Source organism: Stappia sp. G46H5W, from assembly GCF_058448995.1.
The window spans coordinates 1-55,686 of the sequence record NZ_JBZFLL010000005.1 but is presented as its reverse complement, the minus strand read 5'-3'; the positions used below and the strand labels follow the sequence as shown (position 1 = coordinate 55,686).

At 67.6% G+C, this 55,686-nt stretch carries 53 protein-coding genes (1 of these 53 only partly in view); 30 read left to right on the top strand and 23 right to left on the bottom strand.

Annotated elements, in window-relative coordinates; translation table 11 throughout:
* The 3 genes in view from hemW to rph are tightly spaced (at most 7 nt apart) and all read right to left on the bottom strand, a layout consistent with a single transcriptional unit that may run on beyond the window.
* Positions 1-853 carry the 5' portion of a radical SAM family heme chaperone HemW gene (gene hemW / locus ACVJ6E_RS15860; RefSeq protein ID WP_208996794.1) on the bottom strand. It extends 305 nt beyond the left edge of the window, so 853 of the gene's 1,158 nt are visible here — the first part of the coding sequence; the start codon lies at positions 851-853; its stop codon lies beyond the left edge, outside the window.
* A complete protein-coding gene (rdgB, locus tag ACVJ6E_RS15855) occupies positions 850-1,497 on the bottom strand; it encodes an RdgB/HAM1 family non-canonical purine NTP pyrophosphatase (protein ID WP_120269807.1) in 648 nt (215 codons plus the stop codon). The genes hemW and rdgB overlap by 4 nt, the downstream gene beginning before the upstream one ends.
* A 7-nt stretch (positions 1,498-1,504) precedes the next feature.
* Positions 1,505-2,218 (bottom strand): ribonuclease PH, encoded by a 714-nt coding sequence (rph, locus tag ACVJ6E_RS15850; RefSeq protein ID WP_120270189.1) that lies wholly within the window; start codon positions 2,216-2,218, stop codon positions 1,505-1,507.
* 276 nt (positions 2,219-2,494) lie between these two features.
* Between rph and hrcA the strand changes: the two genes are divergently transcribed.
* From hrcA to ACVJ6E_RS15830, 4 genes are all read left to right on the top strand, one after another.
* Positions 2,495-3,562 (top strand): heat-inducible transcriptional repressor HrcA, encoded by a 1,068-nt coding sequence (hrcA, locus tag ACVJ6E_RS15845; RefSeq protein WP_208996792.1) that lies wholly within the window; start codon positions 2,495-2,497, stop codon positions 3,560-3,562.
* A 37-nt stretch (positions 3,563-3,599) separates the two neighbouring features.
* Positions 3,600-4,406, top strand: coding sequence for a molybdopterin-synthase adenylyltransferase MoeB (moeB, locus tag ACVJ6E_RS15840; RefSeq protein ID WP_120269806.1), 807 nt, complete (start codon positions 3,600-3,602; stop codon positions 4,404-4,406).
* Positions 4,407-4,411: 5 nt separating this feature from the next.
* Positions 4,412-5,167: a YgjP family zinc-dependent metalloprotease gene (locus tag ACVJ6E_RS15835; RefSeq protein WP_120270187.1), complete on the top strand. Its 756-nt coding sequence runs from the start codon at positions 4,412-4,414 to the stop codon at positions 5,165-5,167.
* 87 nt (positions 5,168-5,254) lie between these two features.
* The gene (locus tag ACVJ6E_RS15830; protein ID WP_120269805.1) at positions 5,255-6,442 is read left to right on the top strand and encodes a multidrug effflux MFS transporter; all 1,188 of its coding nucleotides are present in this window, start codon (positions 5,255-5,257) and stop codon (positions 6,440-6,442) included.
* Positions 6,443-6,470: 28 nt separating this feature from the next.
* Here the strand turns inward: ACVJ6E_RS15830 and ACVJ6E_RS15825 are convergent, their stop codons facing one another.
* The gene (locus tag ACVJ6E_RS15825) at positions 6,471-8,747 is read right to left on the bottom strand and encodes a penicillin-binding protein 1A (RefSeq protein ID WP_199681357.1); all 2,277 of its coding nucleotides are present in this window, start codon (positions 8,745-8,747) and stop codon (positions 6,471-6,473) included.
* 279 nt (positions 8,748-9,026) lie between these two features.
* Here ACVJ6E_RS15825 and ACVJ6E_RS15820 point away from each other — a divergent pair, with 279 nt between their 5' ends.
* Positions 9,027-9,329: a DUF1330 domain-containing protein gene (locus ACVJ6E_RS15820; protein ID WP_120269804.1), complete on the top strand. Its 303-nt coding sequence runs from the start codon at positions 9,027-9,029 to the stop codon at positions 9,327-9,329.
* Complete coding sequence (locus ACVJ6E_RS15815) at positions 9,326-9,805, top strand: GNAT family N-acetyltransferase (protein WP_120269803.1); 480 nt, start codon at positions 9,326-9,328, stop codon at positions 9,803-9,805. Before ACVJ6E_RS15820 ends, ACVJ6E_RS15815 begins: the two co-directional genes overlap by 4 nt.
* 31 nt (positions 9,806-9,836) lie before the next feature.
* Here ACVJ6E_RS15815 and olsB read toward each other — a convergent pair whose 3' ends face one another.
* From olsB to ACVJ6E_RS15795, 4 genes are all read right to left on the bottom strand, one after another.
* Positions 9,837-10,706, bottom strand: a complete 870-nt coding sequence (olsB, locus tag ACVJ6E_RS15810; protein WP_245165633.1) for a l-ornithine N(alpha)-acyltransferase — start codon at positions 10,704-10,706, stop codon at positions 9,837-9,839.
* A gap of 304 nt (positions 10,707-11,010) precedes the next feature.
* Positions 11,011-13,353: an ATP-binding protein gene (locus ACVJ6E_RS15805; RefSeq protein ID WP_120269801.1), complete on the bottom strand. Its 2,343-nt coding sequence runs from the start codon at positions 13,351-13,353 to the stop codon at positions 11,011-11,013.
* Positions 13,354-13,464: 111 nt separating this feature from the next.
* A complete protein-coding gene (locus ACVJ6E_RS15800) occupies positions 13,465-14,463 on the bottom strand; it encodes an LLM class flavin-dependent oxidoreductase (RefSeq protein WP_120269800.1) in 999 nt (332 codons plus the stop codon).
* Positions 14,464-14,540: 77 nt separating this feature from the next.
* Positions 14,541-16,067, bottom strand: coding sequence for a YifB family Mg chelatase-like AAA ATPase (locus ACVJ6E_RS15795; protein WP_120269799.1), 1,527 nt, complete (start codon positions 16,065-16,067; stop codon positions 14,541-14,543).
* A gap of 197 nt (positions 16,068-16,264) precedes the next feature.
* On the opposite strand from ACVJ6E_RS15795, the gene ACVJ6E_RS15790 reads away from it, so the two are divergent.
* Entirely contained in the window at positions 16,265-17,122 is an 858-nt protein-coding gene (locus ACVJ6E_RS15790; RefSeq protein ID WP_120270185.1) for a DUF3800 domain-containing protein, read from the top strand.
* Between the two features lie 357 nt (positions 17,123-17,479).
* On the opposite strand, the gene cysK is transcribed toward ACVJ6E_RS15790, so the two are convergent.
* The 4 genes from cysK to ACVJ6E_RS15770 form a co-directional block, all read right to left on the bottom strand.
* Positions 17,480-18,442: a cysteine synthase A gene (gene cysK, locus ACVJ6E_RS15785; protein ID WP_120269798.1), complete on the bottom strand. Its 963-nt coding sequence runs from the start codon at positions 18,440-18,442 to the stop codon at positions 17,480-17,482.
* Between the two features lie 172 nt (positions 18,443-18,614).
* Entirely contained in the window at positions 18,615-19,064 is a 450-nt protein-coding gene (gene dut / locus ACVJ6E_RS15780; protein WP_067224698.1) for a dUTP diphosphatase, read from the bottom strand.
* An 86-nt stretch (positions 19,065-19,150) separates the two neighbouring features.
* Positions 19,151-20,377, bottom strand: coding sequence for a bifunctional phosphopantothenoylcysteine decarboxylase/phosphopantothenate--cysteine ligase CoaBC (gene coaBC / locus ACVJ6E_RS15775; RefSeq protein WP_120269797.1), 1,227 nt, complete (start codon positions 20,375-20,377; stop codon positions 19,151-19,153).
* Between the two features lie 47 nt (positions 20,378-20,424).
* Positions 20,425-21,633 (bottom strand): penicillin-binding protein activator, encoded by a 1,209-nt coding sequence (locus tag ACVJ6E_RS15770; protein ID WP_371811468.1) that lies wholly within the window; start codon positions 21,631-21,633, stop codon positions 20,425-20,427.
* A 215-nt stretch (positions 21,634-21,848) separates the two neighbouring features.
* Between ACVJ6E_RS15770 and rsmI the strand changes: the two genes are divergently transcribed.
* The 4 genes from rsmI to gshB all read left to right on the top strand — a co-directional run bounded on the left by rsmI (position 21,849) and on the right by gshB (position 24,537).
* Positions 21,849-22,769, top strand: a complete 921-nt coding sequence (rsmI, locus tag ACVJ6E_RS15765; protein ID WP_120269796.1) for a 16S rRNA (cytidine(1402)-2'-O)-methyltransferase — start codon at positions 21,849-21,851, stop codon at positions 22,767-22,769.
* Positions 22,770-22,854: 85 nt separating this feature from the next.
* Entirely contained in the window at positions 22,855-23,028 is a 174-nt protein-coding gene (locus tag ACVJ6E_RS15760; RefSeq protein WP_185926829.1) for a hypothetical protein, read from the top strand.
* A complete protein-coding gene (locus ACVJ6E_RS15755) occupies positions 23,025-23,423 on the top strand; it encodes a YraN family protein (RefSeq protein WP_120269795.1) in 399 nt (132 codons plus the stop codon). The genes ACVJ6E_RS15760 and ACVJ6E_RS15755 overlap by 4 nt, the downstream gene beginning before the upstream one ends.
* A 127-nt stretch (positions 23,424-23,550) precedes the next feature.
* Positions 23,551-24,537, top strand: coding sequence for a glutathione synthase (gene gshB, locus ACVJ6E_RS15750; protein WP_120269794.1), 987 nt, complete (start codon positions 23,551-23,553; stop codon positions 24,535-24,537).
* 22 nt (positions 24,538-24,559) lie between these two features.
* Here gshB and ACVJ6E_RS15745 read toward each other — a convergent pair whose 3' ends face one another.
* Both ACVJ6E_RS15745 and maiA read right to left on the bottom strand, forming a co-directional pair.
* Complete coding sequence (locus ACVJ6E_RS15745) at positions 24,560-26,161, bottom strand: fused MFS/spermidine synthase (RefSeq protein WP_199681355.1); 1,602 nt, start codon at positions 26,159-26,161, stop codon at positions 24,560-24,562.
* Positions 26,162-26,258: 97 nt separating this feature from the next.
* A complete protein-coding gene (gene maiA, locus ACVJ6E_RS15740) occupies positions 26,259-26,906 on the bottom strand; it encodes a maleylacetoacetate isomerase (RefSeq protein ID WP_199681353.1) in 648 nt (215 codons plus the stop codon).
* 337 nt (positions 26,907-27,243) lie between these two features.
* Between maiA and ACVJ6E_RS15735 the strand changes: the two genes are divergently transcribed.
* The 3 genes from ACVJ6E_RS15735 to ACVJ6E_RS15725 all read left to right on the top strand — a co-directional run bounded on the left by ACVJ6E_RS15735 (position 27,244) and on the right by ACVJ6E_RS15725 (position 30,927).
* Positions 27,244-28,599 (top strand): NAD(P)-dependent oxidoreductase, encoded by a 1,356-nt coding sequence (locus tag ACVJ6E_RS15735; RefSeq protein WP_120269792.1) that lies wholly within the window; start codon positions 27,244-27,246, stop codon positions 28,597-28,599.
* A 62-nt stretch (positions 28,600-28,661) separates the two neighbouring features.
* On the top strand, positions 28,662-29,972 hold the full coding sequence (preA, locus tag ACVJ6E_RS15730; RefSeq protein WP_120269791.1) for an NAD-dependent dihydropyrimidine dehydrogenase subunit PreA: 1,311 nt from the start codon (positions 28,662-28,664) through the stop codon (positions 29,970-29,972).
* Positions 29,973-29,997: 25 nt separating this feature from the next.
* A complete protein-coding gene (locus tag ACVJ6E_RS15725; protein ID WP_158592727.1) occupies positions 29,998-30,927 on the top strand; it encodes a DMT family transporter in 930 nt (309 codons plus the stop codon).
* A 22-nt stretch (positions 30,928-30,949) separates the two neighbouring features.
* Here the strand turns inward: ACVJ6E_RS15725 and ACVJ6E_RS15720 are convergent, their stop codons facing one another.
* From ACVJ6E_RS15720 to ACVJ6E_RS15710, 3 genes are all read right to left on the bottom strand, one after another.
* On the bottom strand, positions 30,950-31,765 hold the full coding sequence (locus ACVJ6E_RS15720) for a lytic murein transglycosylase (RefSeq protein WP_120269789.1): 816 nt from the start codon (positions 31,763-31,765) through the stop codon (positions 30,950-30,952).
* Between the two features lie 80 nt (positions 31,766-31,845).
* Complete coding sequence (gene rutR, locus ACVJ6E_RS15715) at positions 31,846-32,526, bottom strand: HTH-type transcriptional regulator RutR (RefSeq protein WP_120269788.1); 681 nt, start codon at positions 32,524-32,526, stop codon at positions 31,846-31,848.
* A gap of 31 nt (positions 32,527-32,557) precedes the next feature.
* Positions 32,558-33,274, bottom strand: a complete 717-nt coding sequence (locus tag ACVJ6E_RS15710; protein WP_120269787.1) for a TetR family transcriptional regulator C-terminal domain-containing protein — start codon at positions 33,272-33,274, stop codon at positions 32,558-32,560.
* Positions 33,275-33,676: 402 nt separating this feature from the next.
* Here ACVJ6E_RS15710 and ACVJ6E_RS15705 point away from each other — a divergent pair, with 402 nt between their 5' ends.
* From ACVJ6E_RS15705 to ACVJ6E_RS15650, 12 genes are all read left to right on the top strand, one after another.
* Positions 33,677-35,188 carry a CoA-acylating methylmalonate-semialdehyde dehydrogenase gene (locus ACVJ6E_RS15705; RefSeq protein ID WP_067224712.1) on the top strand — a complete coding sequence of 504 codons (1,512 nt, stop codon included), beginning with the start codon at positions 33,677-33,679 and terminating at the stop codon, positions 35,186-35,188.
* Positions 35,189-35,231: 43 nt separating this feature from the next.
* Complete coding sequence (locus tag ACVJ6E_RS15700) at positions 35,232-36,482, top strand: Zn-dependent hydrolase (protein WP_097174444.1); 1,251 nt, start codon at positions 35,232-35,234, stop codon at positions 36,480-36,482.
* A gap of 30 nt (positions 36,483-36,512) precedes the next feature.
* Positions 36,513-36,974 carry a hypothetical protein gene (locus tag ACVJ6E_RS15695; protein WP_147421891.1) on the top strand — a complete coding sequence of 154 codons (462 nt, stop codon included), beginning with the start codon at positions 36,513-36,515 and terminating at the stop codon, positions 36,972-36,974.
* A 44-nt stretch (positions 36,975-37,018) separates the two neighbouring features.
* Positions 37,019-38,476, top strand: coding sequence for a dihydropyrimidinase (gene hydA, locus ACVJ6E_RS15690; protein WP_120269786.1), 1,458 nt, complete (start codon positions 37,019-37,021; stop codon positions 38,474-38,476).
* 53 nt (positions 38,477-38,529) lie between these two features.
* Positions 38,530-39,105 carry a hypothetical protein gene (locus ACVJ6E_RS15685; protein ID WP_147421890.1) on the top strand — a complete coding sequence of 192 codons (576 nt, stop codon included), beginning with the start codon at positions 38,530-38,532 and terminating at the stop codon, positions 39,103-39,105.
* Complete coding sequence (locus tag ACVJ6E_RS15680; protein WP_120269784.1) at positions 39,102-39,890, top strand: ABC transporter ATP-binding protein; 789 nt, start codon at positions 39,102-39,104, stop codon at positions 39,888-39,890. The genes ACVJ6E_RS15685 and ACVJ6E_RS15680 overlap by 4 nt, the downstream gene beginning before the upstream one ends.
* Before the next feature lie 41 nt (positions 39,891-39,931).
* The gene (locus ACVJ6E_RS15675) at positions 39,932-40,498 is read left to right on the top strand and encodes a hypothetical protein (protein ID WP_147421889.1); all 567 of its coding nucleotides are present in this window, start codon (positions 39,932-39,934) and stop codon (positions 40,496-40,498) included.
* Positions 40,495-41,088: a hypothetical protein gene (locus ACVJ6E_RS15670; protein WP_120269782.1), complete on the top strand. Its 594-nt coding sequence runs from the start codon at positions 40,495-40,497 to the stop codon at positions 41,086-41,088. The genes ACVJ6E_RS15675 and ACVJ6E_RS15670 overlap by 4 nt, the downstream gene beginning before the upstream one ends.
* Positions 41,089-41,465: 377 nt before the next feature.
* Positions 41,466-42,245 carry a hypothetical protein gene (locus tag ACVJ6E_RS15665; RefSeq protein WP_120269781.1) on the top strand — a complete coding sequence of 260 codons (780 nt, stop codon included), beginning with the start codon at positions 41,466-41,468 and terminating at the stop codon, positions 42,243-42,245.
* A 47-nt stretch (positions 42,246-42,292) separates the two neighbouring features.
* A complete protein-coding gene (locus tag ACVJ6E_RS15660; protein ID WP_491676503.1) occupies positions 42,293-43,162 on the top strand; it encodes an ABC transporter permease in 870 nt (289 codons plus the stop codon).
* Complete coding sequence (locus ACVJ6E_RS15655; RefSeq protein WP_208996790.1) at positions 43,159-44,337, top strand: ABC transporter permease; 1,179 nt, start codon at positions 43,159-43,161, stop codon at positions 44,335-44,337. The genes ACVJ6E_RS15660 and ACVJ6E_RS15655 overlap by 4 nt, the downstream gene beginning before the upstream one ends.
* Before the next feature lie 34 nt (positions 44,338-44,371).
* Entirely contained in the window at positions 44,372-45,349 is a 978-nt protein-coding gene (locus tag ACVJ6E_RS15650) for an ABC transporter substrate-binding protein (RefSeq protein WP_120269779.1), read from the top strand.
* Between the two features lie 103 nt (positions 45,350-45,452).
* Here ACVJ6E_RS15650 and glpD read toward each other — a convergent pair whose 3' ends face one another.
* Together glpD and ACVJ6E_RS15640 are read right to left on the bottom strand one after the other, a co-directional pair.
* A complete protein-coding gene (gene glpD, locus ACVJ6E_RS15645; RefSeq protein WP_120269778.1) occupies positions 45,453-47,006 on the bottom strand; it encodes a glycerol-3-phosphate dehydrogenase in 1,554 nt (517 codons plus the stop codon).
* Positions 47,003-47,827 (bottom strand): DeoR/GlpR family DNA-binding transcription regulator, encoded by an 825-nt coding sequence (locus ACVJ6E_RS15640; protein WP_120269777.1) that lies wholly within the window; start codon positions 47,825-47,827, stop codon positions 47,003-47,005. The genes glpD and ACVJ6E_RS15640 overlap by 4 nt, the downstream gene beginning before the upstream one ends.
* A 283-nt stretch (positions 47,828-48,110) precedes the next feature.
* Between ACVJ6E_RS15640 and ACVJ6E_RS15635 the strand changes: the two genes are divergently transcribed.
* Entirely contained in the window at positions 48,111-48,512 is a 402-nt protein-coding gene (locus tag ACVJ6E_RS15635; RefSeq protein ID WP_147421888.1) for a Rap1a/Tai family immunity protein, read from the top strand.
* Between the two features lie 72 nt (positions 48,513-48,584).
* Here the strand turns inward: ACVJ6E_RS15635 and hemA are convergent, their stop codons facing one another.
* Positions 48,585-49,805, bottom strand: coding sequence for a 5-aminolevulinate synthase (gene hemA, locus ACVJ6E_RS15630; protein WP_120269775.1), 1,221 nt, complete (start codon positions 49,803-49,805; stop codon positions 48,585-48,587).
* A 393-nt stretch (positions 49,806-50,198) separates the two neighbouring features.
* On the opposite strand from hemA, the gene trpS reads away from it, so the two are divergent.
* Together trpS and ACVJ6E_RS15620 are read left to right on the top strand one after the other, a co-directional pair.
* Positions 50,199-51,275: a tryptophan--tRNA ligase gene (trpS, locus tag ACVJ6E_RS15625; protein ID WP_120269774.1), complete on the top strand. Its 1,077-nt coding sequence runs from the start codon at positions 50,199-50,201 to the stop codon at positions 51,273-51,275.
* A gap of 188 nt (positions 51,276-51,463) precedes the next feature.
* A complete protein-coding gene (locus ACVJ6E_RS15620) occupies positions 51,464-51,961 on the top strand; it encodes an MmcB family DNA repair protein (RefSeq protein WP_120269773.1) in 498 nt (165 codons plus the stop codon).
* 16 nt (positions 51,962-51,977) lie between these two features.
* Here ACVJ6E_RS15620 and ACVJ6E_RS15615 read toward each other — a convergent pair whose 3' ends face one another.
* Positions 51,978-52,532, bottom strand: coding sequence for an ActR/PrrA/RegA family redox response regulator transcription factor (locus tag ACVJ6E_RS15615; protein ID WP_120269772.1), 555 nt, complete (start codon positions 52,530-52,532; stop codon positions 51,978-51,980).
* A 58-nt stretch (positions 52,533-52,590) separates the two neighbouring features.
* Complete coding sequence (locus tag ACVJ6E_RS15610; RefSeq protein ID WP_120269771.1) at positions 52,591-53,991, bottom strand: ActS/PrrB/RegB family redox-sensitive histidine kinase; 1,401 nt, start codon at positions 53,989-53,991, stop codon at positions 52,591-52,593.
* Positions 53,992-54,251: 260 nt separating this feature from the next.
* On the opposite strand from ACVJ6E_RS15610, the gene secB reads away from it, so the two are divergent.
* Positions 54,252-54,743 (top strand): protein-export chaperone SecB, encoded by a 492-nt coding sequence (secB, locus tag ACVJ6E_RS15605; RefSeq protein ID WP_120269770.1) that lies wholly within the window; start codon positions 54,252-54,254, stop codon positions 54,741-54,743.
* A 90-nt stretch (positions 54,744-54,833) separates the two neighbouring features.
* On the opposite strand, the gene ACVJ6E_RS15600 is transcribed toward secB, so the two are convergent.
* Positions 54,834-55,292 (bottom strand): DUF2852 domain-containing protein, encoded by a 459-nt coding sequence (locus ACVJ6E_RS15600; RefSeq protein WP_120269769.1) that lies wholly within the window; start codon positions 55,290-55,292, stop codon positions 54,834-54,836.
* Between the last annotated feature and the right edge of the window lie 394 nt (positions 55,293-55,686).

Here is a 55,686-nt window from a genome sequence, read left to right as displayed (position 1 = left end):
TGGCGAACTTGCCGTTGCCGCCGGTCAGCCGGCCATGGGCGCCGGGGCCGACGCCGACATAGTCGCCGTAGCGCCAGTAGACGAGATTGTGCCGGCATTCCGCGCCGGGCGCGGCATGGTTGGAGACCTCGTAGGCCGGCATGCCGTGGGCGGCGCAGATCTCCTGCGTCAGGTCGTAGAGATCGGCCGCGGTGTCGGGATCGGGCACCACCAGCTTGCCGGTGCGGTGCAGCTCGAAATAGGGCGTGCCCTGCTCGATGGTCAGCTGGTAGAGCGACAGGTGATCGGCGGCAAGGCCGATCGCCTCCTCCAGCTCGGTGCGCCAGGCGGCAGCATCCTGGTCGGGCCGGGCGTAAATCAGGTCGAAGGAGATGCGCTCGAAGGTCGAGCGGGCGATGCCGATCGCCTCACGCGCCTGGGCCGCGTCATGCAGCCGGCCGAGACGCTTCAGGTCCGCATCCCTCAGGGACTGCACGCCGAGCGAGAGGCGGTTGACGCCGGCCGCGCGATAGCCGCGGAACCGCTCCGCCTCCACCGATGAGGGGTTGGCCTCCATCGACACCTCGACGGTGGGCGAGATTTCCCAGTGGCCGGCGATGGCGTCGAGCACGCGGCCGACCGTCGCGGGAAGCATCAATGACGGGGTGCCGCCGCCGAGGAAGATCGAGTCGACCCGCCGTCCGCGCGTGCGGGCGGCGAAATAGGCAAGCTCCCGTTCGAAGGCCGCGGCAAAGCGCGCCTGATCGACGCCGGCATGGCGGACATGGCTGTTGAAGTCGCAATACGGGCATTTGGCCTCGCAGAAAGGCCAATGCACATAGATGCCGAAACCGCCGTCCGCCTGAGCCATCATGCCTCCAGGCAGCGTGCCGAGAAGTCTGCGAAGGCGCGGGCACGGTGCGACAGCGCGGTGCCGTCCCGCCCGTGCTTTTCCTCCGCCGACATTTCGCCGAAGGTGCGGCCTTCGCCGTCCGGCTGGAACATCGGGTCGTAGCCGAAGCCGCCGCTGCCGCGCGGCGGCCACACGGCGGTGCCCTCGACCTCGCCGCGGAACAGGGCGACCTCGCCGTCCGGCCAGGCAAGGCAGAGAACGGCGACGAAGGACGAGCGGCGGTCAGCCGGATCGGTCGCGCCGGCGGCATGCAGCTTTTCCTCGATGGTCCGCATGGCCATCGCGAAATCCTTCTCCGGTCCCGCCCAGCGGGCCGAGTAGACCCCGGGATCGCCGTTCAGCGCGAAGACGCAGAAGCCGCTGTCGTCGGCAAGCGCCGGCAGGCCCGAGGCCTCGGCGGCCGCGCGGGCCTTCAGCTCGGCATTGGCCTCGAAGGTGGTGCCGGTCTCTTCCGGCTCCGGCAGGCCGAGCGAGCCGGCCGAGACGACCTCGTAGCCGTAAGGCGCCATCAGGTCGCCGAACTCGCGCAGCTTGCCCGGATTGTGGCTCGCCAGCACGATCCGGCCGGGCTCGAGCCGGCGCATGGGGGAGGTGGTGTCGGTCATGCGAGCCTCACGAGATCGCCATCTTCTGCAGGTCGACCAGCCGGCCGATGCCGGACTTGGCCAGCGCCAGCAGCTGCGCGAACTGCTCCTCGGAGAAGGGCTCGCCCTCCGCCGTGCCCTGGATCTCGACGATGCCGCCGGAACCGGTCATGACGAAATTGGCGTCGGTATCTGCGTCCGAGTCCTCGAGATAGTCGAGGTCGAGCACCGCCTGGCCGCCATGGATGCCGCAGGAAATCGCGGCGATATGGTCCTTCAGCACCTTGCCGGCGACCATGTCGCGGGCGCGCATCCACTCGATGCAGTCGTGCAGGGCGACCCAGGCGCCGGTGATCGCGGCGGTACGGGTGCCGCCATCGGCCTGGATGACGTCGCAATCGACGGAGATCTGGCGCTCGCCGAGCAGCGGCAGGTCGACGATGGCGCGCAGCGAGCGGCCGATCAGCCGCTGGATCTCCTGGGTACGGCCGGACTGCTTGCCCGAGGCGGCCTCGCGGCGCATGCGTTCGCCGGTGGCGCGCGGCAGCATGCCGTATTCTGCCGTGACCCAGCCACGGCCCTGGCCGCGCAGCCAGGGCGGAATGCGCTCTTCCAGGCTCGCGGTGCACAGCACATGCGTGTCGCCGAACTTGACCAGGCACGACCCTTCTGCGTGCTTGGAAACGCTCCGTTCCAGCGTCACGGCGCGCAACTCGTCCGCTGCACGTTTGGATGGCCGCATGTCGATCCCCTTCAAGCCTGCCGCGCGGGGCATCGATGCCCCTTGCTCCTGTTTCGCGTCCCTCTTAATCCAATATGGGACCGGAATGAAATGCCTGTCTGCCGCTTGTCCCGTGCCGGCCCCCATGCGGGACCTTCGTTCTTGCGCCTTTGGCATGGGCAATCGCGGGCAGGGCGCACTATATTCGGGGGCGCGCCATGTGGCCGAACAGGCAGGGCCGCCGGGCAGGGGACATAAGGTGCCGAACGTGGATTTGCAGAACCGGGGAGCAGGAACGTGACGCTGGGTGTGCCGTCCGTGAGCCTTGGCGATCTCGACAAGCGGTCGCGGGAGATCTTCCGTGCCATCGTGGAATCCTATCTCGACACCGGCGAGCCGGTGGGTTCGCGCAATCTGTCGCGCCTGCCGGGCATCCAGCTGTCGCCGGCCTCGATCCGCAATATCATGTCGGACCTTGAGCATGCCGGGCTGCTCTATGCCCCGCACACCTCGGCCGGGCGCATGCCGACGGAAGGGGGCCTGCGCTTTTTCGTCGACGCGCTGCTGGAGGTGGGCGACCTGACGCGCGAGGAGCGCGATCAGATCGACATTCAGGTCAAGGCGGCGCGCAGCGAGCGCACCAGCGAGCAGCTTCTGACCGAGGCCAGCCAGATGCTGTCCGGCCTGTCGCGTGGGGCGGGCGTCGTCTTCACCCACAAGGCGGATGTGCGCCTGCGCCATGTCGAATTCGTCCGCATCGAGCCGCTGAAGGCGCTTGTGGTGCTGGTCGGCGACGACGGCTCGGTTGAGAACCGCATCGTCGACCTGCCGCCGGGCCTGCCGCAGACGGCGCTGATGGAGGCGTCGAACTATCTCACCAGCCTGATCCGCGGGCGGACGCTCGCCGAGGCGCGGCGTGAGCTGGAGACCCAGCGCGACCGCCACCAGAAGGAGCTGGACGAGCTGACCGCCAAGCTGGTGGAAGCCGGCATCGCCACCCGTTCCGGCGTGGTCGACGCGGCCGGCTCGCTGATCGTGCGCGGCCGCTCCAACCTCTTGTCGCACCTGGAGGCCGAGCAGGACCTGGAGCGCATTCGCCTGCTGTTCGACGACCTGGAGAACAAGCGCGACCTGATCCAGCTGCTGGCCGCGGCCGAGGGCGGCGACGGCGTGCGCATCTTCATCGGCTCTGAGAACAAGCTGTTCTCGCTGTCCGGCTCCTCCATCGTCGTCTCGCCCTTCCGCGACCAGGACGACCGGATCATCGGCGTGCTCGGCGTGATCGGCCCGACCCGGCTGAACTATGCCCGCATCATCCCGATGGTCGACTATACCGCCCGGCTGGTCGGCCGCCTGCTGCGCTGACCGCCTGCCTCCCCCTTCCGACGCTCCGGACCTTTCGATGACCACGCTTTCGCCCGCAGAACTCGAACGCTATGCCCGCCACATCGTCTTGCAGGATGTCGGCGGCCCCGGCCAGCAGAAGCTGAAGGCCGCGAAGGTGCTGGTGATCGGTGCCGGCGGGCTCGGCGCGCCGGTCTTGCAATATCTGGCGGCGGCCGGCGTCGGCACGCTCGGCGTCGTCGACGACGACACCGTGTCGCTGTCCAACCTGCAGCGCCAGGTGATCCACGACACCGACCACCTGGGCGAGCCGAAGGTGGCGAGCGCGGCCGAGGCGATCGCCCGGCTGAACCCGCATGTGAAGGTCGAGCCGCATGTGGCGCGGCTTGGCGCGATGAACGCGCTGGCGCTGATCTCGCGCTACGACCTCGTGGTCGACGGCTCCGACAATTTCGCCACACGCTATCTGGTTTCCGATGCCTGCTTCTTCGCCGGCAAGCCGCTGGTCACCGGCGCGGTCGGCCGGCTCGACGGCTCGCTGACGCTGCTGAAGCCGCATGAGACCGGCGAGGACGGCACGCCGAACCCGACCTATCGCTGTCTCTTCCCCGAGCGCCCGGCCGACGGTCTGCTGCCGACCTGTGCGCAGGCCGGCGTGCTCGGTGCGCTGACCGGCATCATCGGCACGATGCAGGCGATGGAGGCGATCAAGGAGATCGTCGGCTTCGGCGAAGGCCTGCTCGGCCGGCTGTTGCTGGTCGACACCCGCTCCATGCGCTTCGAGACGATCCGCTATCGCTGGAGCGCCAAGAACCCGCTGAACGGCAACGTCCGCAAGCGCTTCGACGAGCTGGCCGGCGCGTGAACGGCTTGTTCCGCCTGCGCCGGCAGCCGGTCCTGCCCGAGGAGATCACCCTGGAGATCGACGGGCGGGAGCAGCGCATCGTGCTGCGCGGCAACCCGCAGGCGCGCCGCTACATCCTGCGCGTGCCCTCCGACGGCGGCGCCCCGGTGCTGACCGTGCCGAAGGGCGGAAGCCTGGCCACCGCGCGCGAGTTCGCGCAGCGCCAGCGCGGCTGGCTGGCCGGGCGGCTGGGCGAGCGGCCCGAGGCGGTGCCTTTCGCGGAAGGCGGGGTGATCCCGCTGCGCGGGGCGGCGCACCGGATCATTGCCGCCGGCGGATTGCGCGGGCTGGTGCGCGCCGAGCCGGCCCCGGAGCTGCAAGAGGACAGCGAAGCCGTCGGCCGTCTGCTGGTGCCCGGCGCTGCCGAGCACATCGCCCGCAAGCTCACCGACTGGCTGAAGCGCGAGGCGCGGCGCGATCTGGAGCGCGCGGTGGCGCACCATGCGGCGGCGCTCGGCCGCACGCCAACGGCCCTCACCCTGCGCGATACGCGGAGCCGCTGGGGCTCCTGCACGGCGGACGGGCGGCTCTCCTTCTCCTGGCGGCTTGTGCTTGCGCCGCCGTCGATCCTCGATTACGTCGCTGCCCATGAGGTTGCCCATCTCGCCGAGATGAACCACGGCCCGCGCTTCTGGGCCCATTGCCGCCGCCTTGCCCCGCACACGGAGGAGGCGCGCGACTGGCTGAAGCGCGAGGGCGGCCGCCTGCATCTTTACGGCTGACCCGGCAGTCCTGCCCCGCCAGCCGCCCTCTCCCCCCGGCGCCCGCCCAAGCTCGCGGCCGCGCGCCGCCGCCAGAAGGCCGCTCGCATGCTCAAGCCGGACACCTGGGCGCTTACCATCCTGCTCGCCAGCCTGACGGCGCTCGGCCCGATCTCCACCGACATGTACCTGCCGGCGCTGCCCTCGATCCTGCGCGAGCTGGAAACCAACCACGCGGCGGTGCAGCTGACCCTGTCGGTGTTCCTCGTCGGCTTCGCCGCCGGACAGGTGTTCTACGGCCCGCTCGCCGACCGCATCGGCCGCAAGCCGGTGCTGATCGCCGGCCTTGCCATCTACGCGGTGGCGAGCCTTGCCTGCACGCTGGCCCCGACCGTCGAGGTGCTGATCGTGGCGCGCTTCTGCCAGGCCTTCGGCGCGGCGGGACCGGTGGTGCTGGCGCGCGCCGTGGTGCGCGATCTCTACGAGGGGCCGCGCGCGGGCCAGGAACTCGCCCGCATGGGCTCGATCATGGGCCTTGCCCCGGCGATCGCGCCGTTCTTCGGTGGGTTGATCGCGGCGGCCGGCGGCTGGCGCTTCGTCTTCCTGGTCTCGGTTGCCTTCGCCGCGGTGGTGATCGTCGGCATCTGGCGCGGCCTGCCCGAAACGATCCGGGCGCGCGAGACGGCGCCCTTCTCGATCCGCGCGATCCTGTCGGGCTTTGCCGGCCTGTTGCGCCACCGCGCCTATGCCGCCTATCTGGCGGTGGTGACGCTGACCTATTGCGGGCTGTTCGCCTTCATCTCCGGCTCGTCCTTCGTGCTGCAGGACATCTTCGCCCTCAGCCCTTCGGTCTATGGCATCGCCTTCGGCGTCTGCGCCGGCGCCTATGTGGTGGGAACGCTGATCGGCCAGCGGCTGGCGCCGAAAAAGGGCGCGGAAGTCACGATCCTGACGGGCTGCGTGCTGCTGGCGCTGGGCGGGGCGGCAATGATTGCCGCGGTTCTGGCCGCGCCCTCGGCGGTTTCCGTCATCGCGCCGATGATGCTCTACATGGTGGGGGTGGGCCTTGCCCTGCCGCAGGCGCAGGCCGCGGCCCTGATGCCCTTCCCGGACCGCGCCGGCAGCGCGTCCTCACTGATGGGTATCTGCCAGATGGGCACGGCCGCGGCGGTGGGCATCGCCGTCGGCGCCACCCATGGCGGCACCGCCCTGCCGCTGGCGTTGATCATCGCCGCCAACGGCTTCGGCGCGGTTCTGGCGCTGCTGGTCAGCCGCCGCGCCCGCAGGGCCGGCTGAGCGGCGAAGGCCGGCTCAGCCGTATCCCTCAGCCCCCGAAAATCCGGTTGAGCAGGTCGAGCGGTCCGCCGCCGCCGTCCGAATCGCGCATCGGCGGCAGCCGGCGTGCCGGATCGCCCTCGGCCGGAATGTCGCGCATCGGCATGTCGAGCGGCGCTGCGGCAGGTTCGGCGACCTGCACCGGCCGGTCGGACACGCCCGGAAGGCTGGCGACCGGCAGGCCCTGGTGGCCCGCCTGCATCACGTCCTTCCACACCTTCGCCGGCAGCGAGCCGCCGGTGGCGCGCTTGGTCGGCGAATTGTCGTCGTTGCCGAGCCAGACAGCGGTGGTCAGGGTGCCGGTGTAGCCGATGAACCAGCCGTCGCGGAAATCCTGGCTGGTGCCGGTCTTGCCGCCGGCCGGGCGACCCGGCAGGTTGGCGATCTTGCCGGTGCCGGTCGTCAAGGTCTGCGCCATCATCATGTTCATGTCGGCCAGCGTCGCATGGTCGATGACCCGCCCCGCGCCGTCGCCGGTGCGCGCGTAGAGCACCTTGCCTTCCAGCGTGCGGATCTGGCGGATGACATGCGGCACCACCGCATAGCCGCCATTGGAAAACGGCGTGTACCCGGCGGCGATCTCCAGCGGAGTCACCTCCGAGGTGCCGAGCGAGATCGACAGGTTGGAGGCGAGCGGCGAGGTGATGCCGAGCTTGCGGGCGGTGCGGATGATGGCGCGCGGGCCGACTTCTTCCGCCAGTCGCGCGGCCACGGTGTTGAGCGACAGCGACAGCGCCTCGGTGAGCGTCACCGGCCCGCGATAGGTCTTGGTGTAGTTCTTCGGCGCCCACTTGCCGATCTTGACCGGCTCGTCGACGCGCACGGTTGCGGGCGTCAGCCCGCGCTCCAGCGCGGCGAGATAGACGAAGGGCTTGAAGGCGGAACCGGGCTGGCGCCGGGCGTTGACCGCGCGATTGAACTGGCTCTGCGCATAGTCGCGTCCGCCGACCAGCGCCTTGACCGCGCCCGCCCCGTCCAGCGTGACGACGGCGCCCTGGCCGACGCCGAGCTTGGCGCCTTCCTCGGACAGGGCCCGGCGCAAGGCGTCCTCGGCGATGATCTGCAGGCCGAGATCGATCGTCGTGTCGACGATGATGTCGTCCTCGATGGCGCCGACATAGCCCGGCAGCAGCTCCATCACCCAGTCGGCGATGTAGTTCTCGCTGGCCGAGGTGTGGTGGGTGACGACGCGCATCGGCGCGGCGATGGCATCGCGCGCCTCCGCGTCGGTGAGATAGCCCTCCTCGGCCATGGCCGCGAGCACGGTGGTGGCCCGCTCCTGGGCAAGGTCCGGATTGCGGGTCGGGGCATAGCGCGAGGGCGCCTTGAGCAGGCCGGCCAGCGTCGCCGCCTCCGACACGCTGATCAAACGCGCCGACTTGCCGAAATAGCGCCGGGCGGCCGCATCGACGCCATAGGCGCCGGCGCCGAAATAGACCCGGTTGAGATACATCTCCAGGATCTCGTCCTTGGAGTAGTTGGTCTCAAGCCAGAGCGCGAGGACCGCCTCCTGCACCTTGCGCCGCAAGGTGCGGTCGGGCTCAAGGAAGAGGTTCTTGGCCAACTGCTGGGTCAGCGTCGAGCCGCCCTGCACCAGCCGGCCGGAGGTGATGTTGGTCAGCACCGCGCGGCCGAGGCCGAGCGGATCGAGGCCGAAATGCGAGTAGAAGCGCCGGTCCTCGATGGCGATCACCGCCTGCGGCAGATAGGGCGGCAGCTGTTCCAGCCGCACCGCCTCGCCGCCCGTGTCGCCGCGATTCGCCATCAACGTTCCGTCGGCCGCGACAATGCGCACATTGGGCGGGCGCTGCGGCACCTTCCATTCGGAGGTCGGCGGCAGATAGGCGGCGTAGTAGATGAGGACGCCGATGCCGGCGATGCCGCCCCAGATGCACAGGACGAAGCTCCAGTAGAGGCCCCGCCGCAACAGGCGCGAGATGCCGCCGCGCTGGCGCTTGGCGCGGGGCTTGCCGCGCCCGCCCTTGCGCCCGCCGCCCTTGCCGCCGCCGCTATTGCCGCCGCTGCCCCGGCCGGAGCTGGAACCCGAGTTGGGGCCGGCGCCGACGCTGTCCAGGGAACCGGGCTTGCGGGCCGTGCGCTTGCGGGCCGGCGCCGACGAAGAGGAGGAGGACGAGGAGGACGCGTGTCCGCCGGCCGCCGGCCGGTCGGCGCCGGTCAGCCGCATGTCCAGCGTCGCGCCGCTGGGCTCCATCTTCGGCTCGACGCGGGTGGGGCGCCGGCTTCCGGGTGACGATCCGCGAGCCATCGATTCGCTCTGTTCCTCCAAGATGCACAGGGGGCGTCGGCTATTGGTCGATCCGGTGCCGATACTCCGGCACGTCTTGCGTGCCCGAGCTTCGCCTTGGAGCCTAAATGCGGCGATTTAAGGGGGTGTTAACTACCGCATGAGGGCACCCGGCCGCGCCCTGACGCGGCTTTACAGCTCTGCCCGCCGCGCGTTACGCCTTGATCCGAACACGGGGGGGCGGGACAGGCGGCAGCGGGCCGCCGTAGCCCCACGGGCAGCTCCATGAAAGGTGCAGGCATGGCAAAGGCATATTGGGTGGCGCGGGTCGATGTGAGCGATCCGGACGCCTACAGGAAATATATCGAGGCGAATGCCGAGGCGTTTCGCGCCTATGGCGCCCGCTTCATCGTGCGCGGCGGCCGCTTCGAGTGCAAGGAAGGCGCCGCGCGCCAGCGCAACGTGGTGATCGAGTTCGACAGCTACGAGAAGGCTGTCGCCTGCTACGAGAGCGAAGCCTATGCCTATGCCAAGTCGCTGCGCGCCTCGCACGCGGTCTCGGACCTGGTGATCGTCGAGGGCTACGACGGCCCGCAGCCGTGAGCGCGCCGGCCGGGGCCTTCGTGGTGCGGGTTGCAGGACCCGAGGATGTCCCGGCCCTGCACGAGCTGTGGCTGGCGGAGGCGGACCGGGGCGACTGGTCCCCGGCCGCCTCGCCGGAAGGCTTGCTGCCCGAGCTCGACCTGCTGGCGGCGGAAAACCGGGTCTGGGGTGCCTTTCGCCGCGGCCGGCCCGTCGCCATGGCGGCGGCGGGCGAACTGGACGGGGCGATGTGGCTGTCGGTGATGGGCGTCGCCTCGGCCTGCCGCGGCGGGGGCCTGTCGCGCTCGCTGCTGGCCTCGCTGCTCGGCCATGGCGCCTGGGCCGGCTATTCCGCGCTCGTCGCCTTCGCACGACCCGAGCGCGGCGGCTTTCTCGATCATGTCGGCTTCCTGCGGCTGGACGCCGGCCAGCTCGATGCCGGCGCGCGAAACATCGCGGCCCGCTACGGCGTCGAGCCCTGGGCCCGGCGCCTTTGAGGAGTGCCGGGGCGCCCTGACCGAGGGCGCGTTACTGGCTGGCGTAACGGCCGGCGTCGGCGCCGTAATGATTGACGTAGCGGCTGTTGAGCGCTTCCACCGGCATGACGATCAGCACGTCGGTGGTGCCGAACTGGCGGTCGACCACGGCGCCGTCGCCGATATAGGCGCCGAGCCGCAGGTAGCCCTTGATCAGGGGCGGCAGCTCGCGCAGCGCCTGGCGCTCGTTGACCTCGGCCTTCGGCATGCGGTTCATCTCGACATAGCGGTCGCCGACCGCGCGCACCCGCCAGGCTTCCGGCGTCCTGGCATTGTGGTGCAGGAAGGCGAGCTGCGAGGCGATGCGGTCCGGATCGGTGCCCTCGATGGAGGCGCAGCCGACCATCACGTCGATCCGGTGCATCAGCACATAGGCCCAGATGCCGTGCCACAGCAGCTCGACCGTGCGCTTGGTGCGGTAGGGCTTGAGCACGCAGGAGCGGCCGAGCTCCAGGAACTGCAGGCGCGGGTGGGCGTCGACCAGCGACTGGATGTCGAATTCGGCGGCGGTGTAGAAGCCGCCATGGCGCTCGGCGACGTCCTGGCGCAGCAGGCGGTAGGTACCGACGATGCGCGGCACGCGGCGGCCGAGCTTGTTGCGCTCGGTCAGGTCGTGGTCGAGCACCAGGAGATGGTCGCAAATGTCGTCATAGGCATCGACATCGCGCCTGTTTGCCTGGGTCGCGGCATCGGCGATCGCCGACATCTCCTCGTAGAAGACGTGGTAGCGCAGCTCCTGGGCCTTGCGGATCTCCTTGGCGCTGCGCGCCAGGCGCACCTCCAGCGAGCCGATGCGGCCGAGGCTGGGAACGTTGCGGCCCGAGGGGCCGGCCTTCATCGCGGCAAGCCAGCTGGTGGCCATCGCCGGGGCGAACTTGCGCATCAGGCTGCGCGGCGACAGAACAGCGTTTCTTGACATGGCCCCGAGCCTTCCCTGCTTGCCTCCCGCGGACGCCGTCACGCAACGGTGCCGGTTCCGGGCAGGCCCGGCCGGCCATTCTCGTGTCGCTCCTGCCAGCCGAACCGGCCCTGCCAAAACTCTCAACCGGCAAACAATTCCGGCGCAAGCAGGCAGGCGAATCGGCCGCACATGACGGACGGCCACGTTTGCTGGCCGTGCCGTAGACCATACTTTCCCAACACTTGCGTGACAATTGGCGAAGTTTTCAGTGCCCGCCCGGGAGGGCCGTCTCCGCGGTGCGGCGAACGATACGCCGGCGAAGCAGGTCCGGGTCGAGCGGCTTGGACAGGACCGCATCGGCACCGGCGGCAAGCGCCGCCTTTTCCGCATCGGCGGTGACATCGGCGGTCACCACATAGACGGGCGCGCGCGGCCAGCCGCCGGCCGTCTCCATCTCGCGGAAGCGGCGGATTGCCGCAATGCCGTCGACCACCGGCATGTGCAGGTCCATCAGGAGCATGTCGCAGGATCCGTCGGCCGCCGCGGCAAGGGCCGCGGCCCCGTCGGCCGCCACCACCGGCTCGTGGCCGAGCTTGCGCAGCAGGGCCTCGCTGAGCATGCGGTTGATGTCGTTGTCGTCGGCCACGAGGATGCGCAAGGGACGCTGCGCGCAGGCGCTGTCGCAGCCCGTCCCCTCGCCATCTGCCCCGGTGAGGGAGCGCGGCTCGGGCCGGTCCCAGGGCGACAGGCCGGTATCGCGGCCGAGCAGCGTGGCGCAAAGCTCCGTCAGCGAGGTGGCGCGCACGGGGCGGATCAGGTAGCCGCCGAAGCCCGCCTCGCGCAGGCGCGGCAGCCGGTCGCGCTCGCTCGGCGCCAGCAGCACGCCGGCGGGGGCGGCAAGTCCGGCGGCGCGGGCGCTGGCGAGCCAGGCGCCGGCATCGGTCACCGCCAGCGGGTCGAGCAGGACGAGATCGGCGGACAGAAGCGCATCGTCGTCGTCCTCCTTGCCCGGGGCAAGCAGCGTGGTCGCGGCACCTTGCGCGGCCAGCGAACGGGCGATCAGCGGCATCTCGATGCAGCTCGCAGACACAAGCGCGATGCGGGAGCCGGCCAAGGGCCGCGCGGCCGGAGCCGGTGCGGGCAGGGCCGGGGCGGCGCGAAGCGGCAGCTCGACGCGGAAGGTGGCGCCCTCGCCCGGCGCGGAACAGGCGATCACGTCGCCGCCCATCAGCCGGGCCAGCCGGCGCGAAATGGCAAGGCCGAGGCCGGCGCCGTCGAAGCGGCGGGCCGGGCCGTGGTCGACCTGCTCGAACTCCTCGAACAGCCGTTCGGCCTCTTCCGGGGCAAAGCCGATGCCGGTGTCGCGCACGGTGATGGCGAAGCGGCGCGGGGGACCTTCGGGGCTGTCCTCTCCGGTCTCGGCGATCGGCTCGATGCAGATCTCGACGCCGCCGGTCTCGGTGAATTTCAGCCCGTTGCCGGCCAGGTTGAACAGGATCTGGCGCAGGCGCGTCGGGTCGGCGACGAGACGCGCGGGCATGTCGGGAGCGATATAGCAGCCGATCTCCAGCCCCTTCGACTGGGCGCGCGGCGACAGCAGCTCCACGACGCTTTCGGCAAGCGGGGCAAGGGCGATCTCCTCGGGCGCAAGGTCGAGGCGGCCGGCCTCGATGCGCGAGAGGTCGAGCACCTCGTTGATCAGGAGAAGCAGGATCTCGCCGGAGGCGCGCACCGCCTCCACATAGCTCGCCTGCTCGGCCGTCAGCCTTGTATCGGCGAGCAGGCCCGTCATGCCGAGAATGCCGTTGAGCGGGGTGCGGATCTCGTGGCTGACGGTGGCGAGGAACCGGCTCTTGGAGGCGTTGGCGGTCTCCGCCTGGTTGCGCGCGGCAAGCAGGGCGTCCTCGATGCGGCGGCGGTCGGTGACGTCGCGCAGGATGGTCTGGATCAAGGGTTCGCCGCTGGTGCCGTCGCGCACCGGCACGTCGCGCCGGGCGAACCAGCGCTCGCCGCCGGAAGTCTGCATCCGGATGTCTCGGCTGGCCTCGTCTTCGGCCGTGCTGCCGTTCGCCTCCGGCAGGGCGGGGGCCCAGCCCTCCGGGAACAGCCGTTCGGCGGCATCGTTGGCATAGACGATCTCGCCGCCGGCGCGCCAGCGGGTGACCACGTCGCCGAGCGTGTCGAGCACGTCGCGCAGCCGGCCGTCGCTTTCCTTCAGCCGCCAGGTCTCGTCGCGCAGCTGCTCGTTTTCGGCTCTGAGCAGGTTGCGCTCGGAGGTCAGCGCGGCGAGGCGGACGCTCGCTTGCGCCATCGCCCGCATATGGGTGCCGCGCTGGGCCTGCAGCAGGCCGGCAAGGCCGATGGCGAGCCCGGCGATGGCGAGCGCGGCGCCGGAGGCGGCAAGGCGCATCTGCTCGGGCACCAGCCAGATGGTGAGCGCGGCGCCGGCGAGAAAGCTGGCGGAGGCGACGGCGATCGTCAGCAGCGAGGGGGCGGAAACGGCGGGCGTGCGCGGGGAAGCCTCCCCCGCACGGAGACTGGCGCGCTCGGGCGCGTTCGGCCCGGTGTCGCTGTGCTCCGTTCCGTCATGGCGTTTCGGGGCGGCCACCTGCTCTCCTCGTCAATCAGCGGGTTCGCGCAAGGCGCACGAACCCGCTCATTTTCGGCAGGAGAGATTGAGAAACCGTTGCGGCAAAGGACCTTGGGGTCTGCTGCGGCCCTAGGCGGCGTCCGCCAGGTCGTCGAGGATCCCGGCCGCCAGCTCGAAGGACCGGACCCGGGCTGCGTGGTCGTGGATCATGCCGGTGACGATCAGTTCGTCGGGCTGGTAGCGCTCCAGGATCTCGGAAAGCCCTTTGCGGACGGTTTCGGGCGATCCGGTCGCCGACACGCTGAGGGCCTGGTCGACCTGCGCAAGGACATGGGGCGGGATTTCGGCGGCGACGTCTTCCACCGGGGCCGGCAGCTTGCCCGGGCGCCCGGTGCGCAGCCTTGCGAAGGAGAGCACCTGCGAGGAGCGCAGATAGCGGGCCTCCGCATCCGTATCCGCGACGAAGACGCCGGCGGCGACCATCACGCGCGGTTCGGCCAGCTGCTCGGACGGACGGAACGTGCTGCGATAGACGGCCAGTGCCTCCTCCAGCATCGCCGGGGCGAAATGCGAGGCGAAGGCGTAAGGCAGGCCGAAGGCGGCCGCAAGCTGCGCGCCGTAAAGGCTGGAGCCGAGGATCCAGACCGGCACATGGGTGCCCTCGCCGGGAATGGCGCGGACGGGGCCGCCTTCCGACGGGTCGCCGAGATAGGCGATGAGGTCGACGACATCCTGCGGGAAGTTGTCCTCGCCCGCCATGTGCCGGCGCAAGGCCCGGGCTGTTGCGAGGTCCGTGCCCGGCGCGCGGCCTAACCCTAAGTCGATGCGCCCGGGAAACAATGTTGCCAGCGTGCCGAACTGTTCGGCGATGACCAGCGGCGAATGGTTGGGCAGCATGATGCCGCCCGCCCCGACGCGGATGGTCTTCGTCGCCGCTGCCACCTGGCCGATGACGACGGACGTGGCCGCGCTGGCGATGCCCGGCATGTTGTGGTGCTCGGCAAGCCAGTAGCGGTGATAGCCCGCCGCTTCCGCCTTGCGGGCCAGATCGATGGTGTTGGCAAGCGCGTCGGCCGACGTCTTGCCTTCCGGCACGGGGGCCAGATCGAGAAGGGAATAGTGTTGCATGAGGATCTCCGTTGGGTCCTCATTTAGGATGCGGCGGCCCGGCAGCCAAGGGCGAAGGGGGAGGCGGAAGGGGGCGCTCAGGCCGCCCGGCGCTCAAGACTGGCGCCCCGGTAGCTCAGCGCCTCGGCGAGATGCAGCCGAGAGACGGCGTCCGAGCCGTCGAGATCGGCCAGCGTGCGCGCCACTTTCAGCACCCGGTGATAGCCGCGCGCCGACAGTTGCAGCGCGTCCGCTGCCGATTGCAGCAGGTCGAGGCCGGCGGCATCGGGCGCGGCGACCTGCTCGATCAGCCGCGCGCCGGTGGCGGCATTGGTGCGGGCGGAGACGCCGAGCGCGGCGTAGCGCTCGCTCTGGCGCTGGCGGGCACGCGCGACCCGCTCGGCGACCGCGGCGGAGCTTTCGGCCTGGGCCGGGCGCAACAGGTCGGAGGCGGCAACGGCCGGCACCTCGATCCGAAGGTCCAGCCGGTCGAGCAGCGGGCCGGACAGGCGCGCCTGATATTCGGAGGCGCAGCGCTCGCCGCGCCGGCAGACATGGCCCGGCTCGCCGGCATGGCCGCAGCGGCAGGGGTTCATCGCCGCGATCAGCTGGACGCGCGAGGGGTAGCTGGTGCGGTGGTTGGCGCGCACGATCACTGTCTCGCCGCTTTCCAGCGGCTGGCGCAGCCCGTCGAGCACCTGCGGCTGGAACTCGGGCAGTTCATCAAGGAACAGCACGCCGTTATGGGCGAGCGACACCTCGCCCGGCCGGGCGCGGATGCCGCCGCCGACGAGCGCTGCCATCGAGGCGGAATGATGCGGCGCGCGAAAAGGCCGGCGCTCGCTGAGCTTGCCGTCGGCAAGCTCGCCGGCGATGGAGGCGATCATCGACACTTCCAGCAGCTCGCGCGGGCTGAGCGGCGGCAGGATCGAGGGCAGGCGGGTCGCCAGCATCGACTTGCCGGCGCCCGGCGGGCCGATCATCAACAGGTTGTGGCCGCCGGCCGCGGCGATCTCCAGCGCCCGCTTGGCGCTTTCCTGGCCGCGCACCTCGGAAAGGTCTGGCAGGACGGACGGATTGGCGCTCAGCTTCGGCTGCGGCCGGGAGAGGATCTGCGTGCCCTTGAAATGGTTGGCGAGCTGGATCAGCGAAACGGGCGCCAGGATCTCCATCTCCGGATCGGCCCATGCCGCTTCCGGGCCGCAAGGCGCGGGGCAGATCAAGCCGCGGGCGAGAGTGTTGGCGCCGATGGCTGCCGGCAGCACGCCGGCGACGGCGGAGATCGTGCCGTCCAGCGCCAGCTCGCCGAGCACCACGTAGCGCTCCAGCTCGGCGGCGGGCAGCGCCCCCATCGCCGCCATCAGGGCAAGGGCGATGGGCAGGTCGAAATGCGAGCCTTCCTTGGGCAGGTCGGCCGGCGCAAGGTTGACGGTGACGCGCTTGGCCGGCAGCGACAGGCCGGAGGCGATCAGTGCGGAGCGGACCCGCTCGCGGCTTTCGCCCACCGCCTTGTCCGGCAGGCCGACGATGGTGAAGGCGACCTGGCCGGGGCCGATCTGCACCTGCACGTCGACAGGTTGCGCCTCTATGCCCTGGAACGCGACCGTGGTGACCCGCGAGACCATTGACCGCCCCCTCGCTCTATGACTTTGCGCGAAACTTCTGCAATCGCAATAGACTGCAACCTAGCGCAACCTCAGGTCGGTCACAACCACGGCGAGGAGAATGCTTGACACTAATGATATTGCGATCAGGATAGTAAATATCGATTTTAAATTCTGTTTTGGGTCTCATCCTGGCGTGGGTGTCGAAGAGTAATTTGATGAAACAAGTAGATGGGATTAATCCAGGCTATATTGCGTATATTGACGAAGCTGGTGATCCTGGGTTGAGGCGAGTTAGGCCTATTGATCCTATTGGCGGCACGGAATGGATGATTCTTTCTGCGGTTTTAATCCGAGCAGAGAATGAAGCGAACATTTTATCTTGGCACAAGGAATTAGTTGAAGATTTGAATATCAGGCAGAGAAAGGACATACATTTCAGGGATTTATCTTATCCCAAAAAGGATAAGGTATGCTTGGCCTTGTCAGGTTATCCTGCGAGGATTTTTGTTGTAGCATCCAACAAAAAGAATATGAGGCAATATAGAAATCATCGAGCGGAAAAAATCCCGTCGAATCAGTGGTTCTATAATTGGCTTGTTAGGATTCTAGTAGAAAGAATTACACATTATGTAGAGCGGCATTCTGTTAAAAATTTTGGAAAACCACGTCATGTAACGTTTGAGTTCTCTGAGAGAGGCGGTCATTCTTACGACCAAACGGCGGCATATCACGCACTCTTAGCGCAACAGGCCAAAGGCTCTGGTCCGTTGCTAGACAAGTGGGTTCCTAAATGGAATGTGATGGACTGGCGCTTAGTTAAAGCTTACCCGCATAAAACACGGGTAGGACTTCAATTTGCAGACATCGTCGCTAGTGCTTTTTTCGCTGCTGTGGACAACCTTGATAGTGGTCCTTGTGAAGTACGATTTGCTAAGGCGCTTAGGCCCCGCGTCGCTTCCTTAGATAATCGCCATGCGGACTATGGATTGGTACTGCAGCCGACGCCACCCACTCGTGGAAGGCTAACTAACGACCAGCAAGAGATATTCCGCTACTACGGGTATCAATTCTAATAGCGGTAGAGCCCGCTCCTCATTTTCGTCTGCGGCGATAGGCTACCGTCTAGTGGCAACCGTGCGCAGATAAGATTGCTAGGCGTTGATTCTAATCAGCCTTGCAGTCGAGGGGTGCGGCGCATCTACCATATTTATTATCTCATCAATTTCAGCATAAGTCAAATTGAATCAATGGGTTATCTGAATTTTCTTTAAGTGGTTGAATTACGATTCTTTTTTGTTCTCATCACGTCTCAGAGGCGGTTGGCTGATGTCAGATCAGGCGACGCTTTGTCTTCGGCGCGCAAACGAAAACGGCGGAGCCCATAGGGCCCCGCCGCTGATGATCAAAAGGTCCGCAAGAGGCGCGGAAGCTTAGTCCAGCCCCTCGAACAGCGCCGTCGACAGGTAGCGCTCGGCGAAGGAGGGGATGATCACGACGATGCGCTTGCCCTTCATATCGGGCCGTGCGCCGACCTTGAGCGCGGCCGCGAGCGCGGCGCCGGAGGAAATGCCGACCGGCAGTCCCTCGGTGCGCGCGACCTTGCGGGCCATCTCGAAGGCCTCGTCGTTGCTCACGGTGACGACCTCGTCATAGACCGACTTGTCGAGCACGCCCGGCACGAAGCCGGCGCCGATGCCCTGGATCTTGTGCGGGCCGGGATTGCCGCCGGACAGGATCGGGCTGTCGGCCGGCTCGACCGCGACCACATGCAGGCCGGGCTTGCGCTCCTTCAGCACCGAGCCGACGCCGGTGATCGTGCCGCCGGTGCCGATGCCGGAAACGAAGACGTCGACCGTGCCGTCCGTGTCGTTCCAGATCTCCTCGGCGGTGGTGCGGCGATGGATCTCCGGGTTGGCCGGGTTCTCGAACTGCTGCGGCATCACCGCGCCGTCGATCTCCTTGACCATTTCCTCGGCGCGCGCGACCGCGCCCTTCATGCCCTTGGGGCCTTCTGTGAGCTCCAGCTCGGCGCCGAGCAGCTTGAGCATCTTGCGGCGCTCGATCGACATGGTCTCCGGCATCACCAGAATCAGGCGGTAGCCCTTGGCGGCAGCGACGAAGGCGAGCGCGATGCCGGTGTTGCCGGAGGTCGGCTCGACGAGGGTGGTCTTGCCGGGAACGATCTTGCCCTCGGCCTCCAGTGCCTCGATCATCGACACGCCGATGCGGTCCTTGACGCTGGAGATCGGGTTGAAGAACTCGAGCTTGGCGAGGATCTCCGCCCCGACGCCGGCATCACGGGCCAGCCGGTCGAGCCGGACGAGCGGGGTGTCGCCGATGGTCTCGGTGATGGAGGCGTAGACGCGGCCACGGCCTGGCTTCTTGGCGCTCATGCTGGACTCCCTTGTTCTCGCCGGATCGCGGATGTCCGGCACGTCATTCTGTCCCCAATCTAGGGATGCGCCGCCGCGCTGACGAGACCCTGCCGTCGCTGCGGGCCGCACAGGCATGGAACATGATTCCAGAATGAGGCGATTCTTTAGAAATTCATGCCCTTCAGGCGTGTCAATGATGCCCGGTGGAGCCGAAGCCACCCTCGCCGCGCCGGGTCTCGTCCAGCTCGTTGACCTCGATCAGCTCGGCCCGTGCCACCGGCGCCACCACCATCTGGGCGATGCGGCTGCCGCGCTCCACCGTGAAGGGCTCGTCGCCGAGATTGATCAGGATCACCTTCACCTCGCCGCGATAGTCCGGGTCGATGGTGCCGGGCGTGTTGAGCACGGTGACGCCGTGGCGCGCGGCAAGGCCGGAGCGCGGGCGCACCTGCGCCTCCGTATGCGGCGGCAGGGCGATGGCGATGCCGGTCGGCACCAGCGCGCGGGCGCCCGGCGCGATCACCAGCGGCGCCTCGACGGCGGCCAGAAGGTCCATGCCGGCGGCCTCCTCGCTCTGGTAGGACGGCAGCGGCAGGTCGAGACCGTGGGCAAGGCGACGTACGCGCAGGGGAAGGGTCATGGCTGGGATCCGTTGGTGAGACCGGGGGTGAGATCGGGAACGGTTTGAAAAAAGGGGACCGGCAACGACAGGCGCGGGCAGACGCCTCACGCCGGGCCGACGGTCGCGGCGAGCCGGCGGGCGATCTCGGCGACCAGCCGGCGCGCCACCTCGTCCTTGCTCAGCGTCGGCCAGTCGGTGACGCCTTCGTGGCCGACCAGCCGCACGGTGTTGGCATCGCCGCCCATGACGCCGGTTTCCGGCGACACGTCGTTGGCGACGATCAGGTCCGCGCCCTTGCGCTCCAGCTTGCCGCGGGCGTTGTCGACGACATCGTTGGTCTCGGCGGCAAAGCCGACCACCAGGCGCGGACGGGCCGAGGAATGACGGCCGATGGTGGCCAGGATGTCCGGGTTCTCGGTCAGCGCCAGAACCGGCACCTTGCCGCTGCCGTCCTTCTTGATCTTGCGGTCGCTCTCGCCGTCGGTGCGCCAGTCGGCGACAGCCGCCGCCATCACCGCGACATCGGCCGGCAGCGCCGCCTCGACGGCGGCCAGCATCTGCCGCGCGGTCTCCACCTTCACCACATTGACGCCCGGCGGATCGGCCAGCGTCACCGGCCCGCTGACCAGCGTCACGCGGGCGCCGTGCCGCGCCATCCAGGCGGCGATGGCATGGCCCTGCTTGCCGGAGGAGCGGTTGGCGATGTAGCGGACGGGATCGATCGGCTCATGCGTCGGCCCGGAGGTGATCAGCACGTGCCGGCCGGCAAGGTCCTGCGGCACCGGATCGAGCATCGCTTCGAGCGCGGCGACGATCTCCAGCGGCTCGGCCATGCGGCCAAGGCCCGCCTCGCCGCTCTCGGCCATCTCGCCGGCATTCGGCCCGACGAAGGAGAGCCCGTCGCGGGCAAGCTGGTCGACATTGCGGCGGGTTGCGGGATTGGCCCACATCGCCGGGTTCATCGCCGGAGCGAGCAGGACGGGCTTGTTCGAGGCGAGCAGCACGGCGCTGGCGAGATCGCCGGCAAGCCCGGCCGTCATCTTCGCCATCAGGTCGGCGGTGGCCGGCGCGACGACGATGGCATCGACCTCGCGCGACAGGCGGATATGGCCGACATCGTGTTCGTCGTCGCGGTCGAAGAGATCGGTGAAGACCTTGTCGCCAGCAAGCGCCCCCGCCGCCATCGGCGTCACGAAGCGGCAGGCGCCCTCGGTCATCACGACCCGGACGGCTGCACCGCGCTCGCGCAGGCGGCGGATCAGGTCGAGGCTCTTGTAGGCGGCGATGCCGCCGCCGATCACGAGAAGGATGCGCGTGTCAGTAAGGCTCAACGGTGCCTCCCGCTGGCTGGATGGAGGACGTCGGCGGGCGGCTGCCGTCAGCTGCCCGAGCCGAAGGAGCGAGGCGCCGGCGAGATGACCCGCGAGCCGCTGCCCGTGACCTCGTAGACCGCAAGGCCACGCGCGTTGCGCCCGTCCCGCTCGAAGCGGAAGACGCCGTCGATGCCGAGGAAGCCGTCGCGGTTGGTCAGCACGCGCTCGGAAAAGCGCGCGGGGCCGGCGGACCGCACCAGGCCTGCGGCAAGGATCGTCGCGTCATAGGCGAGCGAGGCATTGCGCGGCGGCTGCGAGCCGTAGCGGGACTGGTAGCGCGAGGCGAAGGCCTGGAAGCCGGCCGCATCCGGACCCGGGTACCAGGCGCCGGTCAGCGGCGCCGCGTTCAGCACCTGCGGCGATTCCCACTGGCCGCTGCCGAGCAGGCGCGTCTGGCCGAGATTGACGCCGCCGGTCGACAGGGTCTGCGCCACGAAGGGCGCGACATTGCCCGCGGGAACGAAGATCGCATCGATCTGTGCGGCATTGGCGGCGATCTGGCTCGCCTTGGCGGCGATGTCCGAGGTGTCGTTGCCGGTCAGCTTGTAGCGCTCGATGGAGACGATCCGACCGCCCGCGCGGCCGACTTCCTGGCGGAAGGCGGCCTCGGCCACCGCGCCATAGGTGTCGTCCGGCAGCAGCGCTGCGAAGGAGCGCTTGCCCTGGGCCGCGGCATAGGAAACGATCCGTGCCACGTCGCTGCGCGGCAGGAAGCTCAACAGGTAGACGCCGCGCGAGGCGACGGCCTCGTCGCTGGAAAAGGCGACGACCGGAATGCCGGAGGAGCGCGCGGTCGTGGCCGCCCCGCCGACGGCCGGCGCGAAGACCGGCCCGAGAATCAGTTCCGCACCTTCGGCAAGGGCCGCCTGGGTGGCCGCCTGCGCGCCCTGCGCGGTGCCGCCGGTGTCCTTGATCAGGATCTGCACGTCGGCGCCCTGGAAGTCGGACAGCGCCAGCTCGGCGGTGTTGCGGAAGACGGTGGCGATGGAGGAGGCGCTGCCGCCGCCGCTCATCGGCAGCAGCATGGCGACGCGCACCGAGCCCTGGCCGATGGTCTCGCCGCTCACGGTCGGCTGGCCCGGGGGCGTCGAGGGATAGCCGGGATACTCGCCCATGGTCGAGCCGCTGCAGCCGGCAAGCGCCAGGGCAGCTCCGAGCGAGAGCGCAAGGACGGATCGCCGCGCATGCATCATCTTGTCCAGAACTCCAAGCACTGTCCCCGATCTCCCGTCTGCCCGGCCTTGCCTGCCGCAAGGCGGGTGTACCGCCGCCGGCCCCGGGTGCGAACGGGCCGCCGACCGCAAAATGCTTAGCAGCACCGCCCGCCGGCTGCAAATCCTCGCTCGCCGCCTTGGCCTTGACCGCGTTTCCTGCCAAAACGGTCGAAAGCCCGCCCGGCGGGCTCCCGTTCGCATGAAAGCCGACCCCCATGTCCTCCACCGAGCCGGACCAGAGCGAAGCGCCGAAGCCGGCCTCCCGCGACTTCTTCATCGGCGCCCATCGCATGACGGCGCCCTCGCTCGCCTGCGGCCTCTATATCGTCGCAACGCCGATCGGCAATCTCGGTGACATGACGGTGCGCGGGCTGGAGGTGCTGGCGGCGGCTGATCTCGTCGCCTGCGAGGACACGCGCGTCACGTCCACCTTGATGCAGCGCTTCGGGTTGAAGACGCCGCTCACCGCCTATCACGAGCACAATGCGCAGAAGGTGCGCCCGCGCCTGATGGCGGCGCTGGAGGCCGGGCGCGCCGTCGCGCTGGTTTCCGATGCCGGCACGCCGCTCGTTTCCGATCCCGGCTACCGGCTGGTGCGCGAAGTGGTCGAGGCCGGCCACAAGGTCTTCCCCGTGCCCGGCGCCAGCGCGCCGCTGGCCGCGCTCGTCGCTTCGGGCCTGCCGTCGGACACGTTCTGCTTTGCCGGCTTTCTGCCGCAAAAGGGCGGGCCGCGCAGCGCAAGGCTGGAAGAGCTCTCGCGCATTCCCGCAACGCTGATCTTCTTCGAAAGCCCGCACCGCATCGCCGCCTCGCTTGCCGACATGGCGAGCGTGTTCGGCGGCGAGCGGGAGGCGGCGGTCGCCCGCGAGATCACCAAGCGGTTCGAAACCTTCGAGCGCGGCACGCTGGAAGAGCTTGCCCGCCATTTCGCCGAAGGGCCGGCGCGCGGCGAGTTCGTCGTGGTCATCGCCCCGCCGCCCGAGCGGCCGGAAGCCGATGCGGGCGATGCCGATGCGTTGCTCGCCGAGGCACTGAAGACCATGAAGGCGGCCGGTGCCGCCAAGCATGTGGCGCAGCTTACGGGCCTCGACCGCAAGGACCTTTACGCACGCGCCCTGGAGATGAAGGCGAAGTGAGGCGGCGGGGCGCTGCTTTGCCCTCGATTGCCACCCGTGCTACTCGGGCGGGTGAGCCTTTGAACCCGCCAGCGGAGCGCCGTGCATGACCAAGATCATCCTGGTTTTCTTTGCCGCCGTCGCCGCGATCCAGGTGATCAAGCCGCTCGGCTGGCCGGGGCTGAAGCACCGCCGCGATGCCTGGAAGCTCGCCGCCGGCGGGTTTCTCCTGACCGTGATGGCGGTGATCCTCGCCGCCATGTTCCAGCCCTCCGCATGACCCGGGGCGGCGCGCAAGAGCCGGGCAGCACCCGCCGGCGGCGCGGCGCCTACCGGCTGGGGCTGCGGGCCGAGACGCTGGCCGCGCTCTACCTGCGGGCGAGGGGCTGGCGGATCCTGGCCCGGCGCTTTCGCGCCGGCAGCGGCGAGATCGACATCATCGCCCGGCGGGGCAGGACGATCGCCTTCATCGAGGTCAAGGCGCGCGGCAACCGCGATGCGGCGCTGGCCGCGATCACCCCGTCGGCGCAGCGCCGGATCGCGTCTGCTGCCCGCACCTGGTGCGCCGGGCGCGAAGATCTCGGCGCCATGACGCTGCGCTTCGACGCGGTGCTGGTTTCGCCCTGGCGGTTGCCGGTGCACATCGCCGACGCCTTCGCCGTCGCGGAACGGTGATCGTCCGGGCGCCCGCGCACTGGACAAAGCCCGGCGCGGGTCGCATATCCTGTCCCCAACCGCGGGGCGCCCGCTCCGCCTTCCCGTCCGTCGTTCAGCGCGCCGTTCCGGCGCCGGAGACCTTCCGATGACCTCTTCCACCCCTTCGACATCCGGCCAGGCATCCCCCCGGCTGAAGGTCGCGGTCCAGATGGACCACATTTCCTCCATCAACATCGCCGGCGACAGCGCCTTTGCGATGATGCTCGAGGCGCAGGCCCGCGGCCACGCGCTCTTCCACTACACGCCCGACCGGCTGGCGATGAACGGCAACACCGTGACGGCCTCGCTGGAGCCGGTCACGGTGCGCGACGAGACGGGCAACCACTTCACCCTCGGGGAGCGGAAGCTGACGGACCTCTCCGAAATGGATGTGGTCCTGATGCGGCAGGACCCGCCCTTCGACATGGCCTATGTCGCGGCGACCCACATGCTGGAGAAGATCCACCCGAAGACCCTGGTGGTGAACGACCCGGCCTCGGTGCGCAATGCGCCGGAAAAGCTCTTCGTCACCGAGTTCCCGGACCTGATGCCGGAAACGCTGATCACCCGCGACCGTGCCGCCATCGACGCCTTCCGCGCCGAGCATGGCGACATCGTCATGAAGCCGCTGTTCGGCCATGGCGGGGCGGCGGTGTTCCGCATCACCTCGGACGATCTCAACTACGGCTCGCTCTACGATTTCTTCGCCGCCACCTTCCGCGAGCCCTGGGTGATCCAGCGCTTCCTGCCCGAGGTGTCGAAGGGCGACAAGCGCATCCTGCTGGTCGACGGCGAGTTCGCCGGCGCGGTCAACCGGGTGCCGCAGGAGGGCGACCTGCGCTCCAACATGGTGCGCGGCGGCGCGGCGCGCGAGGCCGACCTCACCCCGCGCGAACGCGAGATCTGCGCCCGTCTCGGCCCGGCCCTGCGCGAAAAGGGGCTGATCCTCGTCGGCATCGACGTGATCGACGGCTACCTGACGGAGATCAACGTCACCGCCCCGACCGGCATCCGTGCCGTCGCAAGGCTGGGCGGACCGGACATCGCGGCCCGCGTCTGGGACGTGGTGGAGGCCAAGCGCGCCCAAGCCTGACGTACTGGCGCGTGAGCCGAATTTAAGAGCCCGGCCCCATCAGCCGGTCGATCGGCACATAGTCGTCGGAGAGCACCGGTGGATCGATGCGGGCAACGAGCGCGTCGATCCGCTGCTCCGGCATGCGGGCGAGGATGCGGCTTGCCGCGCCCTCTGCCACCGGCGGCAGCACGAAGCGGGCCTGAGGCGTCGGCATGCGCCCGGCGATCAGCACGAAGGTGGTGCGCCCGCCGGCGGTGAAGTCTTCCGCCTCGACCCAGACCTCGACCACCGGAAAGGCGGTGCGCAGGGTCCGCACCGTGGCGGCCAGTGCCTGCAGCCGGTCCATGTGATCGATGAGGTTCATCGCGTAATGGCCGTTTGTCGCAAGGCTCTCGGCGATCTCGGCATAGAACTCGCGCGTCACCAGATGCGCCGGGACGGCGATGTCGGTGAAGGCGTCGCCGATGATCACCTGGAAGCCTCCGAGCGAGGCGAGGCGGGCCCTGGCATCGGCATGGACGACGGTGAAGCGCGACGGGTCGACGTCGAAGTCGCGCGCGGCCATCCGTGTCACCTGCGGATCGATCTCCGCGACGACGAGGCCGGGGCGGGCGCCGTCCCGCGTCCAGGCGCGCGGCAGCGTCAGCGAGCCGCCGCCGATGAAATAGGCTTGCTCCGGCGCATCGCCGAGCCGGGCGCGGGTCACCGCGTCGATGATCGCCGCATAGGGCATTTCCAGCCGCGCCGGATCGCCGAGCACGTTGATGCCGTGGCCGAGGTGATCGAGCACCATCAGCCGGGTCGGCGCCCCGAAATCGGCCGAGACGTCCAGCGAACGGATGCAGTAGTAGCGGCTTTCGATGTCGCAGATCTTCTGCGGCAGGAACGGGCCGGCGGCGGTGGCGAACAGCGCAAGGACTGTGATGCCGGCAGCCGCCGTGAGCGAACCGCCGCCTGTATCGCGTGGCACCCGGCGGGCCATCCACAGGCAGCACAGCGCGAACAGGGAGTAGGCGGCGGCGACGGTGATCAGCGTGCGGGCGGTGCCGAGCCAGGAGATGAACAGATAGCCGGCGGCCAGCGTGCCGGCGATGGCGCCGATGGCCGAGACCGCATGCAGGGCGCCGAGCGCCCGGCCGCTGCGGACCCGGTCCTCGATGGCGAGCCGCGCCAGGATCGGCGAGGGAATGCCGGCGGCGAAGGACGGCAGGAAGAACAGCAGCATCGCCAGCGCGACGATGCCGGCGACCGGATCTGTCAGGCTGGAGAGCACCGGGCCGGAGACCCAGCGCAGCAGCGGCAGGGCGGCGATGGTGGTGATCGCCCCGAGCGCGCCGGAGACGGCGAGCCACATGAGGCCGGTGCGCGCCGGGCGGTCGGCGACGAGGCCGCCGGCCCAGTGCCCGGCAGAAAAGCCGGCCAGCACCACGGCGATCACCGCCGTCCAGGTGTAGAGCGACATGCCGACATAGGGCGCCAGCATTCTTCCTGCGACGATCTCCACCACAAGGCCGGCCGCCGCCACCACGAACTGCGCGGCGAGCAGGAACCAGAACGGCGCGGGCGTCGTGCTGGCAAGGGCAGAGGAAGCCGGGCGGGATGCTTCGGCGTGATCGGGCGGGGGCAGGACGGCGTCTGTCATGACGCGAATCTAGCCGCCCCGCGCCCGCCCGCAAAGCGGATCATGAGGATATCCTGATATTCGAAAGCGGATATCTCAGAAGCGGAGTGGCAGGTGGTCAGGCGGGCGCGCCGATGCGATCCGGATGGGCGGCGGCGAAGGCCTCCATCTCGGTGCAGGCCGCATCGATGGCCACCAGCTTCGGCAGGGCGGCGAGATCGACGCCCCAGCGGCGGGCATTGTACATTTGCGGCACCAGGCAGAGGTCCGCCAGGGTCGGCGTGTCGCCATGGCAGAAGCGGCCCGTGCGCGGGTCGTCCAGCATGCGCTCCAGTGCCGCCAGCCCCTTGCCGATATAGGTGCGCATCCAGGCGGCCTTGGCCTCGTCGCCGCCGCCGGTGATCTCGGCCACGTGATTGGCGACCGACAGGTTGCAGATCGGATGGATCTCCATGGCAATGGCATGGGACAGCGCACGGACCCGGTGGCGGCCGGCAGCATCGGCCGGCATCAGGGTCGAGGCCGGCTGGTTGGTCTCGTGCAGGTACTCGATGATGGCGAGCGACTGGGTCAGCTCGTGCCCGTCGATCTCCAGCGTCGGGACCAGCCCTTGCGGGTTGCGGGCCAGGTTCTCCGCTGCCCGGTGGGCGCCGGTGAGCAGGTTCACCGTAGCCGCATCGTAGGCGATGCCGAGCAGGTTGAGCGCGATGCGCACGCGGTAGCTTGCAGACGAACGCCAGTAGTCGTGAAGGACGGGTCGCGTCACCGGTCTCTCTCCCGTTAGATGTCTTGGTGCCGCATCGCGGCCTGTATGGCATCGCATATCGCATGCCCGTCGCCGGGGGCCAAGCGCCGCGTCGGGACGCCGGCTTTCGAGTTGCCACAAAAAATTTGACTATTTGGTCAAAATTCGGCCCAATGATCCCGGACGTGCTCCCACCCAACGAGGCGCGCGCCAAGCAAATCGCCAGAGCCGGCGCAGGACAATAGCGGGATCCCCTTCCGGTCCCGGTCCGACGACAGAAACGGATCGCCTGCGTTCCAGAGGAGAACATCGACGCCGGAGCCCGCGCCCGCGGCCCGGTGCAATCGGAGGTGCAGCCATGGCTGATGCACTCGTGAACCCCGACATCCGTGCGGGGCGACTGACGGCCGACGACTACCTGGAGAATTTCGAGGACCTGCATCCGCCGCTCGGCGTCCATGAGGCGCGGGTCGAGGCGGATCGCTGCTATTTCTGCTACGACGCGCCCTGCACGATCGCCTGCCCGACGTCCATCGACATCCCGAAGTTCATCCGCCAGATCGCCACCGGCAATCCGCTCGGCTCGGCCAAGACGATCTTCGAGCAGAACATCCTCGGCGGCATGTGCGCCCGCGTCTGCCCGACCGAGACCCTGTGCGAGGAGGCCTGCGTGCGCAACCTCGCCGAGGACCGGCCCGTGTCCATCGGCCTGCTGCAGCGCCATGCGACCGACACGTTCCTGGCGCGCGATGCGTCCCTGCCTTACGAGCGCGCAGCTCCCACCGGCAAGCGCGTTGCCGTCGTCGGCGGCGGCCCGGCCGGCCTCGCCTGTGCTCATGCGCTGGCGCGCGAGGGGCATGACGTCACGATCTTCGAGGCGCGGGCCAAGCTCGGCGGCCTCAACGAATACGGCATCGCCGCCTACAAGACGACGCACGACTTTGCCCAGGCGGAGGTCGACTTCGTCCTGTCCATCGGCGGCATCACGGTGGAGTGCAACACCGCGCTCGGCCGCGACATCACGCTGCAAGGCCTGCGGCGCGACTTCGACGCGGTGTTCCTCGGCATGGGGCTCGGCGGCGTCAACGCGCTCAAGACCGAGGGCGAGGATCTGGCCGGCGTCATCGATGCGGTTGCCTATATCGCCGAGCTGCGCCAGGCGCAGGATCTTTCCGCCCTGCCAGTCGGCCGCAAGGTCGTGGTGATCGGCGGCGGCATGACCGCCATCGACATCGCCGTGCAGATCAAGCGCCTCGGCGCGGAAGAGGTGACCATCGCCTATCGCCGCGACCGCGAGGCGATGAAGGCCAGCGCCTACGAGCAGGAGATCGCCCTGACCAACGGGGTGGTGATCCGCGAGTGTCTGGCGCCCCGCCGGCTGATCGGCGAGGGCGGCCATGTGCGGGCCATCGAGCTGGAGCGGATGCTGCCCGACAGCGCCGGCCGGCTGACGGGAACCGGCGAGAGCGTGACGCTGGAAGCGGACCAGGTGTTCAAGGCGATCGGCCAGACCTTCGTGCCGGACGCGCTGGGCGGAGGCGAGGCGCTGGAGCTCGACGGCGGCCGGATCGGCGTCGACGCGGACCGCCGCACCTCGCTTGCCGACGTGTGGGCCGGCGGCGATTGCGTGGCCGGAGGCGAGGACCTGACAGTCGCGTCGGTCGAGGACGGCAAGATCGCCGCGGCCTCGATCCACGCGGCGCTGACCGCCTGAGCGCGGCAGGTCTTCCCAACCCGTACCCTTCACTCCCGAACATCCGTGGGGAGGATTTTCATATGGCCGATCTTCGCACCAACTTTCTCGGCATCAAGTCGCCGAACCCGTTCTGGCTGGCCTCCGCGCCGCCGACCGACAAGGAATACAACGTCGTCCGCGCCTTCAAGGCGGGCTGGGGCGGCGTCGTCTGGAAGACGCTCGGTGAGGACCCGGCGGTGGTCAATGTCAACGGCCCGCGCTACGGCGCGATCCACGGGCCGGACCGCTCGCTGCTCGGGTTCAACAATATCGAGCTGATCACCGACCGCCCGCTGGAGACGAACCTGCGCGAGATCAAGCAGGTCAAGCGCGACTGGCCGGACCGGGCGCTCGTCGTCTCGCTGATGGTGCCCTGCGAGGAGCAGAACTGGATCGACATCCTGCGCCGCGTCGAGGAGACGGAAGCCGACGGCGTCGAGCTGAACTTCGGCTGCCCGCACGGCATGTCCGAGCGCGGCATGGGCTCGGCCGTCGGCCAGGTGCCCGAATACATCGAGATGGTGACGCGCTGGTGCAAGCAGCACACGCGCATGCCGGTGATCGTCAAGCTGACGCCGAACATCACCGACATCCGCAACCCGGCCCGGGCCGCCCATGCGGGCGGGGCCGACGCGGTGTCCCTGATCAACACGATCAACTCCATCGTCTCGGTCGATCTCGACCAGATGGCCCCCTATCCGACCATCGACGGGCAGGGCGCGCATGGCGGCTATTGCGGCCCGGCGGTCAAGCCGATCGCCCTCAACATGGTCGCCGAGATCGCCCGCGATCCGCAGACCCACGGCCTGCCGATCTCCGGTATCGGCGGCGTGACGACGTGGCGGGACGCGGCCGAGTTCATGGCGCTGGGCGCCGGCACGGTGCAGGTCTGCACCGCGGCGATGACCTACGGCTTCCGCATCGTCGAGGACCTGATCGACGGCCTGTCCGACTGGATGGACGAAAAGGGCTACACCTCGGTCGATGAGGTGGTCGGGCGGGCGGTGCCCAAGGTCACCGACTGGCAGCGGCTCAACCTCAACTACGTGGTCAAGGCGCGCATCGACCAGGATGCCTGCATCAAGTGCGGCCGCTGCCACATCGCCTGCGAGGACACCTCGCACCAGGCGATCACCGCCATGAAGGACGGCTTGCGCCACTTCGAGGTGATCGACGAGGAGTGCGTGGGCTGCAACCTGTGCGTCTCGGTCTGTCCGGTCGAGGACTGCATCACCATGGAGCACATTGCCGAGGGCACGGACCCGCGCACCGGCAAGCCGATCAATCCGAACTATGCCAACTGGACGACCCATCCCAACAACCCGAACCGGGTGCCGGAAGCAGCAGAATGACGATTTGCGAAAGACGGGCGGCGCGGTGACCACCGCTGCCGCCCCTGCGGATGCCGGCGAAACCGGGCGCGCCCACGCGGCGATGCTCGGTTTCGTCTTTCTGGTCTCCACCTCGTTCCCGCTCGGCCATGCGATCACCGGTGCGCTCGACCCGGCGGTGCTGACCGCGCTGCGCTTTTGCATCGCCGCGGCGATCTTTGCCGCCATCGTCACGGCGAAGCGGCAATGGGCGCTGCCGAAGCTGTCGCGCCTGCCAGTCTATCTGCTGATCGCCCTGCTGCTCGACATCTTCTTCGTGACGATGTTCGAGGCCTTGCGGCTGACCAGCGCGCTCAATGCGGGCGCGGTCTTCACCCTGCTTCCCGCCTTCACCGCGCTTGCCGGCCTTGCGCTGCTCGGCCAGCGGATCTCGCGGCGGCAGGTGGTGTGCCTCGGCGTGGGGGCGGCAGGCGCCCTGCTGGTGCTGTTCGGCGACGATCTCACTCGGCTCGCGCGGCTGGAGTTCGGTCCCGGCGAGCGCATCTATCTCTTCGGCGTCGCCGCCTATTCCTTCTATGCTCCCCTGATGCGGCTCTTCAATCGCGGCGAGCCGCTGGAGATCTTCAATTTCTGGATCCTGACCGCCGGCGCGGCGATGCTGCTGGTCTATGGCCGCGCCGAACTGGCGGCGACCGAGTGGGCCGCGGTGCCGCCGCCGGTGCTGCTCGGCATTGCCTATCTGGCGGTGTTTCCGACGGCGACCAGCTTCTTCTGCGCCACCTATGCCAGCCTGCGCCTGCCGGCGGGGCCGGTGATGGCCTACACCTACCTGCTGCCGTCCTTCGTGCTGCTGGAGACGGTGGTGATGGGTGCGCCCTGGCCGGGCGCCTGGACGCTGGCCGGCGTGGCGGTGACGGCGGCAGCGACCTTCGTGCTGCAGCGGGACGGCCGCAACGCGAAGCCGCGGACCGCCTGAGCCGCTGCTTTTTCCGCCGGTCCTACTTCGTCAGCTCGGTGGCGAAATGGGCGATGGTCCGGCGATAGACCTCGGCCCGGTTCCAGTCGCGCAGGACGGCATAGTTGCTGCTGCCGGGCGACCAGTCGCCGCCCTTTTGCCAGCCGTGCTGGCGCAGGAAGTTGGCGGTGGAGGCAAAGACGTCCGCCGGGCTGCGGATCAGGTTCGGCCGGCCGTCGCCGTCGAAATCGACCGCGAAGCGCTCGTAGCTGGAGGCGAGGAACTGGGTCTGACCGATCTCGCCGGCCCAGGCGCCCTTCATCTCGGAAATCCGCATCTGGCCGCGGTCGGCGATGCGCAGGGCGCTCATCAGCTCGTTGGTGAAGAAGGCCGAGCGGCGGCAGTCATAGGCAAGCGCCGACAGGGACGAGAAGATCGGGATGTCGCCCATGAAGCCGCCGAAGCCGGATTCCAGCCCCCAGATCGAGACGATGACCTCCTTCGGAACGCCGTACTTGCGCTCCACCCGGTCGAGCACGACCGCATGCTGCTTCATGCGGCGCTTGCCGATGGCGATGGTCGAGGGCGGGGCGCGGCGGGCCAGGAACTGCTCGAAGGAGAGCTTGAACGATTTCTGGTTGCGGTCGAGACGGATGACCTTGGAGTTGTAGGTCATGCCGCCGAGCGCGGCTTCCACCGTGCGGCTGGAAATGCCGGAGGCCACCGCCTCGCGCTTGAAGCTGGCGAGCCAGTCCGGGAAGCCGGCGGCATTGTTTCCGCATTTCGCGGCCAGCGCGGGTCCGGCCAGCGTCAGCGGGGCGGAAAGCAGAAGGGCGGCGACTACGAGGGCCTTGCGCATGCGGTCTCCCGTTCAGGGCCAAGCAGGGACGGCAAAGCACGTCCCCTGTCGAAAGCAGGATACAGGCGGCAAGGGCAAGATCAAGGCGAACCGGGACGCGGCAGCAGGCCGGCGAAGATAAGATCGGTGAGCGCCTGCAACGCCTGGCGGCGGAAGGCCTCGTCATGGATGCCGCTGCCGGTGATCGCCTCGATCTGCGGGGCGAAGTCGGCATAGGTCTGCGTCGTCGCCCAGATCAGGAAGATGAGGTGGGTGGGATCGACCGGGCGGATGCGCCCGCTCTCGGCCCAGTGGCGCAGCACCTGCGACTTCTCCTCCACCAGGGCTTTCAGCGGGCCTTCCAGCACGTCGCGCATCATCGGTGCGCCCTGCAGCATCTCGTTGGCGAAGAGGCGCGAGGCTTCCGGATAGTCGGCGGAAAAGCGCAGCTTCTGCTCGATATAGGCGGTGAGCTCGGCGCGCGGGTCGCCTTCCGGGTCGAGCGTGCGCAAGGGGGCCAGCCAGCGGTCGAGCAGGTCCGCCAGTACCGCCTTGTAGATCTCCGACTTGGAGCCGAAATAGTAGAGCAGGTTCGACTTCGACATGCCCGCGTCCTCGGCGATCTGGTCGACGCGGGCGCCGCGATAGCCGAAGCGCGAGAAGGTGCCGAGCGCGGCCTCCAGGATGCGGGCGCGGTTCTTCTCCTGGATGCGGGTGCGCGGCGCGCCCTCGCCGTCGGGCTCGCTGCCTCCCGCATTTGCCCGTGTCGGGCCTGCCTCCATCTGCTTTCGTCCCTGTCTGTCGCCGCGCCGGTCAGGCCGCGCCGTTGCTGGCGCCAGCATCGCGCGGCGTGTCGCCGGCGGCAAGCCCGGCCGGCGGGATCGCCCCGATGCCGGTCAGGATGATGCCGGTCACGGTGCGCTTGGCGTCCTCGAACTGCGCGTCGGACAGGGGCTGCCCGCCGTTCAGCGTGTCGATCTGGTGGTTGAAGTCGGCATAGTGCTGGGTGGTCGCCCAGATCATGTAGAGCAGGTATTGCGGATCGACGGGCGCGATCCGGCCGCTGGCGATCCAGCGCTCGATGGCCGCGACCCGCGAGGCGGTCCACTCGGTCAGCGTCGTCTCCAGATAGTCCTGGATCACCGGCGCCTTGTGCAGGATCTCGTTGGCCCAGACCTTGGAGCCCATCGGGTGGGCGCGCGAGACGTCCATCTTCTTGGAGATGTAGGCGGTCAACGCATCGACCGGATCGTCGTTCTCGTCGAACGAGTTCGCCGCCTCCAGCCAGATGTTGAAGATATGCTCGACGACCCGCCGGTAGAGCGCTTCCTTGGTCGGGAAATAATAGTGCAGGTTGGCCTTCGGGATGCCGGCGCGGTCGGCGATCATACCCGTGGTCGCGCCGCGAAACCCGCTCTCGGCGAAGACCTCCTCGGCCGCCTTCAGGATGACGCGCTCGTTCTCCGCCCGGATCGCGCTCTTCTGCGATCCGTCCTGCGCCTTGCCCGATGTCCTGTCTCTGCCGCTCATCTCTCCCGGCCGTCCGCTGCGGTGAGTGCCTATTGGGCAGGCGGGCCAAAAAATTGACCTTGACCGAATGGTCAAGCCTTCCTACGCTCGATTTGACCATTTGGTCAGGTTTTTTGGCTTGGCGCAATGGCAAACAGCGGCGGACCACCGGCGGACATCAAACAGACCGGGGCCGCGCACTTTCCAGATTTCGGCCGGAGCGCGAGGACGCGAAGGCCGCCCGGATGAGACTGTGCATCCGGACGACGGGGAACGGCCGGCGGTGCGACGAGCGCCGCCCGATGCCAGGGGATGACGCTGAGGGTTTGCGGGAAGCTTTGCTCCGCCCCCTGCCCATGCCGGCCGCAATTTGAGACGGACAGGGCGCCCGGGCCGCTACCCGGCCGGGCGAGCGGAGGAAGCATGTCGAAGTCCGGTCTTGCCAGCATCGAGAACGCCATCGGCGGGGCGCGTGTCGTCTCCCGCTCCACCAGGACGCAAGGGGTGTTCAACCCGGCGACCGGCGAGCAGACCGCCGTCCTGCCGCTGTCGAGCGCGGCCGAGGTCGCGGAAGCGATTGCGGCGGCGAAGGCCGCCTTCCCCGCCTGGCGCGACACGCCGCCGCTCAAGCGCGCGCGCATGATGTTCCGCTTCAAGGAGCTGCTCTCCGCCCATGCCGACGACATCGCGAGGGCGATCTCGGCCGAGCACGGCAAGACCCATGACGATGCCCTGGGCGAGGTGGCGCGCGGCATCGAGGTGGTGGAATTCGCCTGCGGCATCCCGCATCTCTTGAAGGGCGAGTTCGCCCGCAATGTCGGCCCGGCCATCGACAGCTATTCCGACCGCCAGCCGCTCGGCGTCGTCGCCGGCATCACCCCGTTCAACTTCCCGGCCATGGTGCCGCTGTGGATGTACCCGATCGCGGTCGCCTGCGGGAACACCTTCGTGCTGAAGCCGTCGGAGCGCGACCCTTCCGCCGTCATGGTGGTCTACGACCTGTTCCGGAAGTCGGGCTTCCCGGACGGGGTGCTCAATGTCGTGCACGGCGACAAGGAAGCGGTCGACGTGCTGCTGACCCATCCCGACGTCAAGGCGGTGTCCTTCGTCGGCTCCACGCCGATTGCCGAATACGTCTACACGACCGGCACCGCGCACGGAAAGCGGGTGCAGGCGCTGGGCGGCGCCAAGAACCACATGATCGTCATGCCGGACGCCGACATGGACCAGGCCGCCGACGCGCTGATGGGCGCGGGCTACGGCTCGGCCGGCGAGCGCTGCATGGCGATCTCCGTCGCCGTTCCCATCGGCGAGGAGACCGCCGACCGGCTGGTGGAAAAGCTGGTACCGCGCGTGCAGGCGCTGAAGATCGGCCCGGCCACCGACCGCGAGGCGGAGATGGGGCCGCTGGTCACAGAGGCGCATATGCGCAAGGTGCTCGGCTATATCGACCAGGGCGTCAAGGAAGGCGCGGACCTTCTGGTCGACGGGCGCGGCTTCTCGCTGCAGGGCTACGAGAACGGCTATTTCGTCGGCGGCACCCTGTTCGACCGGGTGACCCGCGACATGACGATCTACCGCGAGGAGATCTTCGGCCCCGTCCTGTCGGTGGTGCGCGCCAAGGGCTACGAGGAAGCCCTGTCGCTGATCAACGAGCACGAATACGGCAACGGCACCGCGATCTTCACCCGCGACGGCGATGCCGCGCGCGCCTTTGCCGACCGCATCGAGGTGGGCATGGTCGGCATCAACGTGCCGATCCCGGTGCCGGTCGCCTATTTCTCCTTCGGCGGCTGGAAACGGTCGCTGTTCGGGGACCATTCGATCTATGGCGCGGAAGGCGTGCGCTTCAACACGCGCCTGAAGACGGTGACGACGCGCTGGCCGGCCGGTATCAAGGACGGCGCCGTCTATACCTTTCCCAATATGGAGTGAGGCCGGCGCTGCCGGCACAGGATCGACCGAGGGAGTGACCTGAATGACCGCACCGGGCAAGAACCTGCGCATCGACGCCGACCGCCTGTGGGACGCCCTGATGGAGATGGCGAAGATCGGTCCGGGCGTCGCCGGCGGCAACAACCGCCAGTCCCTGACCGATGCCGACAACGAGGGCCGCAAGCTGTTCCAGGCCTGGTGCGAGGCGGCCGGGATGAGCATGGGCGTCGACGCCATGGGCAACATGTTCATGACGCGTCCGGGCACCGATCCCGATGCCCTGCCTGTCTATGTCGGTTCGCATCTCGACACCCAGCCGACGGGCGGCAAATACGACGGCGTGCTCGGCGTGCTCGGCGCGCTGGAGCTGGTGCGCACCCTCAACGACCTCAACATCCGCACGAAGCGGCCCATCGTCGTCACCAACTGGACCAACGAGGAGGGCACGCGTTTTGCCCCCGCCATGCTGGCCTCCGGCGTCTTTGCCGGGGTGCACGATCTGGACTGGGCCTATGAGCGCAAGGACGCGGAGGGGCGCACCGTCGGCGACGAGCTGAAGCGCATCGGCTGGGTCGGCGAGGAAGAGGTCGGCGCGCGCAAGATGCACGCGATGTTCGAGCTGCATATCGAACAGGGGCCGATCCTGGAGGCCGAGGGCAAGGATATCGGCGTCGTCACCCACGGCCAGGGCCTGTGGTGGCTGGAAGTCACCGTGACCGGCAAGGAGAGCCATACCGGCTCGACGCCGATGCCGATGCGCCGCAATGCCGGCCTGGGCATGGCGCGGATGACCGAGCTGGTGCACGAGATCGCGATGAAGCACCAGCCGCGCGCGGTCGGCGCCATCGGCCATTGCGACGTGCATCCCAACTCGCGCAACGTCATTCCCGGCAAGGTGGTCTTCACCGTCGACTTCCGCTCGCCCGATCGCGAGACGCTGGATGCGATGAAGGCGGAGTTCGAGGCGCGCGTGCCGGGCATTGCCGAGGATCTGGGGCTGACGGCGACGGTCGAGGCGGTCGGCCATTTCGACCCTGTGACCTTCGACGAGACCTGCGTCAAGGCGGTACGCAACGCGGCGGAAAAGCTCGGCTACAGCCACATGGACATCATTTCCGGCGCCGGCCACGACGCGTGCTGGGTCAACAAGGTCGCGCCGACGGCGATGATCATGTGCCCCTGCGTCGACGGGCTGTCGCACAACGAGGCCGAGGAGATCACCAGGGAATGGGCGCAGGCCGGTGCCGACGTGCTGCTGCATGCGGTGCTGGAAGCGGCGGAGATCGTGGACTAGGCGGCGGTTGTTCCAGCCGGGGACAGGTGAATGAAGCTTTCGGCAGTGCTTTTCCTCGTTGTTGCGGTCTTCTCGATCTCGCCGATCCTGGCCGCTCCCACGGACCGTGGGCCTGAACCGGTTGACGTCGTGGAGAAGCTTCGGAACCTGGCGGAGGGAGAGTATCTCATAGCTCTTGCTTCGGGATTCTGTCGGGTCGGAAAAGACCTTCATATCGATAATCGTTCATTTGTTCCCGAAATTCGCGAAGACGGGAAGGTTTACGCCAAGATTGTAAGACGTGAAGATAGTTTTTCTGGCCTTGTCGTTGCCGGAAGAGATATGACGACAGTCGACGAGGCCTTTCCATTGATGCGATATGTGAGCCCGGATCGGGAATGCGAGAATATCGGCGGCCTGACGGCGATCGGGGCTGTCGGCATCGATAGGCTGCAGCTGATCGATTATGGCGACAAAGTCGATATGCGCCTGCTTCCGTTCGAGCCGGACTGAAGTTCCAAGTTCAACCTTAACTGACGAATTCCGGAGGATCAGACATGGCCAGCAAAGTGATCAAGGGCGGAACGGTCGTCACGGCCGATCTCACCTATCGGGCGGACGTCAGGATCGACGGCGGCAGGATCATCGAGATCGGACCGGATCTTTCCGGCGACGAGGTGCTCGACGCGACCGGCTGCTACGTGATGCCGGGCGGCATCGACCCGCATGTGCACCTGGAAATGCCGTTCATGGGCACCTATTCCGCCGACGACTTCGAGAGCGGCACGCGCGCCGCCCTTGCCGGCGGCACCACCATGGTGGTGGATTTCTGCCTGCCCTCGCCGGGCCAGTCGCTGCTGGAAGCGCTGACCATGTGGGACAACAAGTCGACGCGGGCCAATTGCGACTACTCCTTCCACATGGCGATCACCTGGTGGGGCGAGCAGGTGTTCAACGACATGGAAGCGGTGGTGCGCGACAAGGGCATCAACAGCTTCAAGCATTTCATGGCCTACAAGGGCGCGCTGATGGTGGACGACGACGAGATGTTCGCCTCGTTCCAGCGCTGTGCCGAGCTCGGCGCGCTGCCCATGGTGCATGCGGAAAACGGCGACGTGGTCGCCCAGCTGCAGACCAAGCTGATGGCCGAAGGCAATGACGGGCCGGAAGCCCATGCCTATTCGCGCCCGGCGGAAGTAGAGGGCGAGGCGACCAACCGTGCCATCATGATCGCCGACATGGCCGGCGTGCCGCTCTACGTGGTGCACACGTCCTGCGAACAGGCGCATGAGGCGATCCGCCGGGCCAAACAGAACGGCATTCGCTGCTACGGCGAGCCGCTGATCCAGCACCTGACGCTGGACGAGAGCGAGTACCGCCATCCCGACTGGGACCATGCGGCGCGACGGGTGATGTCGCCGCCCTTCCGCAACAAGAAGCACCAGGACAGCCTGTGGGCCGGCCTGCAGGCGGGCACGCTGCAGGTGGTGGCGACCGACCACTGCGCCTTCACCACGGAGCAGAAGCGCACCGGGCTCGGCGACTTCACCAAGATCCCCAACGGCACCGGCGGGCTCGAGGATCGCATGCCGATGCTGTGGACCCACGGGGTCGCCACCGGCCGGCTGACGATGAACGAGTTCGTCGCCGTGACCTCGACCAACATCGCCAAGATCCTCAACATGTACCCGAAGAAGGGTGCGATCCTGGTCGGCGCCGATGCCGACCTGGTGGTCTGGGATCCGGAGAAGGAAAAGACGATTTCCGCCGCGACCCAGCAGTCGGCCATCGACTACAATGTGTTCGAGGGCAAGGCGGTGAAGGGCCTGCCGCGCTTCACGCTGACCCGCGGCGAGGTGGCCATCGACGACGGCGCGGTGAAGACGCGCGAGGGGCACGGCAAGTTCGTCGCGCGCCAGCCGTTCCAGGCGGTCAACACGGCGCTGTCGACCTGGAAGGAACTGACCTCGCCGCGCAAGGTGGAGCGCTCGGGCATTCCCCGCAGCGGCGTGTGAGGCGAACGGGCCGGCGCCGATAGGCGGGGCCGGCCGGAATGGGGGAGAACGGCTTGCAGCAGGCTGAGCGGGAACCACCGCCGGACGCCTCGCGGATGGGCGAGGCAGGCTTGGGCGACGGGACAGGACCCGGCGCCGGCTGGCGCACCGCGTTCCGCGAGGCAACGTCCTGGCGTTGGGTCGCTCTCGTCGTCTGCTCTGCGGCGACCTGTGGTCCGCTGTTTCTGCTTTTGTTCATCGTACTGCCGGGTCTGGCAACACGTGGTTTGGGCACAAACACGCTGGGTGAGTTCTTGCTGGGTTTTCTAGGGGTGAGCGCGTTTTTTATAGCGGTTGCCCTGTATTATTCCGTGTGGGGCGTGATCTGCGGGTTCTTCGCATGGCTTCCGACCTATGCGGGTTTGCGCCGGCGTTTTTCCCGACGAAAGGCAGCAATCCTTGCGGCGGCGCCATCCGTTTTCGTTGCTGCAGTTGCCGCTCAACTGGCCATGCTGGCGTTTAAATCGGAACAGTGGTCCGACGTGATCAGTCGCGCAGCCAACAACCTTGTTTTTTCTCTCCCTCTCGCCGCCATTGCCGCTGCGAGCGGCGCCCTGCACGCATCCTGGATCTGGAGAAATCGCGCATGACTGCCCCTGCCAGGGTGATCGACATCGAGAACCTGTCCCTGACTTTCCAGACCAATGACGGTCCGGTCCACGCGCTGTCGGACATCGACCTTGCCATCGGCGAGGGCGATTTCGTCTCGCTGATCGGCCCGTCGGGCTGCGGCAAGACCACGCTGTTGCGGGTGATCGCCGATCTGGAGGCGCCGACCGGCGGCTCGATCAGCGTCAACGGCATGACGCCGTCGCAGGCGCGAGCGAAGCGCGCCTATGGCTATGTCTTCCAGGCCGCCGCGCTCTATCCCTGGCGGACCATCGCCGACAACATCGCCCTGCCGCTGGAGATCATGGGCTTTTCGAAGGGGGAGCGCGAGGAGCGCATCCGCCGCAACATGGAGCTGGTGAACCTTGCCGGCTTCGAGCGCAAGTACCCCTGGCAGCTGTCGGGCGGCATGCAGCAGCGCGCCTCCATCGCCCGCGCCCTGTCCTTCGATCCCGATCTTCTGTTGATGGACGAGCCCTTCGGCGCGCTCGACGAGATCGTCCGCGACCACCTCAACGAGCAGCTGCTGAAACTGTGGGCCAAGACCCGCAAGACGGTGGTCTTCGTCACCCACTCGATCCCGGAGGCGGTGTTCCTGTCGACCAAGATCGTGGTTCTGTGCCCGCGTCCGGGCCGCATCTACGACGTGATCGAGAGCGACCTGCCGCGCGAGCGCACGCTCGACATCCGCGAGACGCCGGAATTCCTGAAGATCGCGCATCGTGTTCGCGAGGGGTTACGGGCGGGGCACAGCTATGACGATTGAGGGCATGCCGGTGCCGGCCAGACCGCAGGAAGAGGCGCTCGATGGGATTTGAGCTTCCGATATCCACCCGGGTGACGGTTCGGCCGGGGCCGCAGGGGCACGTCGTGGTCGTGCAGGCCAGGGCGAGGCTGTGGTCCATGCTGTTCCTGATGGGTTGGTTGGGCATGTGGTCCTTCGCCGGCTTTTCCATCTTCAACATACTCGCGTCCGGCTCGATGAAGCCCGGCCTGTCCATGTTTGTCATGCTCTGGATGGTCCTGTGGGCATTGGGGTGGCTCTACGGTGCTGCGAACCTGCTCTGGATGCTGGCCGGAGAAGAACGGCTGAGCATCTCGAAAACGGAGGTGGTGAAGACCGTCCATACGCCGATCCTCTCGCGAAGCTGGCGCTACGATCCCGCGCACATCGGCAACGTCCGCCGCAACACGGTAGGGCAGCCGATCTTCGGCGCTCAGGCGGCCGACAACCCGCTGGGCAAGTCCGGTGGCGTTGCCTTCGACTACGGCCAGACGACGGTGACCTTCGGCACGTCCATCGACGACGCGGAAGCCAGGCTGATCATGGAGGCGCTCAACGACGGGCTCGGACGCACGGGAGTTGCGGCATGAAGCTTCTTCCCACGCAGGCGGACCTTGCCAGATCCCGGGTGGAAATTTCGCGCGAGGGCGACGAGGTTCGCGTCCGCGTGCCGGCGGTCGATGCGCCGCTGGCGAGGCATGTCGCCTGGTTGGCGCCGCTCTTCTATCTTGGATACCTTGCAACCGGCGGCGCGTTTCTCACAGACGGCAACGTCGATACCCTCATGCTGACGGTCCAGCTCGTCGTGCTGGCCGCGCTGGTGTTTTCGGCTGTGCAGGTCCGGCTTCTGTTCAAGGGCGCGAGCCAGAACGCCATCCTGTCCGACGGGATGGTCCGGTATTTCCGGCAGAACATGACCCGCCACAGTGCGGTCGACATCAAGGCCGCCGAGATCTCCTCGGTTGCGGCGCGCGAAAGCAGCGCTGCCGCCGGGCAGACGGCCGCTCCGACGCGCTACACCGTCGTCGTCGGACGGAACGGCAACGAGACCGAGCTGTTTTCCGGTCTGAACCAGGGGGATGCCGACCAGCTTGCCGCCCTTATCGGCCAGTTCGTTGCCGATGACCGGGCCGGACAGACCGCTCGGGAGGAGTTGCAGGGCGGGGCACAGCCAAGATGACTAGGGGCGCCGGGTCTTCATTTTCGTCTTGGCCTTTTTTCACCTCGCGAAACCGCGAGTTTCGGCCGGCGACACGCATTCTCTTCGAGAAAGAAGCGAATCAATTACGTATCTCACTTCGTAATTCTTACGATTCAAGGTATTTCATTGGATTATTCGTCGCCGTTATTGGCTCTTCTGCAATATCTTATTTGTGTTTTTATGGAGAAAATTGGCTCCAATTTCTATTCTATTCGCTGGCCTTATTGGTCCCCGTACTGAGTGAGGCGCGGCGTGTAATCACATTTCAGCCGCCCGCTCCACTCGTCTCGATGGATCGCCGGACCGTTGTCGCCAGCTCCAGAGGACTCCTGCGTTGGCGCAAGAGGGCACTTCCCTTGCCGGAGGGGGCTGCCGCTGCCGTCGTCGAGATCCCGATGCGGACGTATCGCGGAGTGCCGGTCGGCTCCTCCGAATACGGGGTCAGATTGAAGGTTGGCCAGGAGGCTCTCTCGCTCGTCGACGGGCTGTCCCACCCGGAAGCGATCCTGGTGCGCGATACCTTCGCTGCCGCCTTGCGCCGTCTGCGGCCGGATCTTGCAGCCACTGCCGGTACCGGTCCGGCGGCCGGAGCGTCGCTTCATGACAACTACGCGCAACCGCCCCGGGAAGCAGAGACCCTTGGCGCCGACATCTTGACCGTCAGGTCCGGGTGGAATTTTCGGGGTGTATTCAAGGCAGCTTTCTACGTTTTCGTTACCGTCTTGATTGTCGGGTCTGCGTTTGAGGTGTCTGGCGTGTATGGTTATATTGCAAGAATTGCAGTTTTCTTCGTAGTAATATCGCTCGTATCTTTTTTGCTTTACAGGGAGATCGGTGAAAATATCCGAAAGGATGTGTTGGTTTTCGATGAGGGCAGAGTGGAGATTCGTACCCGAGGTGTTCTGGGTCGGGGGGTGAAGACCTTCGAGGCGCGCGGCATGGACGAGCTTCGAGTTGAAATGGATCAGGGAGAATATGCCTGGCCGGGCGAAGGCCATCTTCCTTCCGTCTTCCATGTTGCCTTCGACCACGCCGAGGAGGCGTTCCAGATCGGCAGCAGGTTGTCCCTCCAGCGAGCAGTGCAGCTGCGGGACGACATTGCCGCCAAGGTGATCCGAGCAAGGAGCGAGGCATGACGGATCTTTCTCTCCCGGCTTCTCCCCGCTCGGCTTTCGCCGGCCTGATGCAGGGCACGGCAGGGCCGGTGCTGGTGGTCATCGCGGCGATCATCGCCATCTGGTACCTGGCGGCGGTGCTGCTCAACACGCCGTTCCAGCGCGACACGTACAAGCGCGGCGGAGTGGAGGATGCGCCGCTGGCGCAGCTCGTCGCCGACACGCTGTCGCAGGACCGGCCCGTCCTGCCCGCCCCGCACCAGGTGGCGGTCGAGCTCTGGGACACCACGGCCAACAAAGCGGTGACTTCCAAGCGCAGCCTCGTCTATCACGGCGGCATCACCCTCTCCTCGACCCTGCTCGGCTTCGTGCTCGGCACCGCCCTCGGCATCGGCCTGGCGATCCTGGTCGTGCACAGCCGGGTTCTCGACAAGAGCCTGATGCCCTGGGTGATCTCCTCGCAGACGATCCCGATCCTTGCCATCGCGCCGATGATCATCGTGGTGCTGAACGCCATCGGCATTTCCGGCCTGCTGCCCAAGGCGATGATCTCGACCTATCTTTCCTTCTTTCCGGTGACGGTCAGCATGGTGAAGGGCCTGCGCTCGCCCGAAGCGATCCAGATGGACCTGATGAAGACCTATTCGGCCTCGTCCGCGCAGGCGCTGTGGAAGCTGCGCCTGCCCTCCGCCATGCCCTATCTCTTCGCCTCCATGAAGGTGGGCGTCGCCGCGAGCCTGGTCGGCGCCATCGTCGGCGAGCTGCCGACCGGCGCGGTCGCCGGGCTCGGCGCGCGCCTGCTGTCGGGCTCCTATTACGGGCAGACGGTGCAGATCTGGTCGGCGCTGATCGCCGCAGCCGTGCTGGCGGCGGCGCTGGTCGCGCTGATCGGCATGGCCGAGCGGCTGGTGCTGAAGCGCATGGGGATGCGGCCATGAGCGCGCCGCATCCCTCTCTCGGCCTGCAGCTGGCGGAGCGTCCCCGGCTCGGTCCGGTGAAGGCGCTGCTGTCGGCGCTGGCGCTGGTCGTCGCCGTGGTCGCGACCATGCTGCCGGTGATCACCTCCGACACGATGCAGCTGGGACTGTTCAGCCATCCGCTGCTGGCGATCTCCGCCCTGGCCGGCGTCATCGTGCTCGCGCCCTATCTGCTGCGCTTCCTGCAAGGCCCGCTGGCAACGGCGGGGCTGGTCGCCGTGTCCTATGCGATGGCCTTCGCGCTGATCGGGATCATCGGCAGGCATCCCGGGCAGGCGGCATCGGGCTTTTGGGCCTATGTCTTCGTCGCCTGGGCGCTGGCCTGGCTGTCGGTGGAGGAAATGGCGGCGCTGACCCCGCGCGGGGCCGTGTGGAAGCGGCTGCTGGCGCTCGCCATCCCGCTGACCTTCGGTGCCTGGCTGCTGATCCTGTGGCAGGTCCTGGTCGTCGGTTTCGCCGTGCCCAAGGTGCTGCTGCCGCCGCCCTCGGACATCTGGGTGCGGCTGCTGACCTCGCCGGCCGTGCTGTGGGCGGACTTCCGCCAGACCTTCCTTAAGGGCGTGCTGGTCGGCTACGCCATCGGCTGCGGCTCCGGCTTCCTCGTCGCCATCCTGGTCGACCGGGTGCCGTTCCTGCGGCGCGGGCTGCTGCCGGTGGGCAACCTGGTTTCGGCCCTGCCGATCATCGGCGTCGCGCCGATCATGGTCATGTGGTTCGGCTTCGACTGGCCGTCCAAGGCGGCGGTCGTGGTGATCATGACCTTCTTTCCGATGCTGGTGAACACGGTGACGGGCCTTGCCGCCGCCGACCGGATGCAGCTCGATCTCATGCACACTTACGCGGCAAACTACCCGCAGACGCTGCTCAAGATGCGTCTGCCGATGGCCATGCCGTTCGTTTTCAATGCCTTGAAAATCAACTCGACGCTTGCGCTCATCGGGGCCATTGTTGCCGAATTCTTCGGCACGCCGATCGTCGGCATGGGCTTCCGCATCTCCACCGAGGTGGGACGGATGAACATCGACATGGTCTGGGCCTCGATTGCCATCGCCGCACTCGCCGGGTCGCTATTCTACGGTTTGGTGACCCTCGTCGAACGGGCGGTCACATTCTGGCATCCGTCAGTCCGGGGATAACGGGCGACGGCTGCCCCACCAGAGGGAGCAGGAAATGAAGAGGACTTTGCTAGCCGCCGCCGCGCTTGCCTTCGCATTCGGTCCCGCGCAGGCAGCCGACGACATCACGCTGCAGCTCAAATGGGTCACGCAGGGCCAGTTTGCCGGCTATTACGTGGCCAAGGACAAGGGCTTTTACGAGGAAGAGGGCCTCAACGTCACGATCAAGCCGGGCGGACCGGACATCGCCCCGCCGCAGGTCATTGCCGGTGGCGGCGCGGACGTGATCATCGACTGGATGCCGGCGGCGCTTGCCAGCCGCGAACGCGGCGTGCCCCTGGTCAACATCGCCCAGCCCTTCAAGAAGTCGGGCATGATGCTGGTCTGCCTGAAGGAAACCGGCATCACCAAGCCGGAGGACTTCCGCGGCCGCACGCTCGGCGTCTGGTTCTTCGGCAACGAGTATCCGTTCCTGTCGTGGATGAGCAAGCTGGGCATTCCGACCGAGGGCGGCGCGGACGGCGTCACCGTGCTGAAGCAGGGCTTCAACGTCGATCCGCTGCTGCAGAAGCAGGCCGACTGCATCTCCACCATGACCTACAACGAATATTGGCAGGTCATCGATGCGGGCATTCCGGAGAGCGATCTCGTCATCTTCAAGTATGAGGACCAGGGCGTCGCGACGCTTGAGGACGGGCTCTACGTGATGGAGGAGAACCTCAAGGATCCGGCCTTCGTTGACAAGATGGCGCGTTTCGTCCGTGCCACGATGAAGGGCTGGGAGTATTCCCGCGACAACCCGGACGAGGCCGCGGACATCGTGCTTGAGAACGATGCCACCGGCGCACAGACCGAGAAGCACCAGAAGCGCATGGTCCGCGAGGTCAACAAGCTGACGGAAGGCTCCGACGGCCGGCTCGACATGGAAGACTACCAGCGCACGGTCAACACGCTGCTGAGCGGCGGATCCGACCCGGTGATCAGCAAGGAGCCCGCCGGCGCCACCTCCACGGCGGTGACCGACAAGCTCTGATCCGCGTTCGCGCAGGACAAGACGAAAAGACCGCCGGACGGGCCCGTCCGGCGGTCTTTTCCGTTGGATGGCATCCCGGCGTCATGGCGAGGCCGGGCATCGTTCAGGTGGTCTGATCGGCGGCACTCGTCGCGGCGGCGCGAAGGCGCTCGCTCATCCAGGCCGAAAGCGCCTCGGCCTGCTGCTCCGTGACGCGCAGGCCCAGCTTGCTGCGGCGCCACAGCACGTCATCCGCGTGCCGGGCCCATTCGTGGTCCATCAGATACGCGACTTCCCGGCCGTACAGGTCGGCGCCGAAATGCGGACCCAGATCGTCGAGGGAAGAGGCGCCGGCCAGCAGGTCGCGGGTGCGGGTGCCATAGCTGCGGGCCAGCCGGGCGACGAGCGGGCGCGGCAGGAAGGGGAACTCCCGCGCGAGCGCGGCTTCCAGATCGGCAAGGCCCGTGGTCGGGAAGTCGCCGCCGGGCAGCAACGCGCGCGCGGTCCATTCCGGCCCCTTGGCGCCGAGGGCCTTCTCGACCATCTCCAGGACGGACAGGGCAAGGCGGCGATAGGTGGTGATCTTGCCGCCGAAGATGTTGATCATCGGCGCCTGGCCGCTCGTGCCGTTGCCGTCGAGCTTCAGCACGTAGTCGCGGGTCGCTTCCTGCGCCTTGGAGGCACCGTCGTCGAACAGCGGCCGCACGCCGGAATAGGTCCACACCACGTCCTCGCGGACGATCGGCTTGCGGAAATATTCGCTCGCCGCCTGGGTCAGGTAGACGATCTCCTCCTCGCTTGCCGCCACCTTCGCCGGATCGCCGTCATAGTCGCGGTCGGTCGTGCCGATCAGGGTGAAGTCCTGCTCGTAGGGAATGGCGAAGACGATACGCCCGTCGCCGTTCTGGAAGATGTAGGCCCGGTCGTGGTCGAACAGCTTGCGCACGACGATGTGGCTGCCCTGCACCAGCCGGACATTGTGGGTGTCGTTGCGCTTCAAGGCGCCCTTCAGCACCCGGTCGACCCAGGGGCCGGCGGCATTGACCACCAGCCGGGCGGTGACGCTGCGCGTTGCCCCGCCCTCGCGCGCCTGCAGCGTGGCGCGCCAGACATCGCCCTCGCGCTCCAGGCCGACGACTTGCGTGCCGGTATTGATCTCCGCTCCCCGGTCCGCCGCATCGCGGGCGTTCAGCACGACCAGCCGGGCATCGTCCACCCAGCAGTCGGAATATTCGAAGCCGGTTGTGAACCCGTCCTTCAGCGGCTTGCCGGTCGGATCGGTCGCAAGGTTCAGCGTCCGCGTGCCCGGCAGCAGCTTGCGGCCGCCGAGATTGTCGTAGAGGAACAGGCCGAGGCGCAGCATCCAGCGCGGGCGCAGGCCCTTCTGGTGCGGCAGCACGAAGCGCAGCGGACGGATGATGTGCGGGGCGTTGGCCCACAGCAGCTCGCGCTCGCTCAAGGCCTCGCGCACCAGTCGGAACTCGTAATGCTCCAGATAGCGCAGCCCGCCATGGATCAGCTTGGTCGACCAGGACGAGGTGCCGCTGGCCAGATCGTTCATCTCGGCCAGGCAGACGGAATAGCCCCGCCCGACCGCGTCGCGGGCGATGCCGCACCCGTTGATGCCGCCGCCGACGACGAGAAGGTCGTAGTCGGCTGCCTGCGTTGCTGCACTCATTTGCCCTGGGCTCCCCGGCCGTCTTCGCGCTCCGTGTCCGGACGATCGGTGTCCCCGTCGCCGGCGATCTCGATGCGCACGCCATGCTCCCGGCAGATCTCGACCAGGGGCTCGGGAGGGGCCTTGTCTGTGACGAAGATGTCGATCTGGGAGATATGGGCGATGCGCACCGGGGCGCTGCGTTCGAATTTCATGCTGTCGGCGACGAGGATGGTCTGCCGCGCATGCGTGATGATCTCGCGGGCGACGCGCACCTCGCGGAAGTCGTAGTCGAAGATGGTTCCGTCCGGATCGATGGCCGAGGCGCCGATCAGCGCGTAATCGACCTTGAACTGGCGGATGAACTCGGCCGCCGCCTCGCCGACGATGCCGCCGTCGGAGGCGCGAACCTGGCCGCCGGCGATGATCACCTCCACGGCCGGAGCCGCGCGCAGGATGTTGGCGACATTGATGTTGTTGGTGATCGCCATGATGCCGTCGTGCTGGCGCAGGGCCCGGGCCACCTGCTCGGTGGTGGTGCCGATGTTCAGCATGATCGAGGCATTGTCGGGAATGAGGCCGGCCGCCCGCAGGCCGATGCGCCGCTTCTCGTCCGCTGCAAGCTGGCGCCTTGCGTCATAGGCATAGTTGGCGATGCCCGACGGCAGTACGGCGCCGCCATGCACCCGCTGCAGCATGCCGCGCTCGCACAGCTCGTTGAGATCCTTGCGGATGGTCTGCGGAGTGACGTCGAACTCGGTCGAAAGGCCGTCGACGTCGACTCGTCCGGCGCGCCGCGCACGGTCCAGTATCTCGGATTGACGAGGGGTCACGGGCTCCATGCCGGGCCTTTCGCTTTTTTTCGCTATCGATGCGGACGTGGCATCTTTCGGGTGCGGCATCGTCGGTCGGGGCAAGCCCTCCCGGAAACCTCCCAAGTTGTGCCCTCTGGCGACAGGAAATGGCAAGTGCATTTTCGTATTGAGGTTCATTTTCTTCGTTTGCGTGTGTCCGGCGCTTTCCGTCCGGCACATGCCGAAGGTGCTGCCGAGAGGGCCGCGACTTGTGGCAAGCCGCGACTCGTCCGATGATCGGCGCTTGCGGAAATCGATGCGGAGCACGGAAATGGCAGGAGGCGCAGGGTCGGCGCAGGTCCGGGCAGTGCTGGCAGGGCTCGCGGTGCTTGCCTCGGGGGTTGCGGCAACGCCCGTTGCGGCTGACGGCTGGCAGAGCGCGGAACAGATCGCCGCGATCTGCAAGGCGGAGCCCGAGGCCAACCCGGTTGCGGTTACCTTCTGCCTCGGCTATCTGCAGGGCACGCTGGATGCCTTCCTGCTGGGGCGGGCCAACTGCGTGCCGCCGGGGATCGATGCCAACGGCCTGAGGCGCATTCTCGTCGAGCATGTCGACCGCCACCCGGACCGGCTGTCCCTCAGCGGTCCGCTGCTGGTCTACGATGCTTTCGCCGAGGCGTGGCCGACCTGTGCCCACATGCCTCGCCAGTCCGCCCGCAGCTCCGAAAACTGACACGCGAAACGAAAAACGCGCCGGCGAGGCCGGCGCGTTCGGTAGCTCGTGAAAAGGCGTGGTGCTGTCGGCTCATGCAACGGCCCGGGCGAGCGCGCACTGCGACCACAGCGACTCGATCGAGCGCACCAGATGATCGATGTCGCCGTCGCTATGCAGCGGCGAGGGGGTGATGCGCAGCCGCTCCAGCCCCTTGGGCACCGTCGGGTAGTTGATCGGCTGGATGTAGATCCCGTAGCTGTCGAGCAGGATGTCCGAGATCATCTTGCACTTGACCGGATCCTTCACCATCACCGGGACGATGTGGCTGGGATTGTCGATATGCGGAATGCCGGCTGCATCGAGCTTGCGCCGTAGCGTCGCCACCCGGTTGCGGTGACGCGCGCGCAGCGCTTCGCCGTCGGCCGACTTCAGATACTGGATCGAGGCGCGGGCGCCGGCGGCCAGGGCCGGCGGCAGGGCGGTGGTGAAGATGAAGCCCGAGGCGAAGGAACGCACGAAGTCGCACAGCGCCTCGGAAGCGGCGATGTAGCCGCCCATGACGCCGAACGCCTTGCCGAGCGTGCCCTCGATCACCGTGAGGCGGTCCATCAGGCCCTCGCGCTCGGCAACGCCGCCGCCGCGCGGACCGTAAAGGCCGACCGCATGCACTTCGTCGAGATAGGTCATCGCGCCGTACTTGTCGGCAACGTCGCAAATTTCCTTGATCGGCGCGATGTCGCCATCCATCGAGTAGACGGACTCGAAGGCGACGAGCTTCGGCCGGCCCGGTTCGATCTCGGCGAGCTGACGCTCCAGATCGGCAACGTCATTGTGCTTCCAGATGCGCTTTTCGGCGCGCGAGTAGCGAATGCCCTCGATCATCGAAGCATGGTTCAGCGCGTCCGACAGCACCACGCAGCCCGGAAGGTGCGCGGCGAGCGTGCCGAGCGCGGCCCAGTTGGACACGTAGCCGGAGGTGAACAGAAGGGCCGACTCCTTGCCGTGCAGGTCGGCCAGCTCGCGCTCCAGCAGCACATGATAATGGCTGGTGCCGGAAATGTTGCGGGTGCCGCCTGCGCCGGCGCCGCAGCGCTTAATCGCCTCATGCATCGCATCGGTAACGACCGGCTGAAGACCCATCCCGAGATAGTCGTTCGAGCACCACACGGAGACTTCATGAGAGCCGTCCTGCGTATGGCGCGTTGCCCGGGGGAAGCTGCCTATCTGACGCTCGAGATCCGCGAAAACCCGGTACCGGCCTTCTTTGTGCAGTCCTTCGATCTTGTGTCGAAAGAAGCTTTCGTAATCCATTCCGGCCTCCGGACCTCTTGCGGGGGTTCTGACGGCAACTATGCGTCGATTCATACGAGGTTTCAAATACTCGCAAATTAGTGTCGTTCCAACCTATAACCGATGGGCGCGGCTGCGTGAATTGGGAATATGCCGAATGGTCGTTTCGACGCAGGCACCGCCCTTTGCCCTAGCGCTTCCGCCGCTTTTCGGGCGGCCCGCCGCAAGCCTTGCCGTCTCCTTCCGCGTTGCGCGCCTGCAAGGGCTGCCGGCGAAAACACCTCCGCCCCCGCTCTGCCGCCCCTTGTCGCTTGCACCGGGCTGCCGCCTTCGCCATAACCCGCGAGACGCGCGGCATGTGCTGCGCGCCCGCATCCCGCGATCAACCCGAGGTCCAAACTGGGGGACAGTCATTTGAACGAGTTTCAGCCGCGCGTTTTCTCCGGCGTCCAGCCTACCGGCAATCTGCATCTTGGCAACTATCTTGGCGCGATTGCGCGCTTCGTGCCGCTGCAGGACGAGATGCCGGCGATCTATTGCGTCGTCGACCTGCATGCGATCACCGTCAAGCACGATCCCGCGCTCCTCGCCGGGACCACGCGCGAGGTGACCGCCGCCTATCTTGCCGCAGGCATCGATCCGAAGAAGGCGATCATCTTCAACCAGAGCCAGGTCCGCGAGCATGCGGAGCTTGCCTGGATCTTCAACTGCATCGCCCGCATCGGTTGGCTGAGCCGCATGACCCAGTTCAAGGAGAAGGCGGGCAAGAACCGGGAGAATGCCTCGGTCGGCCTGTTCGCCTATCCGACGCTGATGGCGGCCGACATCCTGGCCTATCGCGCGACGCATGTGCCGGTGGGCGATGATCAGAAGCAGCATCTGGAGCTGACCCGCGACATCGCGCAGAAGTTCAACAACGACTTCGCCGACCAGATCAAGGAGCTGGGCCTGGGTGTTCCCAACCCGACGCCGAGCCCGGAACTGCCGGACGAGCTGTTCTTCCCGCTGACCGAGCCGATGATCGCCGGGCCCGCGACCCGCATCATGAGCCTGCGCGACGGCACCAAGAAGATGTCGAAGTCGGATCCGTCCGACCTGTCGCGGATCAACCTGCGCGACTCGGCCGACGAGATCGCCAAGAAGATCCGCAAGGCCAAGACCGATCCGGAGCCGCTTCCCAGCGAAATGGACGGCCTTGCCGAGCGTCCCGAGGCGGCCAACCTCGTCGGCATCTATGCCGCGCTGTCGGGCAAGTCCAAGGACGCCGTGCTTTCGGAGTTCGCCGGCCAGCCCTTCTCGGTCTTCAAGCCGGCGCTTGCCGATCTTGCGGTCGACAAGCTGGCGCCGATGACCGGCGAGATGAATCGCCTGCTCAACGATCCCGGCCATATCGACGCGGTGCTGCGCGAGGGTGCCGGCCGCGCTTCGGAGATCGCCGGCCCGGTGCTGCGCGATGCCCGTCGCATCATGGGCTTCCTGGAAGGCCGCTGAGCCGGCATCGCCGGCAGCTTTTCCTGCAAGAGCGTTTCGGGGCCGCGGACAGTGTTCGCGGCCCTTTTTCGTTGTCGGTGGCCGTTACCGAGGGCTCGCGGCGCCCTCGCGCGTGCAACGGGCTTGTCTTTCCGGTGCACACGGGGCTAGTGTTCGGGTCGAACAAAAGAGGAACGGGACTTGGGCGAATGAGCGGGCAACGCATCCAGCTCGACCAGCCGCTGGTCGACGGCCGGCAATCGGAGACGGCCTTGCGGGTCTGGCGCGGGGCGGCGCGCCTCTTGCGGCAGCTGCGCTTTGCCTGCGTCGGCGAGCTGACGCTGGCGTCGGGGCGGCGCGCGGACATCGCCGCGGTCGGGCCCAAGGGCGAGATCTGGATCGTCGAGGTAAAGTCGTCGCTGGCGGACCTGCGCGCCGACAGCAAGTGGCCGGACTACCGCCTGCATTGCGACCGGCTGTTCTTCGCCACCCATGCCGACGTGCCGGCGGAGGTCTTTCCGCCGGATGCCGGGCTCATTCTCTCCGACGGCTTCGGCGCAGAGATCCTGCGCCAGGCACCCGAACACCGCCTGCCGGCCGCGACCCGCAAGGCGGTGCTCCTGAGATTCGCGCAGTCCGCCGCCCTGCGGCTTCATGATCTGCACGACCCCGATGCGCGGGCGGCGACCGGCTACGGCGTGCTGTAAGGGGCCGCAGCCCGGGTCAGCGCGGCGCGCGCTTGGCGAGGATCCGCTGCAGGGTGCGGCGATGCATGTTGAGCCGCCGGGCCGTCTCCGACACGTTGCGGTCGCACAGCTCGTAGACCCGCTGGATATGCTCCCAGCGCACCCGGTCGGCCGACATCGGGTTTTCGGGCGGCGGCGCCTTTTCCTCGCCCTCCGACAGCAGGGCGGCGAGCACGTCGTCGGCATCCGCCGGCTTTGCCAGGTAGTCGACGGCGCCCAGCTTCACGGCCGTGACGGCGGTGGCGATGTTGCCGTAGCCGGTCAGGATCACCACCCGGGCATCCGGCTTGCGGGCGCGGATCGCCTCGACCACGTCGAGGCCGCTGCCATCCTCCAGCCGCATGTCGACGACAGCATAGTCCGGCGCATCGGCCTGTATCGCCTCCAGCGCCTCGCGCACGCTGTCCGCGGTCACGGTGGTGAAGCCACGCTTCTCCATCGCCCGCGCCAGGCGCTGCTGGAACGGGCGATCATCGTCGACGATAAGCAGGTTGCCCTCCACGACGCTGTCCGTTCCTGACTCTTCACTCATCGCACCGTCCCGTTTGTTCTGCCGCCGTGCATTCCGCCGCCGGATCTCTTTAGACCTTTTATAAGTACGTTTCCGCTCCGGGCAAATCGAGGGGCGGTGTCGGTGCTGCGTCATTTCCGCTCGCGCCCTCATGCCACGGAGACCGGCCGTCGCGCGGCCAGGCGATGCGCACGACGGCGCCGCGCTCCGGCGGCGGGCGGTTGCGCAGGCGAAGGTCGGCGCCCGTGCGCTCCAGCAGCGTCTTGGCGATGAAGAAGCCGAGGCCGAGACCGCCGCCGGTCTGGCCCTGCCCCGGCCGGCCGTCCCGGGCCCCGCGCGCGGTGACATAGGGCTCGCCGAGCCTTGCCATCACGTCCGGCGGAAACCCTTGGCCGTCGTCGGAGATTTCCAGAAGCACCTGCGTCCCTGTCCAGCGGGCGGAGACGGTCACCGTGTTGTCGGCAAAGTCGACGGCGTTCTCCAGCAGATTGCCGAGCCCGTAATACATGGCCGGATTGCGCCGGGCCATCGGCTCCTCGCCCTCGCCCTGGATGTCGATCCGGATGCGGGCGCCATAGGCGCGCGCCGGCTCCACCACCTGGTCGATCATGTGCGACAGCTTCTCGCCGCGGAAATGCGCGTCCCGGTCGTCGGGCAGCGAGGAGAGTTTGGACAGGATCTCGCGGCAGCGCTCTGCCTGCGACAGGATCAGCGTGAGCTCCTCCTTCACCGCCTCGGTGGAGGGCGGGGTCTTCTCGTCGGCAAGGTCCCGCACCAGCTCCTTGGCCGACAGATAAACGGTGGCCAGCGGCGTGCCGAGCTCGTGCGCAGCGGCCGCGGCCAGTCCGTCGAGCGCATGCAGGTGCTGTTCGCGCGCCAGCACCAGCTCGCTCGCGGTCAGCGCATCGGAGAGCTGGCGCGCCTCCTCGGCGACGCGAAACGCATAGACGCTCATGAAGGCCAGCGAGCAGACCAGCGCGATCCACAGGCCGACCGCATAGACCTGCGGCAGGCGGAAGGTCTGGCCCTCCGGCCAGGGCAGCGGCAGGTGAAAGACGGCGATCAGCGTTGCGATCACCGTGGCAAGCAGGCCGAGATAGATCGTGTTGCGCGCCGAAAGGCCGGCGGCAGAGACCATTACCGGTGCAAGCAGAAGGAAGACGAAGGGATTGCCGAGGCCGCCCGTCAGATAGAGAAGACCGCCGAGCTGTGCCAGATCATAGGCCAGCTGCAGCGCGGCATAGCGCTCCGACAGGCGCTGCGACTGGGGCGAGCGCACCTTCAGGAAGATATTGAGCCAGGCAGAGGCGGCGACCAGCGCCGCGCAATAGGAGAGCGGAAGCGGGTAGGCGAGATAGAAGTGCACGACCACCAGCGCGGCGGTCTGGCCGGCGATCGCCAGCCAGCGCAGGCGCACCAGGGTGTCGAGCTTCAGCCGCCGGTGCGGGGAGCCCAGTTCGGGTCTGTCGGTATCGTCCATCGTGTCCTGCCGGCCTGCCTGAGGGGTTTGCGCCTGTTGTGGCGCGCGCACCCTGCGGCGTCAAATCCGGCGGGGATGGCCTTTGCCGGGGGCCGCGCACTGGCGGCGGGAGATGCCCCAGCGGCCAATCAGCCCTTGGCAGGGCGGTCTTGCCATGCTAGCCGATGCTGCGAGTTTGAGCGCGCAAGCCTGCGTGTCCGCAAGCGGAACGGGGATTGCGCGCCGGAATCTGGATGTCATCGAGACAGGATAGCTGACGCATGAGCGACACGAACGACGCGGCCGCGGGCCAGGGCAACGAGGCCGGCGGTGTGCCGGGCATGAGCATTCTCGCCCAGTACATCAAGGATCTCTCCTTCGAGAACCCGAACGCGCCGGGATCGTTGCAGCCGCAGGAGCAGCCCAAGCTCGACATCAACGTCAATGTCGGCGCCCAGCCGATGGGCGAGAACCAGTTCGAGGTGGTGCTGACGCTGACCGCCAGCGCCAAGACCTCGGCGATGACCGTCTTCGCCATCGAGCTGGTCTATGGCGGCCTGTTCCGCATCGTCGGCGTGCCGCAGGAGCACCTGCACCCGTTCGTGCTGATCGAGTGTCCGCGCATGCTCTTCCCCTTCGCCCGCAACATTCTGGCCGAGGCCTCGCGCAATGGCGGCTTCCCGCCCCTGATGCTCGACCCGATCGATTTCGCGGCGCTCTACCGCCAGAATGCCGCGCAGGCCCAGGCGGGCGGCGAGCAGAAGCCGAACTGATCGACCTGCCAGCCCTGCTGCAGGATGCGAAAAAGCCGCGGACGATGTCCGCGGCTTTTTTCGTTCTTGGCGTTCGGCAGGATGCTGGCGTTACGCCTGCGGTGCCTGCGCCGGACCGCGGCCGCGATCGGCCATGAAGCGGTCGAACTCTTCCTGGTCGCGTGCCCGGCGCAGCTCCTGCAGGAACGCGTCGAACTCCGCCCGCATCTCGTCGATGCGCGCACGCTCTTCCTCGAGCCGCTTCAGCTCGCGGGCCCGATAGTCGTCGAAAGCGGCGTTTCCGGTCGGGCGGACGTCGGAAAAGCCCCGGCTCGAAGACAGGCCCTGGCCGAAGGGGCTGGCATTCCACTGCTCGCGCGCATCGCGTGCGAGGCTCGGAAGGCGGTCGCCCCACAGGATATAGGCCAGCATCGCGAGGCCGAGCGGCCAGAAGACGATGAAGCCGAGCACCATCAGGGCGATCGTTGCCGGCGACCAGCCGGGACGGATGGCCGGACGGCACGAAGCCCCTGCGGGGCCGCTTGCATGAGTGGCGGTTCCGTAGCTCATCTACACTCCTCTCGTGTTCGAGAACGATTTTGATGTGGGAACGCCCTGCCCCGTATTCAAGGAAATCCGGCCTGGGCGCGGTGCCCGTCAGGCATATCCGTCAGCGCCCGGATTGCCCATGTGTCTCCATGAGAGGGAAAACGACGGGAGAGAGGGCGGGAGCATATCGGAAGGGGGGCCGGACCGACGAGGATGGCCCGGGTCTGCGACGCTGGGATGACGGGCAGGGGCGAGAATCCTTGTATTGGAGGGTCTGGAGGCGGCTGGACGCCGTGGGAGAGACGGTTCCTCTCTCTTGCGTTGTTTGCCTGTGCATATTGTTATAGTATTGATTTAGTTTGGTTTTTTGTGTTTGTCGGGTTGGTTTTCCCCAGTTGGTTGGTTTGGTTTTGGT

Excerpts from the sequence above, each read along its gene's own strand:
- ACVJ6E_RS15655 (WP_208996790.1), top strand. The coding sequence starts at position 43,159 with ATGAGCGCGCCGCATCCCTCTCTCGGCCTGCAGCTGGCGGAGCGTCCC.
- ACVJ6E_RS15705 (WP_067224712.1), top strand. The coding sequence starts at position 33,677 with ATGTCGAAGTCCGGTCTTGCCAGCATCGAGAACGCCATCGGCGGGGCG.
- ACVJ6E_RS15660 (WP_491676503.1), top strand. The coding sequence starts at position 42,293 with ATGCAGGGCACGGCAGGGCCGGTGCTGGTGGTCATCGCGGCGATCATC.
- hemA (WP_120269775.1), bottom strand. The coding sequence starts at position 49,805 with ATGGATTACGAAAGCTTCTTTCGACACAAGATCGAAGGACTGCACAAA.
- ACVJ6E_RS15620 (WP_120269773.1), top strand. The coding sequence starts at position 51,464 with ATGAGCGGGCAACGCATCCAGCTCGACCAGCCGCTGGTCGACGGCCGG.
- cysK (WP_120269798.1), bottom strand. The coding sequence starts at position 18,442 with ATGAGCGCCAAGAAGCCAGGCCGTGGCCGCGTCTACGCCTCCATCACC.
- ACVJ6E_RS15640 (WP_120269777.1), bottom strand. The coding sequence starts at position 47,827 with ATGGAGCCCGTGACCCCTCGTCAATCCGAGATACTGGACCGTGCGCGG.
- preA (WP_120269791.1), top strand. The coding sequence starts at position 28,662 with ATGGCCGATCTTCGCACCAACTTTCTCGGCATCAAGTCGCCGAACCCG.
- moeB (WP_120269806.1), top strand. The coding sequence starts at position 3,600 with ATGACCACGCTTTCGCCCGCAGAACTCGAACGCTATGCCCGCCACATC.
- ACVJ6E_RS15820 (WP_120269804.1), top strand. The coding sequence starts at position 9,027 with ATGGCAAAGGCATATTGGGTGGCGCGGGTCGATGTGAGCGATCCGGAC.
- ACVJ6E_RS15610 (WP_120269771.1), bottom strand. The coding sequence starts at position 53,991 with ATGGACGATACCGACAGACCCGAACTGGGCTCCCCGCACCGGCGGCTG.
- ACVJ6E_RS15830 (WP_120269805.1), top strand. The coding sequence starts at position 5,255 with ATGCTCAAGCCGGACACCTGGGCGCTTACCATCCTGCTCGCCAGCCTG.
- ACVJ6E_RS15735 (WP_120269792.1), top strand. The coding sequence starts at position 27,244 with ATGGCTGATGCACTCGTGAACCCCGACATCCGTGCGGGGCGACTGACG.
- ACVJ6E_RS15795 (WP_120269799.1), bottom strand. The coding sequence starts at position 16,067 with ATGGTCTCGCGGGTCACCACGGTCGCGTTCCAGGGCATAGAGGCGCAA.
- ACVJ6E_RS15600 (WP_120269769.1), bottom strand. The coding sequence starts at position 55,292 with ATGAGCTACGGAACCGCCACTCATGCAAGCGGCCCCGCAGGGGCTTCG.
- ACVJ6E_RS15710 (WP_120269787.1), bottom strand. The coding sequence starts at position 33,274 with ATGAGCGGCAGAGACAGGACATCGGGCAAGGCGCAGGACGGATCGCAG.
- rdgB (WP_120269807.1), bottom strand. The coding sequence starts at position 1,497 with ATGACCGACACCACCTCCCCCATGCGCCGGCTCGAGCCCGGCCGGATC.
- hydA (WP_120269786.1), top strand. The coding sequence starts at position 37,019 with ATGGCCAGCAAAGTGATCAAGGGCGGAACGGTCGTCACGGCCGATCTC.
- ACVJ6E_RS15720 (WP_120269789.1), bottom strand. The coding sequence starts at position 31,765 with ATGCGCAAGGCCCTCGTAGTCGCCGCCCTTCTGCTTTCCGCCCCGCTG.
- ACVJ6E_RS15650 (WP_120269779.1), top strand. The coding sequence starts at position 44,372 with ATGAAGAGGACTTTGCTAGCCGCCGCCGCGCTTGCCTTCGCATTCGGT.
- ACVJ6E_RS15745 (WP_199681355.1), bottom strand. The coding sequence starts at position 26,161 with ATGACAGACGCCGTCCTGCCCCCGCCCGATCACGCCGAAGCATCCCGC.
- ACVJ6E_RS15800 (WP_120269800.1), bottom strand. The coding sequence starts at position 14,463 with ATGCAACACTATTCCCTTCTCGATCTGGCCCCCGTGCCGGAAGGCAAG.
- olsB (WP_245165633.1), bottom strand. The coding sequence starts at position 10,706 with ATGGCCACCAGCTGGCTTGCCGCGATGAAGGCCGGCCCCTCGGGCCGC.
- ACVJ6E_RS15760 (WP_185926829.1), top strand. The coding sequence starts at position 22,855 with ATGACCAAGATCATCCTGGTTTTCTTTGCCGCCGTCGCCGCGATCCAG.
- ACVJ6E_RS15675 (WP_147421889.1), top strand. The coding sequence starts at position 39,932 with ATGGGATTTGAGCTTCCGATATCCACCCGGGTGACGGTTCGGCCGGGG.
- ACVJ6E_RS15700 (WP_097174444.1), top strand. The coding sequence starts at position 35,232 with ATGACCGCACCGGGCAAGAACCTGCGCATCGACGCCGACCGCCTGTGG.
- rph (WP_120270189.1), bottom strand. The coding sequence starts at position 2,218 with ATGCGGCCATCCAAACGTGCAGCGGACGAGTTGCGCGCCGTGACGCTG.
- rsmI (WP_120269796.1), top strand. The coding sequence starts at position 21,849 with ATGTCCTCCACCGAGCCGGACCAGAGCGAAGCGCCGAAGCCGGCCTCC.
- ACVJ6E_RS15695 (WP_147421891.1), top strand. The coding sequence starts at position 36,513 with ATGAAGCTTTCGGCAGTGCTTTTCCTCGTTGTTGCGGTCTTCTCGATC.
- ACVJ6E_RS15825 (WP_199681357.1), bottom strand. The coding sequence starts at position 8,747 with ATGGCTCGCGGATCGTCACCCGGAAGCCGGCGCCCCACCCGCGTCGAG.
- ACVJ6E_RS15755 (WP_120269795.1), top strand. The coding sequence starts at position 23,025 with ATGACCCGGGGCGGCGCGCAAGAGCCGGGCAGCACCCGCCGGCGGCGC.
- ACVJ6E_RS15680 (WP_120269784.1), top strand. The coding sequence starts at position 39,102 with ATGACTGCCCCTGCCAGGGTGATCGACATCGAGAACCTGTCCCTGACT.
- ACVJ6E_RS15635 (WP_147421888.1), top strand. The coding sequence starts at position 48,111 with ATGGCAGGAGGCGCAGGGTCGGCGCAGGTCCGGGCAGTGCTGGCAGGG.
- glpD (WP_120269778.1), bottom strand. The coding sequence starts at position 47,006 with ATGAGTGCAGCAACGCAGGCAGCCGACTACGACCTTCTCGTCGTCGGC.
- ACVJ6E_RS15790 (WP_120270185.1), top strand. The coding sequence starts at position 16,265 with ATGAAACAAGTAGATGGGATTAATCCAGGCTATATTGCGTATATTGAC.
- ACVJ6E_RS15615 (WP_120269772.1), bottom strand. The coding sequence starts at position 52,532 with ATGAGTGAAGAGTCAGGAACGGACAGCGTCGTGGAGGGCAACCTGCTT.
- secB (WP_120269770.1), top strand. The coding sequence starts at position 54,252 with ATGAGCGACACGAACGACGCGGCCGCGGGCCAGGGCAACGAGGCCGGC.
- ACVJ6E_RS15670 (WP_120269782.1), top strand. The coding sequence starts at position 40,495 with ATGAAGCTTCTTCCCACGCAGGCGGACCTTGCCAGATCCCGGGTGGAA.
- dut (WP_067224698.1), bottom strand. The coding sequence starts at position 19,064 with ATGACCCTTCCCCTGCGCGTACGTCGCCTTGCCCACGGTCTCGACCTG.
- gshB (WP_120269794.1), top strand. The coding sequence starts at position 23,551 with ATGACCTCTTCCACCCCTTCGACATCCGGCCAGGCATCCCCCCGGCTG.
- rutR (WP_120269788.1), bottom strand. The coding sequence starts at position 32,526 with ATGGAGGCAGGCCCGACACGGGCAAATGCGGGAGGCAGCGAGCCCGAC.